Here is a 57,671-nt window from a genome sequence, read left to right as displayed (position 1 = left end):
GGTCTTTTTGCCGTAGATCTCAAGGATCTTCTCCCGACCCTTGACATCGGGTGCGGGCACCACTACCTGGCGGTCAAAGCGACCGGGACGAAGCAGTGCCGGATCAAGGACATCCGGCCGGTTGGTTGCTGCAATAATGATAACACCATCGTTGCCTTCAAAACCGTCCATCTCGACCAGCAGCTGATTCAGCGTCTGCTCGCGTTCGTCATGGCCGCCGCCAAGTCCAGCGCCACGATGGCGACCGACCGCATCAATCTCATCGATAAAGATGATACAGGGGGCATTCTTCTTGCCTTGGCTAAAAAGATCGCGCACCCGGGAAGCACCAACACCGACAAACATCTCAACAAAGTCAGAACCGGAGATGGTGAAAAAGGGCACGCCCGCCTCGCCGGCAATGGCGCGGGCCAAGAGCGTCTTACCGGTACCAGGTGACCCGGCAAGCAACACACCTTTGGGGATACGCCCCCCCAGCTTGGTAAACTTTTGCGGATCCCGCAGAAAATCGATAATTTCTTCCAGCTCTTCCTTGGCCTCGTCAATACCGGCCACATCTTTGAAGGTGACCTTGACTTCACCTTCCCCCTGCAGTTTTGCGCGGGTCTTACCGAAGGTCAGGGCCCCGCCTTTACCACCCATCTGCATCTGGCGCATGAAAAAGATCCAGACACCGATCAAGAGGAGCATGGGAAACCAGGAGATAAAAATGGTGAGATACCAGGGGGTCTCATCAGGTTTTTTCACCGAGATATCGACATTCGAGTCCCTCAGCATGGGGATCAGCCCGGCATCACTGGGCGCAACTGTCTTAAAAGGACGCCCGTCCTGTCCCACACCGGAGATTTCCTCTCCTTGAATACTGACCTTGTTGATCGCTCCTTTCTCAACGCTGGACCAAAATTCACTGTAAGTGATGGAGTTACTCTGATGCTGCGGCTTGTTAAAGAGCTGAAAGAGCAAGATCATGGTCAGACCGATGACCAGCCACATACTGAGATTCTTGTAAAAGGTATTCAAATCGTTGGCCTCGTAAAAACCCGGAAGATGAAAATTTGGAATACTTCACAAACAATGACGGACACTACATGAATGTCGCCCTGGCAACGGCTGCCAGGGCGACAATAGGATGACATTGTACAAAAAGAAGCCATGCTCGGGGCTTTTGGCGAGCATGCCATGAATCACCAGGGCCTCTCTCCAAGGTCCCAAGGCAATTCGCTGTTAAATGAAGGAATATCCAATTATTTACGTTTTATTCGTCTATAGATCCCTTACTTTAACATCGATTTTGCTTCAGTCAATGTTCTTTGCGAACTCCTGAATGGTCTTTACGCCGATTTCCCGATCACGTAACGACTCCAGAGCCTTAGTCGTTGCGAGACCACCGGTAATGGTGGTGGTATAGGGAATATGGTAATCCAGTGCTGCCCGACGAATAATGTAACTATCCTCGGTTGTTCGATTGCCCGCAGAGGTGTTCAATATCCACTGGACCTTACCATCCTGAATCTTGTCCAGAATATGCGGTCGTCCCTGGGAGATCTTAAAGACCTCAGAACAATCTATGCCAGCCTCTTTGAGTTTAGCCGCTGTCCCCTTGGTGGCAATAATCTCAAAGCCCAAAGAGCGCAGCTTCTCTACCAGCGGCACCACGGCATCCTTATCCCCGTGGCGCACCGAGACAAAGGCTATTCCTTTTTCCGGAACCCGGGCGTTGGCTGCCATCTGCGATTTTGCCAGGGCAAGGCCAAGGTCGTCATCAATGCCCATAACCTCACCGGTGGATTTCATCTCCGGCCCAAGCAGGGTATCAACGTTTTTAAAACGATCGAAGGGAAAAACCGCCTCTTTGACCGCGTAATGGGAGAATTTTTTCTCCTGAGTGAATTCAAGTTCCTCAAGGCTCATTCCAAGCATAACCTTGGTGGCTATCTTTGCCAGGGGGACACCGGTTGCTTTAGAGACAAAGGGCACGGTTCGAGAGGCACGCGGATTGACCTCAAGCACATAGAGAGTCTCACGCTGCACTGCAAATTGAACGTTCATCAGGCCGATAACACCGAGTTCGATGGCCATGGCCTTGGTCGCCTTGGAGATCTCCTCAAGCATTGCTGCAGGCAAGGTATGGGGCGGCAGTACACAGGCAGAGTCGCCGGAGTGTATACCAGCCTCCTCGATATGCTCCATAATACCGCCGAGTACGGTGGTGGTGCCGTCACAGACAGCGTCCACATCCACCTCGATGGCGTCTTTGAGGAACTGATCAAGCAGGACCGGATGCTCACCGCCACTCATTCCGGGAATGGCCATGAAGTCACGGATGCCCTGCTCGTTGTAGACAATGCGCATGTCTCGACCACCCAGAACATAGGATGGGCGCATGACCACGGGAAAACCGATCTCTTTGGCCACGTCCAGCGCCTCTTCCAGGGTATGAGCGGTACCGTTGGCCGGCTGCCGCAGGCCAAGTTTCTGCAGAAACTGCTGGAACCGTTTTCGATCCTCGGCTCGGTCAATGGCATCGGGTGGCGTGCCAACAATGGGGACCCCGGCCTGGGCAAGGGGCACGGCCAGGTTCAACGGGGTCTGCCCGCCAAACTGAACGATGACGCCATCCGGCTTTTCACGCTCGATGATGTTGAGCACATCCTCGCGGGTCAGCGGCTCGAAGTAGAGTTTGTCTGAGGTGTCGTAATCGGTGGACACGGTTTCCGGGTTGGAGTTGACCATGATCGACTCGACCCCGATCTCGCGCAGAGCAAAGGAGGCGTGAACACAGCAGTAGTCAAACTCGATGCCCTGACCGATACGGTTGGGGCCACCGCCCAAAATCATGATCTTTTTGCGATCAGTACGACTGGACTCGTCTTCCTGCTCGTAGGTGGAGTAGTAATACGGTGTGTAGGACTCAAACTCGGCCGCGCAGGTATCCACCAGTTTATAGGCGGGCTCCAGGCCAAGCTCGATGCGCAGGGAGCGGATATCATCTTCCGAGGTTCCGGTCAGATGTGCCAGCTGCACATCGGAAAAGCCGTACTGTTTAGCCTCGTAGAGAAAATCCTTGTCCAGCCCCACAAAGCCACGACTGCGGATCTCCTCACCTTTCTCCACAATCTGTTTAAAATTATACAAGAACCAGGGATCGATCTTACTCAGCTCAAAGAGTCGCTCAATGGACATGCCCCGGTGCAGTGCCTCAAAGAGATGGTTGAGTCGTTTGGAGTTTGGTTTCACCAAGCCCTCTTCCAGGTCATCCTGATGCATCTCGCTTAAGTCAACCTTACCATCAAAGCCAAAGCCCATGCGTCCAATCTCAAGGGAACGCATCCCCTTCTGAAAGGCCTCTTTGAAGGTTCGGCCAATGGCCATGGTCTCACCAACCGACTTCATGGCTGTGGTCAGCAGGTCTTCGGCCTCTGGAAATTTTTCAAAGGTCCAGCGAGGGATCTTAACCACACAGTAATCAATGGTCGGCTCAAAAGAGGCATAGGTCTCGCGGGTGATGTCGTTTTTGATCTCATCCAGCGTATAGCCGACAGCGAGTTTGGCCGCGATCTTGGCGATGGGAAAACCGGTTGCCTTTGAGGCAAGAGCAGAGGAACGTGAGACGCGTGGATTCATCTCAATGACCATCAGCTCGCCGTCTTCCGGATTGACCGCAAACTGTACGTTTGAACCACCGGTCTCCACACCGATCTCACGAATAATGGCGATGGCGGCATCGCGCATATCCTGGTATTCACGATCGGTCAGGGTCTGGGCTGGCGCCACGGTGATGGAGTCACCGGTGTGCACGCCCATGGCATCCACATTTTCGATAGAGCAGATGATAACGACGTTGTCGTTTTTATCGCGCATCACCTCAAGCTCGTATTCTTTCCAGCCCAGCAGAGAACGCTCGAGCATGACCTCACTGGTCATGGAGAGATCAAGACCGGCGGTTGCCATCTTGTTGAGTTCTTCCCGGTTGTAGGCCACACCGCCACCCGTTCCGCCCAGGGTGAAGCTGGGGCGAACAATGATGGGAAAGCCGATGCGCTCACCTGCTGCCATGGCATCTTCGATGGTGTGTACGATAGCCGACTCAGGCACCTTAAGCCCGATCTTGTGCATGGCATCACGGAACTCTTCACGGCCTTCCGCCTTGTTGATGACGTCGATATTGGCGGCGAGCATCTCGACCCCGTACTTCTCGAGCACGCCCATCTCGGCCACCTTGATAGCGGTATTCAGGCCGGTCTGTCCACCAAGGGTTGGGAGGAGTGCATCCGGACGCTCCCGCTCAATGACCTTGGCCACACATTCGGGGGTGAGTGGCTCCACATAGGTGCGATCGGCCAGGGTGGGATCGGTCATGATGGTAGCCGGGTTGGAGTTGATCAACACCACCTCGTAGCCTTCCTCTTTCAGCGCCTTAACCGCCTGTGCTCCTGAGTAGTCAAACTCGCAGGCCTGGCTGATAATAATCGGCCCGGAGCCGATGATAAGTATCTTCTGTATATCTGTGCGTTTTGGCATTGTCTGTCTTCCTTATCCGCCGAGCGCTCAGCGCGCCTGCTCCATCAGTTGAATGAACCGGTCAAAAAGGTATTCCGCATCGTGCGGGCCTGGGGCATATTCAGGATGGTACTGCACTGAAAATGCGGGATATTCTTTATGGCGCATGCCCTCAAGGCTGCCATCATTGAGGTTGATATGGGTGACCTCGACCGAGTCGGGCAAACTTTCAGGATCAACACAGAACCCATGGTTCTGGGAGGTGATCTCCACCTTACCGGTGAGCAGATCTTTGACCGGCTGATTGCCTCCACGGTGGCCGAACTTCAGTTTGTAGGTTGATCCACCATAGGCCAGGCCAAGCATCTGGTGCCCCAGGCAGATACCAAAGATGGGCAACTTACCAAGCAGTGCCTGAATATTCGCCACAACCCCCTGAACACCGGCGGGATCGCCGGGACCATTGGAGAGAAAAACACCATCGGGTTTGAGTGCGAGCACTTCTTCGGCCGAGGTTGTTGCCGGAACGGCCAGTACCCGGCAGCCCTTGCTGGTCAAGAGGCGTAGCTGGTTATATTTAATACCAAAATCGTAGGCAACCACATTAAATCGACCGTTTTCTGTCTGCGGAAAGGTGTTTCCTTCAACCGGATTTTCTTCCCAGCGGTACATAACGGGGCTGGCAACACGTTCAACCATGTCCCGGCCAACCAGACCGGACCATTCACGGGCACGGCGGACCACCGACTCGGGATCCATATCCTCGGTGGTAATCAGAGCCTTCATGGCGCCGACTGTACGTATTTTTCGGGTGAGCATACGGGTATCGAGCCCTTCAACCCCCAACACCTTATATTTTTTAAGGAACTCTGCTAAATTTTCAGTGGAACGGTAGTTACTGGGGTATCCCTGGTACTCACGTACAAGAAATGCGCGGGGATGCACACCTCGGGATTCCATATCCTCGGGATTGACACCGTAATTACCAATAAGCGGATAGGTCATAGTGACCAGTTGGGCCGTGTACGAAGGGTCGGTGAGCACTTCCTGGTAACCGCTCATGCTGGTGTTGAACACTATCTCCCCCACCGCCTCACCTGGGCCGGTAAAGGATCGCGCGGTCATGACCGTGCCGTCTTCAAGTCCGATTAACGCTTTCATAGTCTACCTAAAGAAAAGAACGAGGTTCCGTTTCCAGCCCTGCCCCGAGTGGAGTGGCCGCTGCAACCGTTTACTGTGTTATGTTGTTGTATGGTAAGCACATACGCCTGAATCGCCAGTTGCCGTAAAAAAATCGTGATGCGTACTTTCATCACGCAGAAACAGCTGGTCCAACGAAGGCATGTTCTGCTATCTCATTTCCCAGCAGATGCTCCTGGACAAGAGCTACCTGACGGGCCACCGAGCCCCGTTGGCTCGCGGTGGTTGCGGCCGCCAAACGGCAGGCCGCATGTAAGCGATCACGGGGCACCGAATCTGCGGTGTTATCGGCCTGCTTACGTACAGGCGTACGCTGCACAGACCGACGCCTAGCATCTCCGGCACCCCGTAACCACTTACAGTTTCGATAATACGAGTTCTTTCAGGGGGTCCCCCTGATCGCTTACGGCCGCATCATACTTAGCGGGATGATTATAGTGATGGCGCAGCAGGGTTATAAGTTCCTGGCCATCCGCCACCTGAAATCCGCCCCCGCTGTCCCGAAGCAACTGGGCGGCATCTGTAAAATCTTTCATATGGAGTCCCGAATAGACAGCTTTGCCCAAGCGGGCGGGCTCCATAATATTATACCCACCACGGTCCACAAGACTGCCACCACAGAAAATATAATCTGCCGCAGCGAACAGATCGGCTAAATCCCCCATGGTGTCGACAAGGACAATGGCATGTTTTCGCGGTGAATATTCAAGCTGCAAGGGGTCTAACTCCAAGCTGAACAAAGCGGTCTCTGTCTTCAGGAGTGATAACCGCCAGGACTCGAACTCCCTGAATCAGTGAACAAATAAATTGACGAATGTGGAGATAACGCTTCAAGGACCGCTCGGAAAGTCGGCCGTTAAGCAGCAGTTTGGGAACACCGGCCCGATTCAGGGCTGTGAGCATCACCGGCCATAATTCTGTTTTCAGGCCGATGGAGAGCGTTGGACGAAAAAACTGCAGGGCACTCCGGACCGCCGGAGGAAAATCAAGAGGCGCCAGCACATAACATACGCGCCCACCCAGTCGAGAAGCTGCTATTTTTCGCCCCTGCGCGGTTGTCGTGGAGAGGACGATCTGCACATCGTGCCTGGTGGCAAGCAATCTGTGTATCAAAATGAGAGCGGCCTGCACCTCACCAACAGATGAGGCGTGAACCCAGAGAAGAGGCGCCTGGTGGAGAGCTGGCCTCAAAGCAGGATTATACAGCCCGTACCGTTGGCAAAGGCCATAGCCGTAGCGGCCATTGAATAATCCGGCCATTGGCAACAACAGTACCAAAAACGCATGCAGCGCATATCCCAAGGTACTGTAGAGCAGATACAGCAAGATTTTCGTTGGCCTCCCGATCGTATTTTTTTTAGAGCGCAAAATTTGTTTATTTAACAAAGTAGCCTAGCAGCCGTCAAGCCTTCTCTAAAGGGATTCGGAAATTCATCCATTTATTCTCCATCCAGCTCCATGGCATCAAGCTCTCAAAGATGCTCCCCTTCCCATCTGCAACTTCGTCTCAAGAGAAAGGGTTGTTTTATTTTCAACCCGTTAGCTCAAGTGTCCTCTTACGTTTGAGGCTGAATACACGAATTGAGGCTGGATACCAGCCCCCCTGTTCCCCCTGTTTTTTATTGACAAGGAGCCAACAGCAAAGTATGCAAGCCTGATTGCCTAAACCACGCCCCCACGCCGAACACGCGCGCCGGGGCTTGCTCATCTTCAACGAACAAGACGTACTAGCCGGAGATTTCCATGACCAGGCTGCTTTCGTTGCTGCTTCTGTCCGTGCTGCTCTTCTGTTGCGGGCAACCAGTGTTTTCTGTTGAGGTACAACCTATAAAAGACGGAATCGAGGCCAAAATCGCTATGAAAGACGGACTCTACGCCAAAATCGCTACCGATAAAGGCGATATTTTAATCAATCTATTCTACACCAAAACACCGCTGACCGTGATTAACTTTGTCGGTCTTGCTGAAGGGACCCTGCAACTCGGCGGCGGAAGCAAGTCTTCAGGCACCCCCTTTTACGATGGGCTAACCTTTCACCGCGTTATAGCCAACTTCATGATACAGGGTGGTTGTCCCCTGGGCACCGGAACCGGTGGCCCCGGCTACACCTTCCCGGACGAGTTTGATCCCGAGTTGACCCATGATGGCCCCGGCGTGCTCTCCATGGCGAACGCTGGTCCAGGCACCAACGGGAGCCAGTTCTTCATCACCCATCTGGCCACCCCGCATCTGGATGGCAAACATACTGTCTTTGGTAAGGTGATTGATGGGCAGGACGTGGTCGACCGCATTGATCGTGGTGATGTTATCAAGTCCATCACCATCATTCGTGAAGGCCGTGATGCAGAGTCCTTCAAAACCGATCAGGCAGCTTTTGATGCCGCTCTCGCCTCCATCAAGGGGCGTGAGGCGGAGGCATTGAAGGCCCAGAAAGAAAAAATCCTCAAGCTGATCAAAGAGCAATGGCCCAAGGCGGTTGAGACCAAGTCCGGCCTGTACTATCAGGTCGAGCAGGAAGGGGCTGGCGATCCTCCACCTGCAGGAACTGAGATCAAGGCCCACTACACAGGTCGTCTTCTGGTGGGTAACCGCAAATTCGACAGCTCGTATGATCGCGGTGAACCCATCGCTTTCCCCGTTGGCACCGGCCGGGTCATTCAGGGTTGGGACGAAGCCCTGAGCCAGATGGCCAAAGGTGAAAAACGCACGCTGATTATTCCACCTGAGCTTGCTTACGGCGAGCGTGGCGCAGGCGGGGTTATCCCCCCCAATGCCTGGCTGGTCTTTGATGTGGAAATGGTTGACTTCTGATCAGCTTTCCAGGTCCACAAGCGCACAATAAAAAAGGCTGCCTCCCATGTGTGGGAGGCAGCCTTTTTTATTGTGCGCTTGTGCCTGCAGGTTAGTATTTCAGTCCCATCCGATCCCTGACCAGATCCATGGTAACCGTCGCTTTTTCCCGGGCCTTCTCCGCGCCCTCTTTCAATATCTGCCGCAGATAATCCTGGTTATCGAGCAACTCTTTTTTCTTGGCGCGGGCAGCGGAAAATTGCTCATTGATCAGCTCAAAAAGATCCTGTTTGAGGTAGCCATAGGCAGCCCCCCCGTTGACATAAAGATCATGCACCTCCTGCATCTTCGCGTTCGAGGCAAAGAGCTTGAGTAATGCATAGAGATTACAGTTGTCAGGATCTTTAGGATCTTCCACCGGGGTGGCGTCGGTCTGTACGCTCATCACCCGTTTACGAAGAGGTTTTTCCTCAAGAAAAATCGGGATGGTATTGTCATAGGATTTAGACATCTTCTGGCCATCAACCCCGGGGACAATGGCGGTGGATTCGCTGATCAACGGTTCCGGCAAGACAAAGGTTTCGCCAAAGGTATTGTTAAAGCGCTGGGCGATATCACGGGCCACCTCGACATGCTGTTTTTGGTCCTTGCCCACGGGGACAATCTCGGACTGATACAATAAAATATCAGCGGCCATCAGCACCGGATAGGCAAAGAGGCCATGACTGGCAGCGATATTCTTGGCCACCTTATCTTTATAGGCATGGCAACGCTCCAGAAGTCCCATGGGAGTCATAGTCGACAACAGCCAAGAGAGTTCGCAAACCTCCGGCACATCGGATTGCACCCAGAAAATGCAACGGTTGGGGTCAAGCCCCAGGGCCAGGAAGTCGGCAGCCGCCTCCAGGGTACCGGTGCGCAGGCGCTCACGATCATGCACCGAGGTCAGCGCATGCAGATCAACAATAAAGACATAAAGCTCTGAATTGTCCATCTGCTGCAACATGGGCTGCATCATTCCAAAATAATTGCCAATATGAAGTTTTCCCGAAGGTTGTATGCCTGAAAGTGTTCGTTTCATTGGTCTCTCTTCTTCTCTTCTGAATATATCGTTGCGGACAACAAGCGAACCGTTAGAGAAAGGTGGTCTGTCCCCTTTGTCCTGGTGGGCTACGGCCGAATCGTTATAGCGCAAATGGCAAAAAAAGGGCAAAAAAAATGGGAGTGCAGCCGTCAGCCGCACTCCCCGCCTTCTCACTGTCGCTCAATCGAGCCGAACAATGTTTGCTTTACTTCACTTCCTCGAAATCGGCATCAACAACATCATCGTCGTCTTTACCGCCTTTCTTGGCCTTGTCGCCAGCAGCGCCTGCACCAGCATCACCGGCCGCTCCGCCCTCGGATTTAGCCTGGGCATACATCAGCTCGGCAAGTTTGTGCGAGGCCTGGGTCAGGGCGTCGGTTGCAGCCTTGATGGCCTCAACATCATCGCCTTCAAGCGCTTTTTTGAGGTTTTCAATCTCACGCTCCACATTGCCCTTGGTCTCGGCATCCACCTTGTCACCAAGCTCGGTCAGGCTCTTGGTGGTCATATGGATCATGGAGTCGCCGTTATTTTTGGCCTCGACCAGTTCTTTGCGTTTTTTATCTTCCTCGGCGTGGAGCTCAGCATCCTTTTTCATCCGCTCGATCTCATCCTCGGAAAGACCGGAAGAGGCGGTGATACGAATGGACTGTTCCTTACCAGTGCCCAGGTCCTTGGCAGAAACATGAAGAATACCGTTGGCATCCAGGTCAAAGGTTACCTCGATCTGGGGAACACCACGCGGCGCTGCCGGAATATCAGCCAACTCAAAACGACCAATGGTTTTATTGTCGTTTGCCATCTCACGCTCACCCTGGAGTACATGGATGGATACTGCAGGCTGGTTGTCAGCAGCGGTGGAGAAGACCTGGCTCTTTTTGGTCGGGACCGTGGTGTTTTTCTCGATCAGTTTGGTCATAACACCACCCAGGGTTTCGATACCCAGGGAAAGCGGTGTAACATCCAGAAGCAGAACGTCTTTCACATCGCCTTTCAGAACACCACCCTGGATCGCCGCCCCGATGGCAACAACCTCATCAGGATTCACGCCCTTATGCGGCTCTTTACCAAAGATGGCTTTTACCTTCTCCTGAACCTTGGGCATACGGGTCATACCACCAACGAGAATAACCTCGTCGATCTCTGAAGCATTCAGTCCGGCATCTTTGAGTGCTGTCACACAGGGAGCCTCACAGCGATCGATCAGATCCTCGACCAGGGTCTCCAGTTTGGCGCGGCTCAGTTTCACATTGAGATGTTTAGGGCCGGATGCATCTGCGGTGATAAAGGGCAGATTGATATCGGTCTCTTTTGCGCTGGACAGCTCTTTCTTAGCTTTCTCCGCCTCTTCTTTCAGGCGTTGAAGAGCCATTTTGTCATTGCGCAGATCAACGCCCTGCTCGCGTTTGAACTCATCGGCGAGCCAGTTCACGATGCGCATATCAAAATCTTCACCACCGAGGAAGGTATCACCGTTGGTTGATTTTACCTCAAAGACACCGTCGCCGATCTCCAGGATGGAAACATCAAAGGTACCACCACCAAGGTCAAAAACAGCGATTTTCTCTTCGCCCTTCTTATCCAGGCCATAGGCAAGAGATGCTGCGGTCGGCTCGTTGATGATACGCTGCACATTGAGACCGGCAATTTTTCCGGCATCTTTGGTTGCCTGACGCTGGGCGTCGTTGAAGTACGCTGGTACGGTAACAACAGCCTCGGTAACGGCCTCGCCCAGGTACTCCTCGGCGGTCTGTTTCATCTTGCCAAGGGTCATTGCCGAAATTTCAGCAGCGGTGTAGGTCTTACCGTCTACCTCGACCACGGCATCACCACCAGTCCCCTCAACGATATTGAACGGGCTGACGTCAATGGATTTTTTGACCTCAGGGTCACTGAACTTACGACCAATCAGCCGCTTGATGGCAAAAAGTGTACGGGTGGGGTTGGTAACGGCCTGACGTTTGGCGGTCTGACCAACCAGACGCTCACCACTATCGTTAAAGGCAACGATAGACGGAGTGGTACGGTTCCCCTCGCTATTCTCAATAACCTTAGGATCACCACCCTCCATAATGGCCACACACGAGTTCGTTGTTCCTAAGTCAATTCCAATAATCTTGCTCATAATGCGTTTCTCCTTCTCTCCTGTATTTATATCTGGCAAAAGCCTAAAAATTTCAGAATTTCAAGTAGTACAATGTGTTCAATCCGCCGCTTGTCAAGCTGCTTTTCCCGGTCCGCTGGAAACAACGACCTGCGCATGACGCAAAACGCGATCCTTGAAGCGATACCCTTTGGCAAACTCACGCAACACATGGTTAGCGGGTACCTCCTCGCTGGCCTCCATGGTGAGGGCATCATGCTCATCGGGATTAAAAGTCATCCCGATGGAGTTGAGGGCTTCCACCTCGTAGCGCTCCAGCGTGGAGTTCAATCCTTTACGCGTCAATTCAATCCCCTCGAGCATGGACTGCAGTTTTTTGGCTACATCCTCGCTGTCGGCATTGCCCTGCTCAAGGGCACGGTCAAGATTGTCAAGCGTCGGGAGCAGATCACGCAGAATATTCTCACCTGCATACTTGAGCAGTTTGCTGCGTTCGCGCTCCATGCGTTTTTTGTAGTTTTCGAACTCTGCAGCAACACGCATCAGCTGATCCTGAGCAGCGCCAAGTTTTTCCTGCAAGGCCTCAGTCTCATCAACCTCTACGCTCTCCTCTGTAATAGCCTCCACATCCTCCAGGTCTTCCGGGGTCTCGTGTTCTTGCGGCTCACCGACAGGATCCTGTTTGTTTGTCTCGTCTATCACGTATGCTCTCCTTTTCTGCTCTTAAAGTTTGTCATTGCTTAGCGGGTATGCGGCGCGGCGAGCACCGTCGGCCTGCTCCGTACCTGTATGGCATCACAGCCTGGCCGGTCAAATCTGAGCCCAACAATAAGTATGGCAAAATCCAGTGTCAAGGGACAGGGTCCCGCTTTTGGGGAAGTTATCACAGATAAAATATCCAAGAAAAACAACAAGAAAAGACTCATTCTCACAAAAAAATCCCCTGTTGCCTTTTGGCGACAGGGGATTAGGAAAAAATAGAGCTCAACACAATGCTTCAGCTGCAGTGACCGCGTCCAACTGAGGAATTGACATAACGGGTAATGGAGTCTGCAATGGTTTCAAATATCTGGACAAACTCGTCTTCTTCCTTTTCAAGCAGAGTGATGCGAAAACCTTGCAGTTCGGTGGCAAAGGACGAAAGCGGAACCACACAGATTCCGGTAGAGGCCAGCAGATAATAGACAAAACGCTTATCCGGCTGAATGTTGGGTCCGGAAACCAGACGTTCGATGATCTCCCGCACCTCATCGATCTCAATGGGCAGGGTCTGCTGATGGTTCAGCACCCACTCCTCAAACACAGCACTCATGTAAAAAGCACCATTTGCCCGATTGACCAACAACCCCTTAACATTTTTTAAAATATTGTAAGCCAGGTTGGAAAAGCGCTCATAGCGTTTGATGCGGCTTTTCAAATGCTCCTGATAGAGGGGATGTGACTTGATCCGTGGCAAAACCATCTGCGGCAGGGTTGTCGAGCAAACCTCCAGCATCTTGGCATTGATGATCGAGTTCACATAGGTGGCAAACATGGGATCACGGCGACGGTTATACACCTCTATCCAACCACAGCGCGAACCTGGCCAGGGCATCTCTTTAGAGATCCCCCGCATGCAGAGCGCCGGCACCTTATCACCAATGACCGTGCAGAGCGGAGCAGAGGTGGTGCCGTTGTAGGTCATGTTCTGGTAAATCTCATCGCAGATGATAAAGAGCTCGTTTTTCTCACAGATTTCGACAATGGCCCGCATGACATCGGCCGGATAGACCGCGCCGGTGGGATTATCCGGATTAAGCATCAGGATACCAGCGACAGCAGGATTATATTTGATATGGTTTTCAATATCCTCAAGATCCGGGTACCAGAGGTGGTTTGGATCAAGAATATAGGTCACCGGCTGGGTACCGGCATGCGCTGCCTCGGCAGAAGAATGGGTGGTATAACTGGGGGTGGGGACAAGAACACGGGCGGTGGGTTTAAGCATCCCGTATACCTTGGAGATGGCATCTCCAAGTCCGTTAAAAAAGATAATATCGTCTGCATCGATCTGCACACCACCACGAGCGTTGGTACACTGGGCCACAAACTCCCGTGTTTCCAAAAGTCCCTTGGTCGGGCTGTACCCATAGCTCTGGTTTTCGTATACAGCCTCGGCGACGATCTCTTTCATCCAGGTAGGAACTTCTTCCCCCTTGGCAATGGGATCACCGATATTCTCCCAGTTTACCTGCACGCCCAAGGATTTTAATGTATCCCCGACGTTGACGATATTGCGGATCTCGTAGGTCAACTCATCCGCGCCGACATGTAAAATATCCGTACGCATTGCTCTAAGATTCTCACCCTTGCAAAGAAGCGCCCCCTCGACACAGGCTGCACAGGAGGGTGTCTTGAATAATTAGATTTTTCAATCAAGGCCAGATAAGCGCAGACTTCGAGGATTGCGCAAAATTTTACCGCAGGCATCTATGTGATATTCCGAGGATAAAATTTTAAGCATGACGAGGTAAGCGCCAGACTCCGCGGGATTGGCAGAAAAAGCAATTATTCAAGATTCCCAGAAGAGCAGCTCGCTGAACTCTCAAGCCCTCTTGCAAGTCAATCTGTGTTGATTGGTTCCCGAAAAAATCTTGTGCCTGCTATGGTGCACGGGGCGGGCGAAAAATACCCGCACCGCATGTACAATCATGCAGATGCTTGCTCAACTCCAAGACATTCAGGAAAATTATCGGCGGGTTCCCCCTTTCACTCTCCGTAGATCCCCGCCCTGTAAGAGAAAAAACAAGCAGGGGTAATACCACAGGGGTGCAGTGGCGTCAACAGGCCATTTCAGGCAGTTGGCAGGAGTTCTGTAATCTTGTTGACACCAAGTGGCAGGGAAAAAAAGCTCCCCTGCCCCTGTTCACAGCCCAGGTTACGCAAGAGTTGTTCCTGTTCAGGGTGTTCAACCCCATCGGCCACAACGCTCACCCCAAGGGTCTGGCAGAAAGGAATCAGCGCGGCAAGCAGTTTCTCGGCCTGGCGATCGAAGCGGCTCTGCTCGACAAGTTCCCGACTCACGAGCACAGACTGTACGGGGAAAGACTGAAGCTGCAAGGGGATGCAACGGCCCTGGCCAAACTCTGTCAAGGCGAAACGTAACCCCAACTGGGCCAGCTGCCGTAAAGAAACCAGAAGCTGAGTGGTGGCCTCGGTCACCACTCGCTCACGCAGTCCCAAAACAAGCATGTCCGCTTTGAAGCCCTGTTCTTTTATCAGAGCGTTCATAGCTGCAAGAAAGTCGGCATCGAGCAACAGACGACTGCTGCAGGGAAGAATCAAGGGTGGGCACTGGCGGCCCTGATCCTGCCAAAACTGGAGATCATCACAGAGGCGCTGAACCAGCCAGTCAGTCAGGGGACCGAGCATATCACATTCGTGACCTGCAGCGACAAAGGCCTCCGGAAGCAGCAAGCCCATGGATGGATGCAGCCAATACGGCTCGGCCAGAAGACCGGCAACCCGATCACCGCCCAAGTGAAACTGGGGCTGGTAGTCGATAAAAAACTCACCTTCTGCAAATGCTCGCTGGAACTCATGGACATTGAGCCGGGGACGACTCCCCTTCTGCGGCAGATCCTGATGAAAAAACTGGTAATTACTCCGCCCTATCTCTTTGGCGGCATAGAGCGCCAGGTCTGCACACTTTATAACCTCGTCTATGGTTTCGGCATCATCGGGATAGGTGGCAATACCTATTGAGGTAGATGCCTGAATCTGATGCTCTTTGGTCTGAACGGGCTTGGCCAGCGCTGCCATTATTTTTTCGGCGACCACACCGGCATCCCCTGGTTCTCGAACATCCTCAAGGACAAAGACAAACTCATCCCCCCCCAACCTGGCCACGGTGTCGGACTGACGGCACTGCCGCTGCAACCGCTTGGCTACCTCCTGGAGCAGGTCATCGCCGACATCATGCCCCAGAGTATCGTTGACGGTTTTAAATTTGTCCAGATCGAGAAAGAGGACAGCCACCCCCGTCCGATGCCTGTCCGCTTTACTCACCGCCTGGTTGAGTCGATCGCGAAAGAGCAGCCTGTTGGGCAGGCCGGTCAGGCTGTCATGATGGGCCAGTTGGTAGAGATGGGAGCGGGACTCGCGTAGCTCCTTTTCGATACGCAGCCGATCAGTGATATCACGGGCCACTTCGATAACACCATACAAGTTTCCCTCATGATCAATCAGCGGTGAGGCCTCAAGCTCGAAGGTGTTCTTCACCCCGTTACCGTGATAGGGGTTATGCACCAGTTTCACCTGCCTCTTTTGCTCCACCACCTGAGCCACCGGACAGGGATAGCGCTGATCATGACAGGGCTGATCGCTGCAACTAAAGATGCGGTAGCACTTTTCTCCCTGGAATATCTCAAGGGACGTGCCCGCATGGACCAGGCGGGCGGCAGACTGGTTGATCAAAAGGACGTTATATTCCAGGTCAATAACCATGACCGGGTCACCAGCGGAGTCTATGACCGTCTGTAAAAAATTCCGCTCATGATTGACCGCATCATGGAGCTGCTGCTGGACAAGGGCAATGGCCTCGTCCTGTTTCTTTTGCAGAGTAATATTCTGATGGGTACCGGTCATACGAACCGGCATGTTATTGCCATCACGCTCCACCACCTGTCCGCGGTCCAGAAACCAACTCCAGTCCCCGTTTTTTTCCTGAACCCTGTACTCGATGCGGTATTCATCAGTCTTTCCGGCCAGGTGTTCATTGAGGACTTGCAGAACCTGTTCCCGGTCGTCCGGGTGGATAAAGCGGCGGGGCAAAGAAGAGCCGGTAGCATCGGCCCGGTAGTCGAGTAATTCCCATTGATCAGGGCTGGTATACATCTCGCCCGTGCTGATGTTCCAATCCCACAGTCCGGCCTGGGAGGCATGCAATGCCAACTCGTAGCGCTCTTCGATACGTTCGAGTTCCTGTTGCCGTCTTTTGCCCGCTTCTTCCTCAAAGAGGTGACGAAGGGCCAGCCCCATTGTTTCGGCGAGCTCCAGAAGAATGGTCTGTTCAACCGAAGAAAGAAAACGGTCACTGGACAGTCTCAGGGTAAGAAAACCATGCAAACTTGGGGAACAGGAAAGGGGGATGGTCATGCCATGCTGCTCAGCCACTGCGTTTTTTGCACACAGGCCGCAGCTGCATTCTTCGCAGACAACTATTCTGGCCTCTTCACTTTCCATGGCCCTGCGGCCGCAATCGGGCAACTCACCTTTTTGCAAAGATTCAACCAAAGGTTGCAGCACAGACTCCAACCCTGTTTCTGCGGTGATAATGCCGCCTGAGTCTTGATCAAGCAACACGAGAAGCACCGCTTGCCCAGCCCCCGGCCCGGCAAGCAGATCGCAAATTCCTTGGAGCAAATTGGCGAGATCGCGCTCCTGAAGAAGAAAACGGCTCACGTCATATGCAGCTTCCAGCAAAGTCGGCGTGTGTTGCATCAAGAATGTTCGCTCGTTGGAAAAAGGAGAAAGGGAAAAAGAAATTATGACGACAAACGCAACCTCACTCAGCGGAGAAATAGCCGGAGAGTGTTGCTAACACTGTGTTTATCTTTCAAGTTATATTATAAGTTTTGATCTTGTTCAAGAGCGTCTTGCGCGTTATTTGCAATCGCCTTGCCGCTTCGCTCCGATTCCCGCCGGTTTCCTCCAAGGTCTTGATGATGAGCATCTTTTCAGCTTCTTTAAGCGTGGAGGGCGCCTCGACCTCCTGGGGCTCGTTCATCCCGGCCCAGCGGCTGATAGCAAGGGGAAGTGCACTCAAATCAAGATACTCACCACGCATGAGAATTGCCCCACGTTCCATAGAATGCTCCAATTCCCGCACATTGCCCGGCCAGGGATAGCGATTGAGCACATCCATGCACTCCGGAGTCACTCCGTTGATGGTGCGGCCGTTGCGGGCGGCAAACTTATCAAGAAAATAGTTTACCAACAGAGGGATATCCCCGTGCCGTTCGCGCAGGGGAGGCACCTCCAGTTCGACCACATTGAGCCGGTAATAGAGATCTTCGCGAAACCGGCCGGCCGCCACCTCCTCTTCAAGGTCACGGTTGGTGGCACAGAGGATGCGGGCATCGACCTTGAGCGTTTCCTGACCGCCAACCCGCTGCAACTCGTGTTCCTGGAGTACCCGTAACAGTTTGGCCTGCATCGAGGGGGAGGTTTCCCCGATCTCATCAAGAAAAAGGGTACCCCCCTGGGCCTGGACAAACCGTCCTTCACGCCGACGATCAGCCCCGGTGAAGGCGCCCCGTTCATGGCCAAAGAGTTCTGACTCAAGCAGGGTTTCAGCAAGGGCTGCACAGTTGACCTTGATCAGGGGCCCACCCGCCCGCTGACTTTTATGATGCAGGGCCGCCGCCACCAGCTCCTTTCCGGTGCCCGATTCGCCGTTGATCAAGACGGTGGCCTCGGTGGGAGCCACATGCACGATCATGTCCCACAGGTCCTGCATGGATGTCGATTTGCCAATAATGCGGTTATCATCACCAAAGGGCTGCTCGGACTCAGAAGATTCCGCCTCCTGGTGCCGGTGGCCCATGGCCACCTCAAGGGTTGTCTTGAGGCGGTCGAAATCAAGAGGTTTAGTCAGGTAGTCGTGGGCGCCCTGCTTGATTGCAGCCACTGCCGAATCCACCGAGGAAAAGGCGGTCATAATCACCACAGGTATGGCGGGGTTGATGGCATGAATACGCTTGAGCGCCTCCATGCCATCCATGGTGGTCATGCGCACATCCATCAAAATGGCATCAAAAGGCCCCTGCTCAACAGCGGCAACAGCTGTAGAGCCGTCATCGGCCTCTTCTGCGTCCCACCCCCATTCGCCAAAGAGCGAGTGGAGCATGAATCGGTGCACCCGTTCATCATCGACGATCAAAACCTTGGCCTTAGGCTGCGCTGCCATATACATTTCCCTGCTGTCTAGATCTCTCATTGATTAGAGCAAGCATACTTTGCAAAAACGAGTATACTATCTTCATGGAACATACACTGACAATACACAAGCTCATACATGGAGGCAAGGGGCTCGGTACCCTGGCCGACGGCATGGTGGTTATGGTCCCGGGGGCTCTCCCTGGTGAGCAGGTCACGGTGCGTGAAACAAAAAAACATCGCGGCCACATGGAGGCGGAGCTGATTGCTGTTGACGAGGCGGCAGCGGAACGGATCACGCCTCCCTGCCCCTATTACGGGCAGTGCGGAGGCTGTAACCTCCAGCACGCTGACACCTCAGCTCAGCTCAGGTTCAAAGAAGAAATCCTCAAGGAATCGCTGCAACGCGCCGGTATCGCTCTCGAGCCAGAACAGTTCGGTCCCCCCTTGGCTTCACCGCAGAGTTTTGGCTATCGCCATCGCATTCGCCTGCATATGGACAGCCAAGGTAACCTGGGCTATCACCAGGCGGCAAGTAATCAGATCGTGGCGATTCGCCGTTGTCTCCTGGCTGCGGAACCAATCAACGAAGCTTTGGCCGCGCTGATAGACAAGGGGATCGCTGCAAAGCTTGCGGGCAGCATCGACGCCCTTGAGTTACTCCTCTCGCCGGCTAATGGTGAGCTCAGTTTAGTACTCCATCCCCTGCGCGGTGTCAGTGCCAAAAACCTGGCCGGTCATGGTTCCATGCTAAAAGATTTGGTGCAACACGTTGTCATCGAGCAGAAAAAAGGACGGCCCCCCCACCAGCAGGCCGCAAATCTAGCCCAGGATTTCAACGTGGGCGAACTCAATTATCGTCTCCGTTGGTCAGCGGGTTGTTTTTTTCAGGTGAATGTCGCCCAAAACGTTCGCCTCATTGAGCTGAGCCTGAAGGCTGCTCAAAAGCTGGAGCGCCCCTTCTCCCTGCTTGATCTCTTTAGCGGCATGGGCAATTTTTCCCTTCCCTTTGCCCTAGCAGGAGCGAAGGTCTTAGGTATTGATCAGAACCGGGAAAGCATTACCTGGGCCGAAACCAACAGCGATGCCCTGGAAGTGGAAACGCGGTATAAAGCCGCTGATGTGGGCCAACAACTCCAACGTCTGGTGCGCAAGGAACGAACCTTTGACTGTGTCCTCTTAGATCCTCCCCGCCAGGGGCTGGGAAAAACCGCTACGCTTATACCACAACTCTCCCCCCAGATGATTCTCTCCATATCCTGCGATCCGGCCACCCACGCCCGTGATCTCAAAGCCATGATGGAAGGCGGCTATCGGCTGGTGCAGATCACAGCCATTGATATGTTCCCGCAAACCCATCACATCGAATCCCTGGCCGTCCTGGAAAGGAATTGACATCAGCGAGTGAGCGAACTAAACTTCGCAGTTTATGTATTCTCAGCAGACTGATCAATTCAGTAGCTTACTCTGATATTTTCTCCCCATCGGGCTCCTAACAACTGATCGCATATATTTCATGGAAAACACAAGTAACCTTCTCAAGCAGCGCCGTGAAAAAGCCGAGACCCTGGCCGAAGCCGGCGTCAAGCTTTTTAGCAATAGTTTCAAAACTCCGCATCCCATTGCCGACATTCTCCCCCAGGGGGAAGATCTAGCCGCTGAAACCCACGACGAGTCGGGGCACAGCTACCGCATTGCCGGGCGGGTCATGTCCATGCGTAAGTTCGGCAAGGCCGCTTTTTTCCATGTACGCGACAGCTCTGGCCAGATGCAGATCTATGCAAAACGTGATCTTCTGGGTGTAGAGAATTACAATCTGTTCAAGAAGTGGGATGTGGGCGATATTGTCGGCGTTGAGGGCACCCTTTTCCGCACCAAAACCGGTGAACTCTCTCTTGAGGCCAAAGGGTTGCAGATGATCACCAAATCGCTGCGCCCTCTGCCGGAGAAATTCCACGGCCTCACCGATGTGGAAACCCGCTACCGCCAGCGTTACCTGGACCTGATCGTCAATCCGGAGTCGCGTGAGGTCTTTCAAAAACGGGTGGAGATTATTCGCCTCATTCGCGAATTCCTCAACAACCGTGGCTACATGGAAGTTGAGACCCCGATGATGCAGCCGGTCCCCGGTGGCGCCACGGCCAAGCCCTTCCGCACCCATCACAACGCCCTGGATATGGATCTCTACCTGCGCATCGCGCCGGAGCTCTACCTCAAGCGGCTTTTGGTGGGGGGCTTCGAGAAGGTCTTTGAGATCAACCGTAACTTCCGCAATGAAGGGCTCTCCACCCGCCATAACCCGGAATTCACCATGCTGGAGTTCTACCAGGCTTACTCCACCTACCATGATCTGATGGATCTGACCGAGGAGATGGTCTCCTGGCTGGCCCATGAGGTGACGGGCTCCATGGATATCAGCTATCAGGGCACGGAGGTCAACCTGGCCCCGCCCTGGCAGCGTCTCACCATGGAGGAGTCCCTGGTCAAGATCGGCGGCATTGCTCCAGAAATCCTTGCCGATGATGCAGCGGTCATGGCTCTGGTTAAAGAAAAGGGGATCAAACTCCAACCCGAGGCGGGGATCGGTAAGGCCAAAACCGAGCTTTTTGAGCTGCTGGTTGAGGAAAAACTGATCAACCCCACCTTTATCACCTCCTATCCCACCGAGGTATCACCGCTTGCTCGCCGCAACGAAGAGGACCCCAGCGTCACCGACCGGTTCGAGCTCTTCATCACCGGCCGCGAGATCGCCAACGCCTTTTCCGAGCTCAACGACCCCATTGATCAGCTGCAGCGATTCCAGAAACAGATCGATGAGCGGGGCGACGACGACGAGATCCATCCGGTGCTCGATAAAGACTACGTCCGCGCCCTGGAGTACGGTATGCCTTCCGCTGCCGGCGAGGGCATCGGCATTGACCGTTTGGTCATGCTGCTGACCGACTCGCCCTCGATCCGCGACGTTATCCTCTTTCCGCATATGAAGCCGGAAATAAGCGAATAACACCGCAAGCCCATGGCATCTTTTGAATGGTTTGTCAGCCTGCGTTATCTGCGGGCCAAGCGCAAGCAGAAATTCATCTCCCTGATCACCATCATCTCCATTCTTGGGGTGGCTGTGGGCGTATTGGCCCTGATTGTGGTGCTCTCTGTCTACACCGGGTTTACCGAGGGACTGCGCGACCAGATCATCGGGGTCAACGCCCATGCTCTGGTGCAGCGCTACGGTACAACAATCACCGACACGGATACCGTTCGAGCCGAAGTGGAATCAGTCCAAGGCGTGGAGGCAACCACGCCTTATATCTACGGCCAGGCCTTGATCAGCTCCAGAGCCAACTCTTCAGGGATCGTGCTCAGAGGCATTGATGCGGCCTCGGCCATGCGGGTGATTAACATCGGCAACAAAATGCTTGCCGGCAAACTGCTTGACCTGGACACTCCCCAGGAGGTTCCGGGGATTGTTTTGGGCCGTGATATGGCGACCCAGCTGCAGGTCTGGGTGGGAAATAAAATTCGACTGATCTCACCCAATGGCCCCCTTTCGCCCATGGGAGTTCTGCCCAAGGTCCGTACCTGCCAGGTGGTGGGTATCTTTGAAACCGGTATGTTTGAATACGACTCCACCATGGGCTATGTTTCTCTGGCAACCGCCCGCAGCCTCACCGACCTGCGTCAGGGTGTGCACGGCATTGAGGTCAAAGTCAGCAAGATAGATCAGGCGGGACCGATTGCCCGCGCTGTCCAGCAGGCCCTGGGAAGCGACTACACGGTACGCGACTGGATGCAGCTCAACCGTAACCTCTTTGCCGGGCTCAAGTTGGAAAAGATGGGGTTGTTCATAGCCCTTGATCTCATCATTCTGGTGGCAGCACTCAATATCATCAGCGCCCTGATCATGGTGGTGATGGAAAAAACCCGCGATATCGCCATCCTCAAATCCATGGGGGCCACCACCCGCTCAATCATGCGCATCTTTTTCTACCAAGGCATGGTGATCGGTATTTGTGGTACCATCCTGGGCGTTGCCGGAGGACTGGGGCTCTGCGGCCTGCTTTCCCGCTATAAGATCATCGAGCTGCCTCCCAACGTCTACCCCATGTCCACCATGCCGATCAAAGTCGTGCCCTTTGATGTAAGCCTGATTGCGATTTCAGCGATTCTCATCACCCTCCTGGCCACCTTGTACCCTTCATGGAAGGCCTCAAAAGTCCGTCCGGCGGAGGCACTCAGCTATGAATAACCCTCTGCTTGCAGCGCAGGACCTGACCAAGAGCTACCGCAGCGGCAGCGCCTCCATCTCGGTGCTCAAGTCGGTGGAGCTCACCATAGAACCCGGCGAGATGACCGCCATTGTCGGGGCCTCCGGTTCCGGCAAGACCACCCTGCTGCAGATCCTTGGCACCCTGGATATGCCTGATGCAGGCAAGCTCATTTTCCAGGGCCAGGAGTTGACCGGTCGTTCGGAACCGGCACTCGCCGAGCATCGCAACCGTAACATTGGTTTTATTTTTCAGTTTCACCACCTGCTGCCTGAATTCACCGCCCTGGAAAATGTGATGATGCCGGGCCTGATCAACGGTGGTTCCCGCACAAAAATCCAGAAAAAGGCAAAGGCGCTTCTTTCCCAGGTGGGCTTGGAGCAGCGAATGGAGCACCGCAGTGGGGAACTCTCCGGTGGCGAGCAGCAGCGGGTTGCGCTGGCAAGGGCCCTGGTGATGGATCCCGCCCTGCTCCTGGCTGATGAGCCCACCGGTAACCTGGACTCGGTCAGCGGTCAACGGGTCTTTGATCTGTTCAAAGAACTCAGCGCCAGCCTGAACCTCTCGGTGGTGATGGTCACCCACAATATGGAACTGGCCGGAGCCATGGATCGCTGTCTCACTCTGGCGGATGGACAGTTGCAGTAAGCAGCGTGTGCGTAAGGGTTCGCTTTCCTTGCGCAGATGTCCCTTGTTTTCCCTTTCCTCTCCCTTTCCAGACAGTGCCAACAGATACGCTCCATGCCCCTTTTAATCGACGATCCCACCTGTACAGAACTCCTGGAGAAAACCGATCGACTCTCCGCATTTGAGCGCGCAGTTCTCCAACTCCTGGCCGTAGCCGACGAGCCCTTGACCGGTCCGAAAATCCTTGAGCTCTGCAAAGAATCGGGACTGCTCCTGGCCTTTGAGAAACAAACGCTTTCAGTCGCCTCCCTGTCAGTGCTCTTGCGTGGCTTAAAACAAGAAGGACTGCTCGGCAGTGGCTATCAGGTCAACGAGTATATTGTCGAAGTCATGGTGCGCCAGGTCTTTGCCGATACCACAACCACTCTGGAGCCCCCTGCCCCGGCAAAAAAGAAAAAACGGGTGGACAGCCGCAGCCGCACGCGGGCACGACGAACACCAAAGGAATCGCTGTCCCTTCCTCTGGGGCAAGCTTTGGCGCAGGCGGTGCGAACCCTCCTCCCCGTGCCCGGTTCCTTCTCGGCCATTGCTAAAAATCAGATCACTGCAGCCTGTTCGCGCAAGGTCCGGGAGTTGCGTCTGGCTCTGGTTGACTCGAAAGATGCACAAATCGACACTCTGGCGCAGGACCTTCTGGATCACTGCCTGCCCATTCCTGAACCCGACGGTCCCTATCTCGACCCGGTCGTTCGCATGGTCAACACCCCTTTTGATCCCACCTGGATCACATCGCTCTCTCCCCACAGTCAGGGAATCATTTTTCAGCGTCTCTTTGCCTATGCCTACTACAATCAGGAAAATGACAGCCAGGCCCTCCAACTGGCCCTGAAGCTTACGCCCCATGACCAGTTGAAAGGAAGCGTGCGCGAGGAGTTGCTCTTTCACCTGCTCATACGCCTGCTGCTGACCGGACAACTGGATCAGGTCGAAAGCATTCTTGCCGCAAACCAGCAAGAACCTGTAGCCGACTGGAACATGGGAATCCGGGGATGGCTCTCCCTGCTCCAGGGCCAGGTGGCAAAGGCCATTGAGCTCTACGAGGCAGACCTGAAAACGTATCGTCGTCTCTATAAAAAACGAAACCAGTTTTTTTGTAACATTACCGGCCCTTATTTTATCTATGCCCTGCTCATTGAGGGAAGTCCGGCAAGCCTGAATAGCGCCGCAAGCCTGCTCAATCTGGTCGAACAACAGCTGCCCCCCTACAAATTCCCTCCCGTCTATGCGGCCCTTCGGGCCATGCTTGCAAACCTGACAGGAACGCCGCCCGAAACAGCCTGCCGTCCCCTGCCACCACTGAGCAGCAGGCTGATGTACGCCAATGGTCCTGCAGGGCCCCTGTTTGTGGCCATGGCACTCTTTTGCATCAAGGGAAAACTCACCCGCAAACAGATATCCGCTCTGGAGCAGTGTTTGCAGCGTTGTCAGGACTGTGGTGACCACTGGCTCACCTTGGAGTATGCGCAGTTGCTCTCGCGCGCCGACAAACAGACGCCGAAAAGGCAACAGCTGCTCACCTCGCTTGCACAAACAACAGGTATCGTCCCTCTGAGCGGGGCGCTTCAGGTTGAGGAGGACTGGCAGAAAAATCTACGCGCCCTGCACATGGTGGTGGAAAACGCTGTGGCCCACAATAGCCAGGCAAACGGTCTCGCAGAGACGCGGTTGGTTTACCTCGTAGAGTTCAGCCGCTCTGGCGAGCTTAAAACCATATCCCCGCTGGAACAAAAAAGAACGGTCAAGGGAACCTGGAGCAAAGGCCGGGCCATCTCCCTCAAGCGGCTGGCAACAGGTGAAAATCTGAATTCGCTCAGCGAGCACGATCAGCGAATTCGCGTGGCGATTCGTCGCTACAACTCCTATTACAGTGCCTACGGCTATAGCTTTAACATGGACGAGCTTCTCCCGGCACTGGTCGGGCATCCCCTGCTCTTTCTTGCCCAGTCCCCCACCACACCCGTTGAAATAGTTGCAGGCGTTCCCGAGGTGCAAATCGACAATCAGGGAGACAAGCTCTCCATTCGCCTGCACCCCAAAAACCCCTTTGAAGAGCCTCACGTCCTTGTTTGCGAAACCCCGACGCGTTACCGGCTGATCACCTTTAACAAGGCACAGCTGCAGATTGCGCAGATCATCGGTAGCCAGGCCATGATACTCCCCTCTTCAGCAGACAAGCAACTCAACACGATTCTCTCTTCCGTGGCCAATCTGGTGCCTGTTCATTCTACAGTTCCAGGGACAGCATACTCGGTGGAAAACGTGGACACCGACTCCCTGCCCAGAGCACACCTGCTTCCCCATGAAATGGGCCTCCGGCTTGAAATTTTGATACACCCTCTGGGCGAAAAAGGCCCCTGCCTCAAACCGGGGAAAGGGGTGAAAAACCTGATGGCCGATGTTGCGGGAAAACGTTACCAATGCACACGTGCGCTTAAGGAGGAGCAGCAACGGACAGCGGCCTTGCTGCGTCTCCTCCCCAGCCTGGAAAACCTTCTGGAGATAGAAGAGCAGTGGTTTGCCCCAGAAGCCCACGAGGCCCTGCAACTGCTGCAGGATCTCCAGGAGGCCCAGGCAAAAGGTGAGACCCAGGTGGTCTGGCCAGAGGGAGAAAAATTTAAGCTGGGCAAGACACTCACGCTCGGCGACATGCAGATGCGCTTGAACAGCAGGCAATCCTGGTTTGAGATTGACGGTTCGCTCCAGGTCGATGCCGACCACGTTCTTGATATGCGCCAGTTGCTCGCACTCTTAGCCGAAACGCCCCATCGTTTTCTTCATCTGGGAGATGGAGAGTTTGCAGCCATCTCCAGGGAGTTGCGCAAACGTCTGGACGACCTGGCAGCGTTAAGCCAGCGAAAAGGGAAAAAGCTGCAGCTCCACCCTTTGGCTGCCCTGGCCCTGGAAGACCTCACCGAGGATATTGGGCATCTCGAAGTCGATAAGCAGTGGCAACAACGTCTCCGCACCATTGGTGAGGGGATGGCGCTGACACCCCAGCCCCCTTCAACGCTCAAGGCCCAGCTTCGGGACTATCAGCTCGAAGGGTTCCAATGGCTGGCCCGTCTAGCTCATCTTGAGTTTGGCGCCTGCCTGGCCGATGACATGGGCCTGGGAAAAACCCTACAGGCCCTGGCGGTGATCCTCCATAGCGCCCAACAGGGCCCGACCCTGGTGATTGCGCCCACCTCGGTCTGCGGCAACTGGATCATCGAAGCCCAAAAATTTGCCCCCACCCTACGCCCCATAAGCTTTGGTGGTTCTGATCGGGCCGGACAACTCGCTGAGCTTGGCCCCTTTGATCTGATGATTGCCAGTTATGGGCTCTTGCATCAGGAAGCCGATCTTTTATGCCAGGTTGCCTGGCAAACGGTGGTGCTCGACGAGGCCCAGGCCATCAAAAACGCCTCGACTAAACGATCCAAGGCGGCCATGCGCCTCCAGGCAAAATTTCGTCTGATCACCACAGGAACCCCTATTGAAAACCATCTCAGCGAATTCTGGACCTTGTTTCATTTTATCAATCCAGGCCTGCTGGGCTCCAAGGAACGATTCAACAACCGCTTCGCCATCCCCATTGAACGGGAACACGACCGGGAGGCCGGACGACGCCTGAAAAAACTGGTGCGCCCCTTTGTTTTGCGTCGTCTCAAGACGCAGGTGCTTGAAGAGTTGCCGCCCCGGACCGAGGTCACCCTTGAGGTCGAACAGAGCCCGGAGGAGGCCGCCTTTTACGAGGCCCTGCGCCAGAAGGCACTGGAACGAATTGAGGCGGAACAGACAGAAAACGGTAATGCGCCGATACGAATCCTTGCCGAAATAACCCGCCTTCGCCAAGCCTGTTGCCACCCGAAACTGGTGACGCCGGAATCGAAACTCAGTGGCGGGAAGTTACAGATCTTGGGTTCGGTGCTCAGTGAACTGTTGGAAAACGGACACAAGGCCCTGGTGTTCAGTCAATTCGTCGGCCATCTCAACCTGATTCGCGAGCACCTGGAGACCCTCTCCATCAGCTACTGTTATCTTGATGGGGCAACGCCCGCCAAAAAGCGACAACAGGAGGTGGAGAGATTTCAGGCGGGCAAGACAGATGTTTTCCTCATCAGCCTTAAGGCGGGGGGGCTGGGGCTCAACCTCACCGCGGCGGATTACGTCATCCACATGGATCCCTGGTGGAATCCCGCGGTGGAAGACCAGGCATCGGATCGGGCCCACCGCATGGGCCAGCAACGACCGGTCACGGTCTACCGCCTCATTACCAAGCACACCATTGAAGAAAAAATTGTTCGCCTCCACGCGGAAAAACGCGACCTGGCCGATTCGCTTCTCAAGGAAACCGACACCGGCACCACGCTCTCCGCCGATGAGCTTCTACGCCTGATTCGGGATGCCTGATCCTCCTTTCCCAGGGACGAACACCTTCCTGTTTACAGGGGGGAGCCAGTTCCACTCCGCTCCTATGAAGCAGAACGGGGACATCACAAAAAAACCTCCTCCCGAAGCGGTATCCGGGAGGAGGTCATCATTGCAATCAGTGGCGCGAAGCACACTCTGGAAGGTTCGCCTTAGAGCTGGACTTCCTTGCCGTTCAGCAGCAATTTACCGTCTTTGATCTCGGCAACATGTTGGGCCTGCTCTCCCTGCTCAACAAAAATCCCGGTCTGCATGCCGCCGGTCATCGGTTGAAAAAGCTCTGGCTTACCGGCCAACAGCGCTTTGGGCAGGCTGCAGTGTGATTGCAGGCTAAAGATGTCAAAGGCCAAGGTCGGATCTTGGGAAAGCGGCATAAACTGGGCAAGGGTCATATCCTTCTTGAGGCCCACACTGATGTCGCCGGTGACCTTTCCCTGGGGCAGGGTAAAATGGAGGTCGGACACTTGCAGCTCCAGTCCCTTGGCCATCATTTTTTCCGCTGGGCCCAGCAGCTGCATCCCGATCGTCTTCATCTCTTTCTCCAGAGCCTTTTCAACCTCTTTGGGATCCTGTCCATTCGCCCCCAGACTGGTCAGTGCCCTGTTAAAGGCTTGCATGTACATGACCAGCAACTCTTCATAGGCAGAGGCATTGATGTTATTCAATGCCAGGCCAACAAAGGCATTGTCGATTTTTTCCCCACCCGCATCAATACTGTCTGTGGAATACTCCATCTTGGTCGAAAACCGGTCGTTCTCCTTGCTGTAGTCGGAAACATAGTTGAACTTGAAGTTGGCGAAAGAAAATGGTTTATTGCCATCCTTTATCCATCCACCTTCAGCGACCATGGTGCCAAAGCCATTCCAAAGGTATATTGACTCCATCCTCATATCAGCTTGTAGGCTCACCCCCTCCAGGGCCGCCTGGTCATCCACGCCCATTCCATCCCAGGATCCCTCATAGGTAAAATGCTTCAGTTCTTTGTCGACATTCATCACGACATGGGCCGGTTTGATTTGCAGGGTTTTCCCTGCGACATCAAGGGAAAAAGGGTCCAGCTTGGTGGTGATTGCACTGTTACCCATGAGCGAATACTGGGTGGTGATGTGGAGAGGGTCCTTCCCGGCAAGTTTCGTTTTCACGAACTCCGCATATTTGGGATTGTTCATCAGGGTTGTTTCGGCGACCACACCGGTCAGCCCGTGCTTCACCGTATCGTGAAACAAAATCTCCTGGGTGCCGTAGAGGGAGGAGAGCGGCCCCAGATTGTACTTCCAATCGACCTCCGATGAGCTATAGCTCCGGTCATAGCGAACGATTTCCAAAGAAGCCCCGAGGGTGGCTTCCTTGTACATGGTATTGCACTTCTCGGTCAGCGCGCGAAGCTGCTTCTCAGCGATCATACCGCTGACATAGGGAGCACTGATCCCGGCGGCAAGAAGAAGAACGACAACCACACTTACAAATTTTTTCATACGACTCCTTCGGACAAATGTCCTTTTTATTGAGAGGGAAGTAAGGATAAAGGCACTTCGACCTGAGCAAAGCAAATCGCTCCAGAACTTCATGACGATCTCGGGATACACCTCGACCGTTATTTTGAGCATGGGATGCATCCTGCACCTGCATGCAGAGTGCCCCCCTCTCCTGTAGCAGAATTAACCTCGGCTCTGCAAGCAGAGAGTGGGTCCATCAGGTATAAAATTATACTGTTAAATCAAAGACAAAAAGCAAAAAGACGAGATAATATCTTCGCGCCCCTGCTCTCTTCCCGTCAAACGCGTTGTCCTGCAATGGCTCCCCTTTTCCTCAGGCATGATCCCCAAGCCCCCTTTTGGCCTTGTCCCTCTTGGCAAGCTGTCCTACTTTGTTAAGCACCCTTTTCAATACTAACGGAGGAACATCCATGCATCGCCTTCACAAAAGTTGGCTTCCTTTGACACTCATCCTGCTCCTCGGTCTCGCGTCATGGGCCCAGGCCCAGGCTCCGCCTACCGAAACACAAGTCCCAGGGTATTACCGCCTGCAACTCGGTGATTTTGAAGTCACCGCCCTCTATGACGGTGCGGTCCAAATCGACACGAAACTCCTGCACAACATTAACCAGCCTGAGCTGCTCTCTCTCCTGCAGGCAAAATTTGTCTCACATCCCAAGATGCAGACCGCGGTCAACGGCTATCTGATCAACACAGGCGACCACCTGGTCCTGATCGATACCGGAGCCTCCACACTTTTTGGACCACAGCTTGGCTTTATTCAGCAGAACCTCAAGGCAAGCGGTTATCGCCTGGTGGATGTGGATACCGTCATCCTCACCCACATGCATGCCGATCATCTCGGCGGCCTTGTCAATGAGGACGAAGAGCCGTTATACCCTCAGGCACACGTCTTTGTCGCTGAGCAGGAGGGAGCCTACTGGCTCTCCGAGCAGACAGCAGCCGAGGCCCCCAAAAACAGACAACAGGCCTTTGCCGTTGCGCGTGAGGCCTCAGCCCCCTACCGCCAACAGAATAGGTGGCACACCTTCAGTAACAACTCTGAGATTGTTCCCGGCATCCGCAGTGTCGCTGCCAATGGGCATACCCCTGGCCACACCGCCTTTTCCATACAATCCAAGGGCCAAACTCTCTATATCTGGGGGGATGTTGTCCATGCCCATGCTGTTCAGTTTGCCCGCCCCGAGGTCTCCATTGATTTTGATGTCAATCAACCCCAGGCAGTGGCCACGCGTAAAACCCTGTTACACCAACTGGCGGCGAGCGGTGATCTGGTTGGAGGAATGCACCTCCCCTTCCCCGGGCTCGGTCATGTTCGTGCAGATGGCCAGGGTAAATATGCCTGGGTTCCAATCGAATTCTCGCTTATACTAGATAAGATACCCGATTGATAGAGCCCCCAGCAGATAGACTCCCTCTCTTGAGGGTGTTTTGAATAATTAGATTTTTCAATCAAGGTCAAGGATTGCTGATAATTTTACCGCAGGCATATTGGTGATATTCCGAGGATAAAATTTTCAGCATGACGCAGAGATTGGCAGAAAAAGCAATTATTCAAGATGCCCTAGAGGGAGTCACTGGGGAGAGCCCCTTTGCCCCAGTACCTTGTACGAGCATGAGACGTAAAAATATTCCTGTTTCCCAACGCATTGTCCTCCTCCCACTTATCCTGATCACCGTTTTTGTAATTATCGGGGTCGTCTTCATTGACCTCTATTTCGGCCAGGTTGCCCTGAAACGATACGAAAAAGAACTCATACATCTTGCCCGAAGTGGGGCGCAGATGGTCAGTTTTTTACCGAACCAGAAGGACACCCTCGAAAGCTTTGATCACCTTGCCGACTCCTTTACGGAACAGGGACGCTTTCGAGTAACCATTATCAACCATGCGGGAACAGTCCTCGGCGACTCCCAACTTTCCCTCCAAGAGGTCAAAGAAATTGAAAATCACGGAGAGCGTCCCGAAATCCTGCAGGCGAAAGAATCGGGTATCGGCATTTCCCGTCGGTTCAGTACAACCCTCCGTATTGATTTGCTCTACGTTGCAGCTCGCTGCAGCACGCCCTCGTTCAAAGGCTATTTCCGTGTGGCCCTGCCCCTGGTCGACCTGCACCAGGAACGCCAACAGCAGCGACTGCTTTTAGGGGGCATTGGCCTCCTTTCCTTGCTCATTGCCACCTCGTTGAGCATGCTCATATCCCGACACCTGCTGTACCTGGTCCGACAGGGAAAAATGGAGCTTGAACAGCGGGTAATAAGCCGGACCAAAGAAATCGGTATCCTCCAGAACCTGGGAACTCAGCTCAGTGCCTGTAACTCCAAGGAAGAGGCTCTCCAGGCCATAGAAATCGTAACGACCATTCTCTTACCCCGTTTTACCGGGACACTGGCTCTCTTCCGCTCCTCCAAAGACAAGCTGGAAATAGCCACAACCTGGAATGGACAGTGGAAGGGAGAGGCGAGTTATAGCCCGGATCAATGCTGGGCATTACGGATAGGCCAAGCCCATATGGGCGATGTGGACCATGGGACGATGCGTTGCAGCCACTCGCCCCAGAAGGAGGAGCAACTCTTCTGTGTACCCTTGATCGCGCAGGGCGTCACACTTGGTGTCCTCCATTTCGCAGGCCCCAGAGTGGTGGAATGGACCTCGGAGGAAAAGCAGCTTGCAGCAGCTATTGCTGAGCATGCAAGCCTGACCCTTTCCAACCTTGCGCTCCGGGAAAGCCTACGTCAGCAGGCCATTCGCGACCCGCTGACAGGGCTTTACAACCGTCGATACCTGCAGGAGACGCTGAACAATGAGCTGCATCGGGCTTCCCGACGAAAACAGGAACTCGGCCTCCTGATGATCGATCTCGACCACTTCAAAAAATTCAACGACGAACACGGTCATGAAGTGGAGGATTATATTCTCAGTGAGTTTGGCCGGTTGGTACGCCTGGCCATTCGCGGGGAGGATATTGCCTGTCGTTACGGCGGAGAAGAGTTCACACTTGTACTGCCTGAAGCAGAGAGGGAAGGCTCATTGGCCGTTGCCGAAAAGATTGCAACGATGATCCGCGAACACAATTTTCTTGTGAATAACCGCTCATGCGGTCCCATAACGGTTTCCATCGGTGTCGCCCTCTTCCCCTGCCACGGCATGACGGCGGAAGAACTCTTCAAACAGGCCGATGACGCGCTGTACCAGGCCAAAAGGGAGGGAAGAAATCGTGTGGTCCTGGCCGGAGGGGCAGATTGAGCCAGTGGGCGAGGATATTGACTGGTTTTACCTGGATCATTTTACAGGAAGGAGCATGCGCAAGCCCCTAGAAACAGAGAAGCCGCTTCCCGGAGAGGAAGCGGCTTGTCACTGCGATCAATGTCAAATTTTGGTTTATCCGATATACTCAAGGGCAATCTTGAGCATGCGCCGTACCGGCTCGGCCGCTCCCCAGAGCAGCTGATCGCCAACGGAGAAGGCGCTGAGATACTCAGGCCCAATGTTCATCTTACGCAGACGGCCTACAGGAATATCCAGGGTTCCGGTAACCCGGGCCGGGGTCAACTCTTTGAGGGTCTCTTCCTTGGTGTTGGCCACCAGCTGCACCCACTGATTATGCTCACCGATGGCCTGCTCGATCTCAGAGAGCGGAATATCCTTTTTGAGCTTAACAGTGAAGGCCTGACTGTGACAGCGCATGGAACCTATCCGCACACAGCATCCATCAATCGGAATCGTCCCTGGAGCCAGCCCTAAAATTTTGTTGGTCTCGGTGACGCCCTTCCACTCCTCGCGGGTCTGGCCGTTATCCATGGGAGAGTCGATCCAGGGGATGAGACTTCCGGCCAGGGGGGCTCCAAAATTCGCCGTGGGAAAGGCGGGATTGCGCAGGGTATCAATGACGTTGCGATCCAGGTTCAAAATGGTGGTTGCCGGATCATCCAAGTAATCCTGGGCGTTCTCCCCCACCAACCGCATCTGCTCGACCAGCTCGCGCATATTTTTGGCACCGGCACCTGAGGCAGCCTGATAGGTCTGACTGGTGATCCACTCAACCCAACCCTTTGCAAACAAACCGCCCAAACCCATCATCATCAGAGAGACCGTGCAATTGCCGCCGATGTATTTTTTGATGCCCTTGGCAAGTCCCTGATCAATAACATTGCGGTTGACCGGATCAAGGACAATAATCGAATCCTCATCCAGACGCAGCTTGGAGGCTGCATCGATCCAGTAGCCCGCCCAGTTTTTGGCCAGCAACTGAGGGTGTACCTCGGCGGTGTAGCCGCCGCCCTGACAGGAGACGATGATATCCATCTCACTTAGCAGGGCCACATTGCGGGCATCCAGCAACTCGTACACGGTCCCGTTGACCTCCGGCCCCGCCTGCCCGGCCTGGGAGGTGGAGAAGAAACTGGGCTCATAGCCTTGAAAATCTCCTTCCTGTCGCATCCGCTCCATCAACACAGAGCCGACCATACCGCGCCAGCCGATAATACCTACTTTTTTCATAGCTTCCTTCCGCGTATATTCAAAAGAGTAATGCCTGCCTCACTGCAGGCGGAAATGACTTTTGATCTCATCGGCGATGACCGGAGCCACACTGTATATCTGCAGCAGGTCATCGCTCTGGGTACCTGGATAGGTATCCGCACCGATGATGCAACCAATGCCCTTTTCGATAAACCGCTCACGCGCGTTGCCCGCCAAAACCAGGTGCGTTGCCATGACCATCACCCCGACAGCGCCCGCCTGATAGCAGCGATCAACGGTCTGCAGCATGGACCCGCCGGTACGGATCATATCATCACAAATGATGGCGGTTCGTCCCCGCACAGCCCCTGAGAGCTGGCCGACAATGGTTTTATCCACATCGTAGCGGTCTTTATTGGCCGCCGTATGCGGGCAGTCCAACAGCCCGGCTAAACGTGCCACGCGTTTGGAGAAACCGTAGTCAGGGGAGACCAGCACAATGTTTTCCAGCTGCAGATCTTTAATTTTCTCGGCAGCCAGTCGCTCGGTCCAGAGGTGGTTGGTATGCACCTCGCCACTATGGGCGTGGAGCACCGCCTCGGAGTGCAGGTCGATAAAATTCACATAATCGGGCCGAGCCCTAAAAATCTGCCGGGTCCGGGTGATCCCTTTGGGAATCTCACCGGATCCCGGTTTAGCCCGTTCCATGGTGGAGTATCCCAGATAGGGAATAATCACGTTGACAGACAGGGCATTCCAGTAGCGGGCCCCGGTAATCAGATCGATCAACTCCTGGTGGCCGCTGTCATCTGCGGTGGAGCCGAGAATCACCAGATCGCACCCGGCAATGTCCTGGGGGAAGGCATGGTAGATCTCACCATCGGCAAAGGTGCGGGTAATCATTTCGGTTACCGGCACGTCCAGTTCACTGGAGACCTTCTGGGCCAAGTCAGTCGTCGAGCTGGTTGCAAGTAAAACGATATTCTTTCTTCGTGGCATTCCCTTCCCTCCCTTTGCGCGAAAACCGGTTCTTCAATGAACAAAGAACCGGTTTTCATTTATGGTAATGACAATGAGCATTCCCTCCGCCCCTTGTCACGCAGGTTAGTTGGCCAGAATTTCGCTGACGATCGCATCTCCCATGCCGCTGGTGGAAACCGGAGTCACCCCGGGGGTGGCGATGTCGCTGGTCATGATGTTTTTCTCAAGGATTGCGGAAACAGCCGCCTCAATGGCCTCGGCCGCTTCGGCCAGGCCCAGGCTGTATTTGAGCATCATGGCGGCAGAGAGGATCTGGGCGATGGGATTGGCAATCCCCTGGCCTGCAATATCCGGAGCGGAACCACCGGCAGGCTCAAACAGGCCGAGTTTGGAGGCATTCAGGCTGGCCGAGGCAAGCATGCCCATGGAACCGGTAAGCATGGCGGCCTCATCAGAGATGATATCGCCAAACATATTGCCGCAGAGCAGTACATCAAACTGATGCGGATCTTTCACCAGCTGCATGGTGGCATTGTCGATATAGATATGATCCAGCTCCACATCCGGATAGTCCTTGGCGACCTCTTTGACGACCTCGCGCCAGAAAACCATGCAGGTGAGAACGTTGGCCTTATCCACCGAGGTCACCTTTTTATTGCGGACGCGCGCAGCCTCAAAGGCCATGCGGGCGATACGTTCGATTTCAGAGCGCTTGTAAATTTTGGTATCCCAGGCGGTCTCGTCCGGGCCGCTGCCCTCGCGCCCTTTAGGCTGACCAAAATAGATCCCGGAGGTCAGCTCGCGGACAACGAGCACGTCGAAGCCATCACCCACGATATCTGCGCGCAACGGACAGGCGGCAGCCAGGGCTTTGAAAACCTTAGCCGGGCGCAGGTTGCAGAAGAGATCAAAGTGTTTCCGCAGCGGCAAAAGCGCTGCCCGCTCCGGCTGCTGCTCCGGAGGCAGGCTCTCCCATTTGGGGCCGCCGACCGAACCAAACAAAATGGCTTCGCTCGCTTCGCAGACCTTCAGAGTCGACTCGGGCAAGGCCTCGCCATGGTTATCAATGGCGGCACCGCCGACATCGGCGCTGGTGTACTCCAGGGTAAAACCAAACTTCTGCTGAACAGCGTCCAGTACTTTGATGGCCTCGGCCATTACCTCGGGGCCGATACCATCACCGGCCAAAACTGCAATCTTGTGTGCCATGTCTATCCTCGTGGGAAAACAAAATATGTATTAGGGACAGGCGGAAGAAGCAAGATGATTTCACTGTTCTTCCGTCATTATCATCAATCAAACAAAAAACAGAAAGTAAAAAAACTCATGTGCCGTCAACTCGGCCAATCTCGGCCAAAAGCCGTGGTGCCTTTGAAAAGGGAAGACGAAGATGATGCTCGGCACGCACCTGCCATCCCCCATCGCTCAGGCTCTCTATTCCTGCCAGGGGGGCTTCGTTGGCAAGCATGAGAAGAACACGCGTTTCCGGTGTCACCAAGGGGCCAATTAACGGCAAAAAGTTCGTTGGCTCAGCAACCGCCCGGCTGGTTATATGGGTAAAGCGTCCCTGCCATTGGCTGCTGTGGGCTTCGATTCGATCCTGTACAACCTCAATATGCTCAAGCCCAAGGGTGCGAATCACGTGGCGGAGAAAGCTTACCCGCTTCTGCCGCGGCTCGACCAGAGTAAAGCGAACGGCAGGCAAGGCGCAGGCAAGGACCAATCCGGGAAAACCGGCCCCGGTCCCCACATCCAGCAGGTGTGCCCCTGGCTGGTTCAGTAGAGGCACCAGGGTGAGTGAATCAAGAAAATGGTTCTCGATGATCTGGGGCTCCGGGGTCTCTCTGGCGATGAGATTCACCCGTCGACGCCATTTGCACAGCTCTTTAAAATAGGCGGAGAGCTTTTCCTGTGCCTCCTCTTCCAGCTGCAGGCCAAGTGTTCGCGCTCCGCGTATGAGCAGCTCTTGATTATCCCTTGCCAAGTCGAATCGCAACCGAGTTGCCGTGAGCGGTGAGGCCTTCCAGCTCAGCCAAACGCTGAATGTGCTCGCCATCGGCTTGCAGGGCCGCCCGGGTGTAGGAGATGATCGAACTCTTTTTCAAAAAGGTTTCAACGCCCAGGGCGGAAGAGATACGTGCGGTGCCCATGGTCGGCAGCACGTGGTTGGGTCCGGCCACATAATCACCGGAAGCCTCCGGGGTCCAGGGACCAAGGAAGATGGCACCAGCATGGCGGATTTTCGGTAACCACTGCCAGGGCTCGACAATCTGCAGTTCCAGATGCTCAATGGCGATCTCGTTGGCCAGCTCAATGGCCTGATCAAGATCCTGGGCCAAAAGAATCAAACCACGATCCTGCAATGAGGTGCGGGCGATATCCACCCGGGGCAGTTTCGGCAGCTGCTCGGCAAGCTCTGCCTTGATGCCATCCACAAGCGCTGTGCTGGTGGTGATGACGATGGCCAGGGCCTGGGGATCATGTTCCGCCTGGGCCAGCATATCCGCGGCGACAAAGGCGGGGACCGCACTCTCATCCGCCACAATCAGAACCTCGCTGGGACCGGCAATCATGTCGATACGTACCCGGCCCATGACCTGGCGTTTTGCCTCGGCCACAAACTGATTACCCGGACCAACGATCACATCCACAGGCGCAATGGACTCGGTGCCATAGGCAAGAGCACCAATAGCCCAAGCGGAGCCGACCTTGTAGACCTCATCAATGCCGATCTCGCGCGCTGCTGCCAGCAGCACCGGGCTCACCTTTCCTTCCGGGTTGGGTGGGGTTACCATCACCCGTTTGGATACGCCTGCAATCTGGGCGGGGATGCCATTCATCAAGACCGATGAAACCAGAGGCGTTGAACCCTCCTTGCCACCGGGCACGTAGAGGCCAGCGCTGTCCACCGGGCGAACCAGGCGACCGGTGATGGTGCCGTCATCGCGGGTCATCATCCAAGAATCTTCGAGCTCACGCTCATGAAAACGACGGATGCGGTCTGCTGCCAGCTTGAGGGTGGTGCGAAAATCCTCATCCACCTCAGCTTCGGCCTGATCAAACTCTTCCGGGCTGACGCGCAGATGCTCAAGGCGCATCTTGGGACAGTCAAAACGCTGGCAGTAGTCCACCAGGGCTGCATCCCCCTCTTTTTGTACCCGGGTAAGAATCTCTGTGACTGTTTTGCTGCAGGTATCGTCGGATTCCTCGGCAAAACGATTGCGCAGGCTCACGCGGCACTGCTCCCCCTCAGGGGTATTGATTATTCTTGTCTTTACATCCATCGTTCAATCTACCTCATGACTAACAAACACCGAAAATCGGTTTGAAAAAGCAGTTTTTTTATCACGAAAACAGGGGGGATGTCAATCTACCTTCGGGAAAATCCGGGAAAAACCTGAAGCAGAGAGCAATCAGCCACCATGGCGATGGAACCAGCGCTCCACCTCCTGGGTAGTAAAGGATTTGATGACCGGACGGCCGTGGGGACAGTGGGAGAAAACCGCGCTTGTCTCCATTTCGGCAAGGAGGGTCAACATTTCCTGGGGTTGCAGTCGATTCCCGGCCTTGATTGCTGCCTTGCAAGCCATGGAGGCGAGCAAATCATCCACCACCTGAGGCAGGGGACGAGCCGCCTCTGCCCCACGCAGACCACGCAATCCATCCAGGACTTCCCGCAAGAGGATTTTGGGATCTTCCTGACGAATCAACGCAGGGACCGCCTTGATCACAAAGGTGCTATCGCCAAAGTACTCCGCCTGCAATCCCAGACTCGCCACGGTTTCTTCGTGTGCTTCCATGGTGTCCATCTGGGCGGGAGTCAGCTCGACCGTGGCCGGAAACATCAGGCTCTGCCGGGGAATACGTGTCGCCTGATAGCCCGCAAGCAATTGCGTGTAAAGGATCCGTTCATGGGCTGCATGCTGGTCAATGACGATGAGCTCACCGTCTTTTTCACAAAGCAGGTACAGCTGAAAGAGTTGACCGATGAGCTGAAGCCCTGTGAAAACGGGTGTATTCTCCACTGGTTCATCGCTCTCCGACGTAACTGGCAGCTCGGGGGGCGGCTCCTCTTTTGGCTCGATGGGGACCACCCTCGGAGGCGGATCCATAGGCGGCGATGTATGAGCTGCCCCCTGTCGGGGCTCTGGTTCAGCCGTTTTCAGCGACGGAGTACGTTGCGGGCTCAACAGCTGGGGGGCAACCGGCGTCTGCGTTGGACTGGTGGGAAGCACGGGTTGTGCGCTTGGCTGCTTTTCCGGAGACTGCGCGGGAGGAGGAGCGCTAGAGGAAGAGGTAAAGAGCGAGGAGCGCAGCCTTTCCTGATGGGTCTCCAGGGCCTTGCGGACAGTGGCAGCAATAAAGCGATGCACCGTCTCGCTCTTGCGAAAACGAATCTCACGTTTGGAGGGATGCACATTCACATCCACCTGATCCGGGCCGATGGTGAGCAGCAATGCACCAGCGGCCTGGTATCCTTTCATCAAAAAGCCCTGCATTCCCTCGCTGACCGCGTGGCGAATCATCCCGTCCTGGACCGGGCGATCGTTCACGAGAATACGCAAACGCGCCGAGGAGGCGGGGGCGGTTTCCGGCAGGAGAAGGTACCCCGCAAGAGCAATCTCATCCGGGCCGGAAACCTGCGCCTCCAGAGGCAGCAGTTTCCCTGGGTATTTAAAAACCTCGCGCACCCGCCGCTCCAAATCGGAGCCGGGCTGGTATTCGAGACTTACCCGGCTTTCATTATAGAGGGTGAATCCCACATGGGGATGTGCCAGAGCCTGATTTTTGATCACCTCTTCAATGTGGTGCATCTCGGTTCGGGCGGATTTGAGAAATTTTTTCCGCGCCGGCATGTTACCAAAGAGATGACGGATCTCGATCACCGTGCCCCGGCTGCAACCGTGCTCATGCACAGTCTGGAGATTACCGTAGCGGATCTCCGCCCGGGTGCCCAACTCCTGGTGCGCCGGACGGGAGGCAATGGTCATCCAGGAGACCGAGCCAATACTGGGAATGGCCTCCCCGCGAAAGCCCAAAGTGGCTATGGCGGCCAGCTGCGATTCGTCCTTAATTTTGGAGGTGGCGTGCCGCTCGAGGGAGAGCAACACGTCATCCCCGTCCATGCCCTCACCGTTATCGGTGATGCGTAACAGGCGGGAACCACTCCCCTCGACATAGACATCGATGCGGTCGGCACCGGCGTCCAGGCTGTTTTCTACGAGTTCCTTGACCACCGAGGCAGGACGCTCCACCACCTCACCAGCGGCGATCTGGTTGGCCAGTTGTTCGGAAAGAATGCGTATTCGAGACACGATCAGTTGGAGGGGTTGGGGTTTAGCGGTGCTGAAATCGACAATTCATGGTAACAACAAAAAGAGAAACACTCTTACCCCGCAACCCTACAGCGTCTTTGACCACTTGTCCACCACCGCATGAGCCAATCCGGAGCAACAGCCACATCCTCTTCCAAAAGAAGCAAGGTACTCAATCAGCACCACCTGACTAAATTACTGCTGGCAGTTGCCGGAACGCTGACCCTCTGTATAGGGATCGTCCTCACCTGGTTTTCCAGCCTGCCCGATATCCGTTCCATCAATGATTACCACCCTCGAGTGGCGACTGTCATCCTGGACCGAACCTATAAGCCCATCAGTGCCATTGGCCGGGAGTTTCGCATTCTCATTCCTTTTGAAGAGATGCCTTCACTGTTACCCAAGGCCTTTGTTGCCGCGGAAGATAGCCGTTTCTGGGAGCATGATGGCCTTGATCTCTGGTCAATCGCCCGGGCCGCTTTTAACAATATGCGTTCGGGCCGCCGCAGCCAGGGGGGCTCGACCATTACCCAACAAGTCACCCGAGCCCTGCTCCTGACCCGGGAAAAGAGCTATACCCGTAAACTGGCCGAGGCGGTTCTCTCACACCGGCTTGAACGCATGCTCAGTAAAGAGGAAATACTCACTATTTACCTCAATGAAATCTACCTGGGTGAAGGCGCCTATGGGGTAGAGGCTGCGGCCAGAACCTACTTTGGCAAACATGCCCGCGACTTAAGCTTAGGCGAGATTGCCCTGCTTGCCGGCCTGCCCCAATCACCTTCCAACTACTCTCCCCTGCGTCACCCCAAGGCTGCCCAGGCAAGGCAACGCTACGTGCTCAACCGCATGGCTGAAGACAGGATCATCACAGATACCAGTGCCCGCCTGGCGTATGACCAGGGGCTGCAATTGGCTGGCAACTGGCGTAAGGCAACCAATGGCTACTTTGGCCTCTATGTCCGTCAGTTATTGCGCGAACAGTACACAGAAAAAGATCTCTTTCAAAAAGGGCTGAGCGTGGCCACAACGATTGATTCCCGGCTTCAGGAAATTGCTGCCAAGGCAGTCCAGGCAGGAGTCACCCGTATTGGCATGCGCCACCTGGATACACCGCCCCCCCAGGGGGCATTGGTAGCCCTTAACTCGCACAACGGCCATATTCTTGCCATGATCGGCGGAGCGGATTTCACGGAAAATCAGTTCAACCGGGCAGTCAAGGCCAACCGCCAACCCGGTTCCGCCTTTAAACCGGTGGTCTATGCTGCGGCCCTGGAAAAGGGGGTGGATCCCGCCACCCGCTTCAACGATGCCCCCATCTCGCTCAAAAGCGGACGAAAGCGTCCCTGGCGCCCCCACAACTTCATGAACCATTACCGTGGGCCCATGCCCCTTGGTGAGGCGCTGGTGCGTTCAAGCAATGTGGTTGCCGTCCGCCTCCTCCAGCAAATTGGAGTGGATAGTGCCGCCCATATAGCTAAAAAACTGGGGATCACAGCACCGCTGGCGGGCAATTTAACCCTGGCCCTGGGGGCCTCGCCGGTCTCACTGCTGGAGTTGACCTCTGCCTACACCTGCTTTGCCAATCAGGGAATTTATCCGCCACCTGTGGCTATTACCCGGGTCCGTGAACAGGACGGCACCATTAAAATCTGGCCGCGAGCGCCTGCGCATCGGGTGGTTTCCTCCTATACTGCGGCCTGGATGCAGGAAGCCATGCGTCAGGTCGTGGAGCGGGGTACCGGCAAAAACGCGTCCGGGGTTCCCGGGGCCACCGGCAAAACCGGGACCACGGACAACAATATCGACGCTTGGTTTGTCGGCTCAGCCAGGGGACTCACCGCCGGGGTCTGGTTTGGTCACGATCGGGATACCACCCTGGGAAAAGGGGAAACCGGCGGCAAAGCCGCTGCCCCGGCCTGGAAACATTTCATGCAACTTATTTCAAACTGAGTACTCTCCCATGCATATAAGTCAACAGTTCCAGCGCTGGTACAGTGGTCCTCCTCAAATAAAACTGGAGTATGCACGGCAACTTTGCAAGATTGTGCAAGAAAACCTCTGGCTTGATGGCAAACTGCACGATAAGCTTCTAGGCCTCAAAAAAAGCTGTGAGCAACTCAGTCTGCAGATGGAGCGAATGGAGATGGGGAAGCTCTGTTCCGCCTGCGCAACACGACCAGATGGCGGGTGTTGCAGCGCCTACATGGCCGATAACACCGACAGCATTCAGATTCTTATTAACCTGCTTTTAGAAAAAGATATCTCGCTCCGTGATCCTGTCGACAGTGAATGCTGTTTCCTCGGCCCCCAAGGTTGCCGCTTTATGGCCAAACCTATTTTCTGCCTCAACTATAACTGCACCCATATTATGAAACGAACTGATCCCCAAACCATGAAGACACTGGAACAGCACGCGGCTGCAGTGCTTGGACAGCAAACAGCCATTGAATCCTGGCTTCTTGACCGCCTGCAACATCTCCCCTTACAAACGATTTAATTCGCCATGCAAGTCTTTACGCTCCTTCCCACCCCCTTGGGAACATTTACCCTGGCAGGTGATGCAAATGCCATCAGCGCAATCATTTTGCCCACCAGTAGCAAGGACACTGGCCTGACAGAGGAGGCCAAGGTTTCATGCGGCAGCCACCCCTTGCTGGCTGAAGCGGGAAAACAGCTCAATGCCTACCTCACTGGGCGATTGCACGTCTTTGATCTGCCTCTGGCTCCGGCCGGCACTGTATTTCAGCAGCAGGTATGGCAGGAACTGCTCGCGATTCCCTATGGCCAGACACGCACCTACGGCGAGTTGGCCATTCGTCTGGGCGGTGTGGGCAAAGCCAGAGCAGTCGGAGGCGCAGCCCATGTCAACCCCATCGCCATTGTCATCCCCTGTCATCGGCTCATTGGTACAGGCGGTAAACTCACGGGCTTTGGTGGCGGTCTACCCATGAAACAGACCCTCTTAGATCTGGAACAGGGAAACGGCTCACTGCTTGCTCCTCTGCCCAATCAATAAGGCTGCAAGCAAAGGAGAAAATTCCTCGAGAATTTTTCTCAAAAATAGGCTAGATAGAGGGGAAACGTGTTCCAGGAGGTAGTTACACATGGTCGATATCATCATAGGCTCCATTGAGCCTGTCACCCCGCAAAAGCAACCTAAAACCCCGGAAGGCAAGCCGGTAGAAGCGGAGTTACTTCACATACGAGAACCCCGGCAGCGAGTCATAGGCCCTGCAGGCGAAGAGCGAAGGCGACAGCCTCGGCAGGATCCGCAACGAGGCCGAGTTTTAACCCTGCTCATTCCCGATGCCACCTCCCTGCCCAAGGATCTGGATATCAGTAAGTACAAGGTCCTCCTTCGCTTTATGAAAAAATAGCCGAGACTATGAGGCCCAGCCAGGAAAGTCGAACAGAAAATATTATTTTCAATCCTCCCTGTTCAGTCGTCACACTCCGCCACGGAATCAGGTTCAAGTCCCCAAGTTCACCTCTTGGTTAATCTTTTTGACTCCCTGGTGATTATCCTCCCCCTTATTTTCGATTTGAAATTGAAAGGGATACGGGGCCTGTATTTCCCTGTTGACGGGGAGCACTGTTGATTCTGCCTCTTGCAGGTTGGTAAAATCACTCAACAACGGGTCGGCGTTTTTCAACGTTTTTCGGATATTTACCGGCCCTGCCCATAACACATACTGTTCGTTATATTCCGACTCCGCGGCCGCCGACTGAGGTGGCATCAAAAGGTCTCCGGTCCAATGGTCGACGGCGAGAACTTCAAGTGAAGTCTTCGCTTTAAGGATCTCGTTGTTGGCCAGTAACCAATCAATACGGGTATACACGGTTCCAAATACATCAACCGTGATATACACATCAACTTCCGCCTCGGATGGCGGGACAATGTAAACACCTTTGAGAAAAAGGTAGGTCTGCATCAAGGCGGAGAGATATTGCAGGTCATTCGAGGTGATTTCCTCGGAGTTGTGATACGCGCCCATACCTTCGTATGCAACTCCGGCTTGAATGGTTGTCGCGCCGCCTTCCTGTTGGCTCTTTTTAAGAACGGGGGCATTCAATAGGGTTTCCGAGGTCTGTGATCCTGTAGTGGTGGTCGTTCCGGTTGTCGAAGAGGAGGATGAGGAGCTCGAATACCGAGGGTAAACTGAGGTCTCTGTAACAGGGGCAGTCTGAATATAATCCCCTCGCAGCTGCGAGATAATAGAAAACCGACCACCGGCGAGGTTACCGGCCCCGGTATCGCCGATGGCGTTCACAAACAGATTGACCTTCTTGCCTTTGATGGTCGTGAGATCGATCTTTTTGATGGCTGCTCTCGTTGCGGCAGCAACCAGTTCCTGTTCAACGGCAAACCGCTTGCCTCCACCATGACCGGGAATTCCGGTCGAGGCTCCACACCCACTCAAGAGAGGCAAAGCAACTGCCAGGACACACAAGAGACGAAAAAATGCAGTTACAGTGGTCACACACATATCCATTGATATTGACAATAAAAAATTAAGGTTCACGTAGACTTTCATCCAGCACTCGGATAATTGGATAGAGAAAGTAAGAGATAACTGACCGTTTCCCGACCTTGATTTCAGCCCGGACCTTCATTCCCGGTATAAGTCGAAACCCTTCAGGTACATTGCGCAGTTGAGTTGAGAGCAAATGGATCCGGGTCTTGTAAAAGGCCTCAAGTGGGCGTTGACCGGAATCAGGTTGAAGGAGCGCCTGGGGCTCGGAATGCTGGAAGGCGTTTTCACTGATAACCCGCACTGCGCCGGGTAAGGTGTCGTGACGCTGGAAGGGGAAGGCATCAAACTTGATCCGGACCGTATCCCCCGTGCGAATACGCCCGATATCCTTTGATCCGACATTCACCTCAGCCTCAAGCACACTGCCATAAGGAACCAGGATAAAAAATGGCTCTGCCTGCTGGAGGATGGAGCCCACGGACCGCTCAGCCATCTTGAGCACAATGCCTTTTTCCGGTGCCCGCAAAGAAATCAAATCATGAACCCGTTCAGCCTTGTGCAGTTCTTCCTGGACCTTCTCCAGTTCTGCCCGCAGGCTGACTTCCTGCTCCATTAACTCACCTTTGCGCTCCTCAACAAAGCGTTGCCAGTCGGACTCGGCCTGGCGGAGTTCGTTACGGGTTACCAATGCCTCTGCCTTCAAGGTTTCAATGGCATTAGCAGCCTCGTACCGGGCTTTCTGCGCTTCGAGTAACCGAAGCCGGTAGTCCTCATCCTGTTGGGGGCGCTTGGCTGTGGTGCCTTCCACATCGCGCAATAATTTGTACTGCTGTTCCTGGCCACGCCGCTGCACCGTATTGAGTGCAAGCTTGGCACGCAGTGCTGCGATCTTGTCATCGGTCATCCGTTTATTCTTTTCCAGGATCAAACGCCGCTGGATTAACACCTGCTCCTGAAGTTTGCCGTCGTCTCCCTCTTCAGGAAGTGCTGCAAAGGGGGTGTGATCCAACTCCGCCCTGATCCGTCGGACTTGAACGCCAAGGGTTAGCTTCTGTTTATTCAACTGACTCAGATCGGCAGTGGCAAAGGTGGGATCCAAGGTAGCCAACACCTGGTCCTTTTCCACCACATCCCCCACTTGTACATTAATAGTCCGGATCACAGCAGTACTCAGCGATTGAACCACAATCGTTGGAGTATTGGTGATTAACTCCCCCTCTGCCACCACGACTCGGTCCACCTTGAACACAATGGCCCCTACCACGGTCAGCACCAGGGAGAGCAGGATCAGGTAGAGTACCCAGCGGATCTTGCCAGGTACCGGGCGCTCCTCGATCTCTACCGCATCCGGTTGATATTCAAGAATGTCTTTTGTTGATTTCGATTCGTCCATCAGAGTTCCATCTGTTGCTGCCAGAGCTTCTTGTAGAGCGGGCAGTTCTGCAGGAGTTGGCTATGGGGCCCATGACCGACCACCAGGCCTCGTTGGAGCACAATAATGCTGTCGGCATCCTTGAGCATGGAGAGACGGTGGGAGACAATGAGTACGGTGCGATTCCTGGCGATCTGCACCAGGTTTTCACGGATGATCCGTTCGCTTTCAGGATCCAGGGCGCTGGTCGCCTCATCCAGGATCAGTATTTCCGGTGAAGTTAATAGAGCACGGGCAATGGCCAGTCGTTGTCGCTGTCCACCGGAGAGATTTTGAGCCCCTTCTTCCAGCATGGTGTCATATCCCTGGGGCAGGGTAACGATGAATTCGTCGGCCCCGGCCATGAGGGCCGCCTGAATAATCTGCTCCCGAGAGGCAGCAGATTGGCCTGCGCGAATATTTTCGGCGATAGTTGCGTTGAATAAAAAATTCTCTTGTAACACCACTCCCATATTTTGGCGCAGATGCGCGGTATCAATCTCATTGAGATAGCAGTCATTGATCCTGATCGTCCCGGTAGAGGGAAAATAGGACTTCTGGAGCATGCGGGTCAGGGTGGTCTTACCGGAACCGGAGGGGCCAACAATGCCCAGAGTAGAACCGGCGGGAATGGTCAGAGAAATTTCGTGGAGAACATTGGGGAGATCAGGGCCATAGCGGAAACTGACCCGATCAAGGACAATATCACCCTTTAATGACGGACGGGCCCCATGGCGGTCCGCACCCCATTCCTGTTTGGCGTTCATAACCAGACCTAATTTTTCCACGGACAGGGCTGCCTCCTGGTACTGGTGGATCAGGCCAACCAGTCGCACCAGAGGTGAGGTCACCCGCCCCGCTAACATCTGAAAGGCGATCAGTGCACCAACGGTGATCGTTCCATCAAAAACAAGACTGGCCCCCATCCAGATGAGAATCACCGTCATCATCCGTTCCAGAAACTGCGTCAGCGATTTGGCCGTGATGGATATTTTACCGACTCGAAACTGCATGCTCACAGCGCGGGCAACCTTTTGCTCCCACTGCTGGCGCAGCAAGGGCTCAATGGCCATGGCTTTGACCGTGGCCATGCCGTTGATTGTTTCCACCAACATGGCCTGACGCCGCCCCTCTGCATCATAGAGAGCATTCAACCGCCGCTTGAACGGGACAATTAACACTCCGATGACCGCGGCAATCAGCAGAGTGAACACCAGGACGATTCCAGTCAGTGACAGGCTATAAAAAAAGAGGAAGGGCAGGAAAACGAAGAGTGAACTTGCCTCCAGCATGGTGAGGAAGACATTGCCGGTAAGGAAGTTGCGGATTTTGGCAGTTTGCTGCATGTGTTGAGTAAGAACACCCGCAGCAACATGCTCAAAGAAATCAAGCGGTAACTGGAGCAGATGGCGAAAGGTGCGACCGGTTACTCGCAGATCAATCTTGTTCGTGGCATGGAGCAGGAGGTAGTCGCGAAGAAAATCAAGCCCCGCATTCACTGCCAAGGCGGCGGCCATACCGCAGCCCAGCGCATGCAGGGTAGTGAAGGCCTGATTTACCAAGACCTTGTCGATCACGATCTGAAAGAAGATCGGGGTCACCAGAGCGATGGCGTTGATGAAAAGGACTGCCAGGGCGATATCGATAAAGGTCAACTTCTGGCGCAGGATCTCGGGAATGAACCAACGGAGACTGAAGGGTTGAGACTCATCGGTCAGCTTGTATACCCGCTTGAGCACATAGAGAGCTCCATCCCAGATGGCCTCAAACTCCTCACGGGAAAAGCGCAGATGCCCCCCTCCTGCCCCGGTCAATGGATCATAACAGGCAATGCGTGCTTCGTTCTCTTTGGGATCGAGTTGGATTCCGGCCAGGATCACATGATGTCCATTTTTCAGGCGAGCAATGGCTGGATAGGCTTTTTTCAGCTGAAGCAGCCCCTCCCACTTCAGGCGTAACAATTTAGCCTTGAGGCCAAGCTCTTTGGCCATGCGCAGCAAGGTATCGGTCGGAATTTCTTGCTTGCTGAGCCCATACTCGTGTATCAGGCGTTCCTGGGTCAGCTCGATTTTGTGTTCTCGAGCCACTATCGAAAAACAGACCAGTGCGGTATTGACCTGCTCAAAGGAGAGGATGCCACCGGCCCAGGCTTGCTGGAACCGGTGAAGTGGGACCTGCTCCTTTCGGGGGAGTCCGTCTCCCTGAGGTATATGCAAGGTGACTGTTTTTGAATCCCCTGGCTGGATTTCAGACAGAACAACATACTGGCCGTCGCGTAACTCAGCAATCACCGGCAGGGAGGCTATCTGATGGAGATTTGGGCGCTGAATGATTGTCTGCAGCCCCAGGGAACGTGCCGTCTGCATGACACGTTCAACATTGATTTTTCTTCCTTCAGCTCCCGAAACAGGAGAGATTGAGGCAAAGCGTGCGGCAGCCTCCTTGCCAAAACGCATTGCCAAAAAACGGCAGCAAGCAATGAGGTTGCCATCGGTCTGAGAAGATTCTTCGAGTGATTGATCCGACATGGTACGTATTCTCTGGGTATGGTGTAAACATGCTTCTCCTCAGGTTAAGGAGCGAGAAAAAGGCGCCGTTTCCGCTTACGGAAACGGCGCCTTGTGTGACCGTCTGTGTGTTTGTGACTATGCCACAACCAGAAAATCGTTAGCCGATATCTCGGGTTTATTGCTTAGGGATGCAAATTGGACAGCAGCGCCTTCACCACTGCCGTCGGCATCGTACAGCAGCGCACCCGATGAGGTGTTATAGAGGATGTAATCGTTGTCATCCTGGGCCGAACCCGTGGAGTTCGCACAGAACAAGGCCGAACTGAGCGTTCCCTCGTCCGTCAGGGATGTGAATACGGATTTGCTCAGTTGCAGGACATCCTCACCACTGACAAAGTCGGAGAGGACAAGCACGGACCCAGTCTCTTCTGTTGAACTGGTGCTTTCCTGCTCAATGGGAAGCGAGGCACCGGGAATGCCATAGCCCCCAGAGGGCTGGATATAACTGAGTTGATGCTCCGGCCCAAGAAACCAATCCAACACCGTAACCGAACCCGCAGTTCCGTCATCAATATTGACCAGCAAATCATCACCTGATTGTACATAGGTAAGCCGGTCTTCCGTGATATCATCTGCAAAAATCAACCAATCCGTTCCACCATCTCCGTTAACGATGGTATCGTTACCCGATCCGGCTCGGTAGACATAGAGATCGTTACCTGTACCGCCACTGAGAACGTCATCTCCAGCATCGCCACCCAGTTGGTCATCACCGGCTCCGCCCAATTGGGTATCATTACCTGTGCCGCCATCAAGATAATCACTGCCATCTCCAGCCACCAACCAATCATTGCCACCAAGGCCGAACAATTGATCGTCTCCTTCAAGGCCCTGCAGCAGATCATTGCCATTGGCGCCAACTACCTGGCCACCTGCAGCTACACCGGTTACAACCTGATCAAAAGTGCTTTCATCGGGGACCGTCAGGAGGTCATTGTCGTCATCTGCAGGCACGGTGAACAGGGCATTGATCTGCGCGGCAGAGATACCGCTTTCACCATAGGGCTGGATATAACTCAGTTGGTTTTCTCCTCCCAGAAACCAGTCGCTGACCGTGATCTGAGTTGCCGAATCCGCGTCAATGCGAATGATTAAATCGTCATTCGACTGAATGAAGCTCAAGCGATCACTGGTAATATTATCATTGAATATGAGCCAGTCGATTCCGCCTCCGGCATTGACGATGGTATCGGCTCCTGCACCGGCCCGATAAATATAGATATCGTCATCACTGCCACCGGTAAGAATATCATCGCCAGCGTCACCACCGAGCTGGTCGGCACCAGCGCCACCATTCTGTACATCATTGCCAGCGCCGCCGTCCAGGTAATCACTGCCAGGGCCACCATTCAACTCGTCATCGCCAGCCAGTCCGAAAAGTTGATCATCGCCTTCATACGCATTGAGTTGATCCGCCCCACTCGTTCCGACGAGCTGCTCCGCGGCCGTCGTCCCTTCGACAACTGTATCAAAATCACCTGCAGGAGGATCCGTCGCCAACATCGCCTCTATTTGCGCGGCTGAAATACCACTTCCACCATATGGCTGGATGTACTCAATGCGGTTGTCGGTATCAGTAAACCAATTCGAGATGGTCACCTGATCGTCGGTTCCATCAACACTAATGACCAGATCATCATTGACCTGACTGAAAACCAGGGTCTCAAGGGTTAAGCCCGTATCAAAAAGCAACCAATCGGTACCGCCACCGCTGTTGTCGATGGTTTCTGCACCATGACCGGAACGGAAGACATACACATCGTTACCGCTACCACCATACAACACGTCATCACCGGTACCGCCATCGAGCTGATCATCCCCTGAGCCGCCGAGCAGCCAGTCGTCACCACCTTGGCCAAAGAGATAATCATTGCCTTCATACCCGCGCAGACAATCGTTGCCGGAAGTTCCAGACAACTGTTCACCATCTGAGGTTCCATAGAGTTGCTGATCAAAAACAACTTCTGCCGGGATCTCTATGCCGTCGGCCTCAGGATTATCCGGTGGGAACATTCGATTGATTGTTGCCGCTGTGATACCATTAGCTCCAGAGGGCTGGATGGCATAGAGTTGATACTGTTCGCCCAAGAACCAGTTGCCGACAACGACCTGGTGGTTTTCGTCGCCGTCGACCCGGACAATCAGGTCGTTACCCGATTTGATAAAGCTCAGGCGATCGGCAGTCAGATCATCGGTAAACAGCAGCCAATCCGAACCGCCATCACTGTTATCGATCTGGTAGACGCCCGCATCGGAGCGATAGACATAGGTGTCATTGCCCAGGCCGCCACGGAGTACATTATTACCGCTTCCGCCATCGAGCTGGTCGTCGCCGTCTTCACCATACAGGCTGTCATTGCCTGAACCACCTTCCAAATAATCATCGCCCGTGCCGCCAAGTAAAAGATCCTGGCCTTCGGAACCAAACAAGGCATCATCACCACCATTGCCGATTAAGGCGTCATCCCCCTCAAGGCCTAAAAGGTTGTTGGCCACCTCATTACCGGTAATGATATTATCAAGCTCATTGCCATTACCACGATACGCAGTTCCGGCCAAAGTTAGATTTTCAACGTTGTCGGAAAGTACATACAGAGTATCGTAGCTGCGAATTTCCGTATCCGTCCCTTGATCAGCCTCTTCTGTAATCGAATCACCTTCCATATCTGTCAGGTAGATATCATCGCCCGCACCACCCCTCATGGTGTCTATACCGGCTCCACCCTCAAGCCTGTTATCGCCGCTATTGCCCTCCAAATAATTATCCTGTTCATTACCAATGGCATCGACATTGGCTGAACCGGTCAGGATGGCATTTTCAACATAGGTGTCAAGCGTAATACCAAGGGTACTCCTGATCGTGTCAAATCCTTCTCCAGCCAGCTCAACCACAACATCGCCTACATCATCAACCTCGTAGATGTCATTGCCATCACCGCCTTCCATATGATCACTGCCTAGACCGCCAATCAGGGTGTCATCTCCTCCCAAACCAAGAAGGATATTGTCGGCATCATTACCAGTGATGGTGTTACTCTGCAAATTACCGGTCCCTTGAATGATAGATCCACTTAAAACCAGATACTCAACAAAGTCGGACAATTCTTCCGAAGTTTCGTAGCCACGGATCTCTGTATCCATGCCTTGGCTGGCAGTTTCTATAATAGAATCGCCTTCATCGGCGGTCAGATAGGTATCATCACCGGACCCGCCCTCCAGGGTGTCGGCTCCAGAGCCGCCATCCAGTATATTATTGGCGCTGTTACCAATTATGTGGTTACTCAACTCATTCCCTGTTCCGTTGATAACAGACGTACCAGTCAGGACCAGGTTTTCCAGGTTCTCACCAAGGGAATACGAAACGGAACTCTCAACAGTATCGGTTCCCTCATCGCTGTTTTCAACAAGGGTATCCTCCAGGTTTTCCACTTCGTAGGTATCATTACCCAAACCGCCAGCCAGCAAATCTGTACCAAGACCGCCTATAAGCCTATCATCGCCGTCACCACCTCGAAGCTCATCGTTGCCATCAAGACCGCTCAGGGTATTATTTCCACTATTGCCCTGCAGGATGTTGCCTCCGGTATTGCCCGTGGCATTTATATCCGAGGTACCTGTTAGGGTAAGATTTTCAACATTGTCGGCAAGTGTCGTGCTGATAGAACTTTCAACCAGATCAACACCTTCATCGATCAGTTCCACCACAGTATCTTCCGCATTATCTACGACATACCTATCGTTACCGATCCCACCGATCATTTGATCACTGCCAAGACCACCAATCAACACGTCATCCCCAGCACCACCGTACAGAATGTCATCCCCAGACTGCCCGTCGAGCTGGTTGTTATACTCATTACCTGTCAGGGTATTGACCAAGTCATTGCCGGTACCGTTTAAGGCATCTGCTCCAAGTAAAGAAAGATCCTCCACATTGTCAGCCAGACTATAATTGACGGTCGCAGCTACTGTATCATTGCCATTGCCAGCATCTTCGATGATTGTGTCAGCCGTGTCATCCACAAGGTATTGATCGTCACCCGCGCCCCCCATCAGGGTGTCCGCGCCAATACCACCATCCAATAGATCGTCACCGTCGTTGCCAACCAAAGTATCGGTACCGGCAAGACCATATAGACTGTTGTTTTGGGCATTTCCTTCAAGCGTATTGTCTAGTTCATTCCCTGTGCCGCTGAGGACTGTTGTATCTTCAGCTAACTGTAGTTTTTCAATGTTGTCTCCAAGAGAGTAATCCACAGAAGCGATGACTGTATCCTGGCCTTCGTCAACCTGCTCGGTCAAAATATCATCAATGCTATCAACCATATAGATGTCATCATCAAGACCACCGAAAAGAGTATCTGTTCCAAGACCGCCGATGAGAATATCATTACCTGCACCGCCATACAGAGCGTCATTTCCATCGCCACCGTATAATTGGTCGTCACCTTCTTCGCCATCAAGGGTATCGTCACCTGTATCGCCATAGAGGGCGTCATTGTCGGCTCCGCCAAACAGCTGATCGTTATCCTCATTGCCGTGGAGGATATCATTACCCGCGTCACCATAAAGGGTATCAAGTCCGACATTGCCGGTGACCAAGTCAGCTCCTTCCTCTCCGTAAAGGATGTCATCACCGACATCACCAGCGATGGTATCATCCCCTATTCCGCCAGAGAGCGCATCAGAGCCTTCTCCACCAGAGAGTGTATCGTTCCCAGCATCGCCGAAGACGGTATCATCACCATCGCCACCGTATAACTGGTCATCACCTTCTCCTCCATCAAGGGTATCGTCACCTGTATCGCCATAGAGGATGTCATTGTCGACTCCGCCAAACAGCTGATCGTTATCCTCATTGCCGTGAAGGATATCATTACCCGCGTCACCATAAAGGATATCAAGTCCGACATTGCCAGCGATGGTATCATCCCCTATTCCGCCGGAGAGTGTATCAGCGCCTTCTCCACCAGAGAGTGTATCGTTCCCAGCATCGCCGAAGACGGTATCGTTGCCATCACCAGCCGAAACGAAGTCATCACCTTCTCCAGCATAAGCCGTGTCGTTGCCGGTTCCGAGATCCAGCTGATCGTCTCCGCCAAGACTATCAACGCTATCATCGCCAGCCAATGCAAAAATATTATCCCGGCCTGAGGTGCCTGTGATGCTATCAGCAACCTCGGTAGCTGGAAGATCAATACCGACTGCGGCAATGACTTCAGCTACGCTCATGATTTGTCCGTCGGAGAATTCGATGGTCTCAATTGGTGTGGTCGCAGCCAGGTTATCGTAATCCACTCCGTCAATATGCAATTCATCCCCTGGTTCTCCACTGCTGATCATCAGGGAGCCAAGCGATAGGGAGATCGAACTTAGGTTAATCCCACCCTGAAATACTATCTTGTTGTGGTCATCGGTAGTGTCGACAATGTGCTTGAGGCCGCTGCCTCGGGATATGTAATAGGTGTCGTCTCCGGCCCCTCCTGCTAGGATATCGGAACCGGTTCCACCATAAAGGAAGTCATTGCCTTCTCCGCCGTAGAGAAAATCGTAACCAATGCCACCATAGAGGCGATCATCTCCATCATCACCAGAGAGAATGTCATTGCCGTTGCCTCCAACCAAAACATCGTTTCCACCGCCCCCAGAAAGCGTATCATTTCCCGTTAACGAACTCACAGCACTTGAATTAGATTCATCCTCGCCAGCCAGCCAATCATCCCCATCCCCGCCATAAAGTTCATCGTCACCGGCTTGTCCAAACAGGGTGTCATCACCATCTCCGCCATCAAGGAAATCATTATCTTCCCCACCCTGCAACTGGTCATTGCCTAATCCTCCATATAGAAAATCTTCTCCATCAACTCCCCAAAGTATATCATTGTCGTCATTGCCGTAGAGCGTGTCATTACCATCATTTCCAACAAGGTTATCGAGACCTGCGTCGCCATAAAGAAAGTCATCGCCTCCACCTCCTTGAAGGAGGTCATCTCCGTCTCCCCCATAGAGCGTATCGTTGCCGTCTCCGGTTTGATCACCATTGTCCCCCCAAATGCGGTCATTCCCTGTTCCTCCAAGTAAGTAGTCGTCTCCCAAACCACCGATTAGGTCGTCATCACCTTCTCCACCATCAAGAAAATCATCGCCATATTGAGACGAATAGGCATCGTCACCATACAAAACGTCATTGCCGGTTCCACCGTAAATACTATCATTACCGCCCTGCCCGACGAGTTGATCATTGCCAGCACCACCATCAACAAAATCGTCACCATCCTCTGAGGCCAGTATGGAGGAGGAAGGGTCTGAATCGGCCCAAATCCGGTCGTCCCCGTCTCCGCCCAGAAGTACATCAGAGCCAGTTTCACCATACATATCGTCGATTCCGGCACCACCAAGAAGGATATCTTCCCCTTGCCCACCAACCAACACATCGTCCCCGTCTCCGCCATCTAGGAAGTCGTTTCCTTGATTGCCAATCAAAAAATCGCGATCAGCTCCACCATATAAATAATCTCCACCACCGTTGCCAGCGAGAAGATCGTTGCCGCCTTCGCCGAACAAAGTCACCGCCTCGGTAAACAAAGGTTCAATTTCCATCCCGTGTTCCAGAAAATAGTTGTTCGGCATGTAACCATCAGGGGCATATACAGGATGAAAATATTGCAAATCAAAGCTTTCTAGACTAAAAGTAAATTCATAGGTCCAACTATCTCCAAGAACAGATTCTCCATTGATGGTAGTCATTCCAACTCCACCTGAAAACCAGACACTGAGGTAGCCGCTATCAGGATCTCGTCCCAATCCGTCTTCATAGCTTGATTGCCAGTGCTGACTCAAATCAGCCCAAATTGCATCCATGGTTAAGTAGGAGTCCCAAACATATCCGAAAAACCATTCCCTAACGTTTGCCGAAATGATATCGTCACCATCTCCACCATATATTTCTGATCCGCCACCTATCCAAGTGATAAGGTCATTACCTGCACCGCCCAATATGGTATCAGCTCCACCTTGACCAGCAATCCAATCATCTCCATTCCCACCATCAAGCAAATCATTACCGGTGCCACCGATTAGCATATCTTTGCCGTCCAGGCCGTGGATTTCTTTGCCTGTACTTGTGGAGTCCTGATATAAAAAATTATCGTCTATATTCCCCGGAGAAACGATCTCCAGATCTCCAGGATCGGATTCTTCCGTCAGCGAGATACCAAAATCACCATCCTGAAAATCAGCACCCAGATCGAGTAGGCTGTTGTCGGGCATGCGGAGTTGCCAGGTCGCGCCATGGATAAGAGTAACAATGTCCACCTCGTTGATTTCACGAACCCATTCGTTGAGATAGCCACCGTCCCCGTCCTTCTCGCGCTCGAACGTCCCGGCCGCCACATACTCACCTTCGTTGTCACGGATAATGATGGTGCCGTGCTGCTTGCCGTCCTCCTCCCGGAGATCGACAATCGTGTCGTTGCCATCACCTACGTTCCAGATGTAGATGTCGTTGTCCTTGCCACCTTCGAGATAGTCGTCGCCTTTGCCGCCAATCAGATTGTCGTTGCCTGCCATACCGTACAAATGATCGTCTTTGGAACCGCCATTAATTTCCGGATCTCCCTCACTTGAGCCGAAGATGAATTGCTGGTAATTGTCTTTCTTTGTTGCCAAATTCGTATATACCGCATTCAGTGATTGTTTCCCCGTTGTCAGATCGTTATAATAATAAGATGGCAGATTCGGATAGACATCAGTATTCCAAGGGTCATAAGGATTTTTAGCGCCAGTATCATTGATGTTCTCATAAAATAACTGAACCAGAAAATTGGCACGGTCCTGCAGATATTTGTCAGTCAGTTGACCGTCTGGGGTTGAGGAAGTATAAAGATCAAGCTCTCCATCTTGATTAAATTTCGTATCATAATCAACACCGATAATTGCAAACGGGTTGAGGTTGACCAAAGCATAACGAAACGCTAGACCTTGATCGGTGTTGGCTCTAGCTTTACTTTCAATGACAGAGGCAGAGAGATTACCAAGTACCTCCAATCGAAGATTTTGGTATTGAGCTTCATTTAATTTATTTTCAAGTTCAATCAAACGGTCATGAAGGGATATTCTTGCTTCCCAATCTGGATGGCTAAATCTATCACCTGAAGCTTCTCCTTGTACTACTGGATCTTGATTCTGGGTCTGTAGCAGAGTTGAAAGCGATCCAAGCAACATCTCATTTGTAGAGCCTTCTTCATTAGATGCACTTTCCATGAGTTGGGTTAAGATAATCCGTTTACTTTCCAATATCAAACCACCTGGCAAGAGCTTTTCAAACAAGGCCTGTACACTCAGATCATCTGAGAATTGGGACATGCTATGACTGTTCTTTTCCGTGGCAATATATATCTCTGTTGATGCAGGAGTTCCCGTAATATTTGATGACACTAAGCTTATATCATCTCCCGGCCCAGTACTTTCACTCTCGAGAGTATGTAACTTACTGGACACATTTGCAAAACTACCCTGAGTAGCTTCAGGCAAAAGTCCTGCTACTTGCTCAACGAAAGAGTCAGTGAGTTTGTCAGATGTTGGGGGATCGACAGCACTTCCCGTTATCCCGTAATGCCCTGTTTTTATGGGGTACGAGGGAATTGGGTTTCGTAAACTTTTAGAGAACACGCTTGGTTCCAAAACGGCTGCTCTCCGAGCGCCTCGGCAACGAGCTTAGACGCGATTAACTCATCAAAAATAAACGAAAAATTAATCAGGAGTAGCGTATTTTTTTCTTGACAAAGCCTTGAAGGTAAAAATCGATTTTTTCATGGAATTACAACTAATTACACGGAGAATCGATTATGCAGTCACTGAAAATTTTCTCGATCAAGGCGTTACAACTGGTTGCACCGACGAACGGAAGAGCCGTGAACAAAACACTCCACGTGGACGCATTAATTCAAGCTATCAAAGCTGATTTTGGCAAACTTACCGATCATCGGGCCCAAAATGCCAAGATTG

Annotated in this window: 35 protein-coding genes (1 of these 35 running past the window's edge); 12 read left to right on the top strand and 23 right to left on the bottom strand. The window is 53.6% G+C overall.

Features of this window, described 5'->3' with window-relative positions:
* From ftsH to JWJ90_RS15450, 6 genes are all read right to left on the bottom strand, one after another.
* Positions 1–1,020, bottom strand: the 5' portion of a protein-coding gene (ftsH, locus tag JWJ90_RS15475) for an ATP-dependent zinc metalloprotease FtsH (protein ID WP_275889124.1). The gene continues 831 nt to the left of window position 1, outside the view; only the first 1,020 of its 1,851 coding nucleotides appear in the window; the start codon lies at positions 1,018–1,020; the stop codon falls past the left edge of the window.
* A 276-nt stretch (positions 1,021–1,296) separates the two neighbouring features.
* Positions 1,297–4,521 carry a carbamoyl-phosphate synthase large subunit gene (gene carB, locus JWJ90_RS15470; RefSeq protein WP_205228127.1) on the bottom strand — a complete coding sequence of 1,075 codons (3,225 nt, stop codon included), beginning with the start codon at positions 4,519–4,521 and terminating at the stop codon, positions 1,297–1,299.
* A 27-nt stretch (positions 4,522–4,548) separates the two neighbouring features.
* Positions 4,549–5,661, bottom strand: a complete 1,113-nt coding sequence (carA, locus tag JWJ90_RS15465; protein ID WP_205228126.1) for a glutamine-hydrolyzing carbamoyl-phosphate synthase small subunit — start codon at positions 5,659–5,661, stop codon at positions 4,549–4,551.
* Positions 5,662–5,812: 151 nt separating this feature from the next.
* Positions 5,813–6,019: a hypothetical protein gene (locus tag JWJ90_RS15460; RefSeq protein ID WP_205228125.1), complete on the bottom strand. Its 207-nt coding sequence runs from the start codon at positions 6,017–6,019 to the stop codon at positions 5,813–5,815.
* Positions 6,020–6,056: 37 nt separating this feature from the next.
* The gene (locus JWJ90_RS15455) at positions 6,057–6,416 is read right to left on the bottom strand and encodes a 3-deoxy-D-manno-octulosonic acid transferase (protein WP_205228124.1); all 360 of its coding nucleotides are present in this window, start codon (positions 6,414–6,416) and stop codon (positions 6,057–6,059) included.
* Complete coding sequence (locus JWJ90_RS15450) at positions 6,406–7,026, bottom strand: 3-deoxy-D-manno-octulosonic acid transferase (RefSeq protein ID WP_205228123.1); 621 nt, start codon at positions 7,024–7,026, stop codon at positions 6,406–6,408. Before JWJ90_RS15450 ends, JWJ90_RS15455 begins: the two co-directional genes overlap by 11 nt.
* Positions 7,027–7,443: 417 nt before the next feature.
* Between JWJ90_RS15450 and JWJ90_RS23635 the strand changes: the two genes are divergently transcribed.
* Positions 7,444–8,511, top strand: coding sequence for a peptidylprolyl isomerase (locus tag JWJ90_RS23635; RefSeq protein ID WP_275889123.1), 1,068 nt, complete (start codon positions 7,444–7,446; stop codon positions 8,509–8,511).
* A 91-nt stretch (positions 8,512–8,602) separates the two neighbouring features.
* Here the strand turns inward: JWJ90_RS23635 and trpS are convergent, their stop codons facing one another.
* From trpS to JWJ90_RS15415, 6 genes are all read right to left on the bottom strand, one after another.
* Positions 8,603–9,571 carry a tryptophan--tRNA ligase gene (gene trpS / locus JWJ90_RS15440; RefSeq protein ID WP_205228122.1) on the bottom strand — a complete coding sequence of 323 codons (969 nt, stop codon included), beginning with the start codon at positions 9,569–9,571 and terminating at the stop codon, positions 8,603–8,605.
* Between the two features lie 208 nt (positions 9,572–9,779).
* Positions 9,780–11,699, bottom strand: a complete 1,920-nt coding sequence (gene dnaK, locus JWJ90_RS15435) for a molecular chaperone DnaK (RefSeq protein ID WP_205228121.1) — start codon at positions 11,697–11,699, stop codon at positions 9,780–9,782.
* A 93-nt stretch (positions 11,700–11,792) separates the two neighbouring features.
* Entirely contained in the window at positions 11,793–12,380 is a 588-nt protein-coding gene (locus JWJ90_RS15430; protein ID WP_205228120.1) for a nucleotide exchange factor GrpE, read from the bottom strand.
* A gap of 295 nt (positions 12,381–12,675) precedes the next feature.
* The gene (locus JWJ90_RS15425; RefSeq protein WP_205228119.1) at positions 12,676–14,007 is read right to left on the bottom strand and encodes a pyridoxal phosphate-dependent aminotransferase; all 1,332 of its coding nucleotides are present in this window, start codon (positions 14,005–14,007) and stop codon (positions 12,676–12,678) included.
* 503 nt (positions 14,008–14,510) lie between these two features.
* The gene (locus JWJ90_RS15420) at positions 14,511–17,159 is read right to left on the bottom strand and encodes a bifunctional diguanylate cyclase/phosphodiesterase (protein WP_205228118.1); all 2,649 of its coding nucleotides are present in this window, start codon (positions 17,157–17,159) and stop codon (positions 14,511–14,513) included.
* Between the two features lie 115 nt (positions 17,160–17,274).
* A complete protein-coding gene (locus tag JWJ90_RS15415; protein WP_205228117.1) occupies positions 17,275–18,627 on the bottom strand; it encodes a sigma-54-dependent transcriptional regulator in 1,353 nt (450 codons plus the stop codon).
* A 74-nt stretch (positions 18,628–18,701) separates the two neighbouring features.
* On the opposite strand from JWJ90_RS15415, the gene JWJ90_RS15410 reads away from it, so the two are divergent.
* From JWJ90_RS15410 to JWJ90_RS15390, 5 genes are all read left to right on the top strand, one after another.
* On the top strand, positions 18,702–19,991 hold the full coding sequence (locus JWJ90_RS15410) for a class I SAM-dependent RNA methyltransferase (protein ID WP_205228116.1): 1,290 nt from the start codon (positions 18,702–18,704) through the stop codon (positions 19,989–19,991).
* 121 nt (positions 19,992–20,112) lie between these two features.
* Positions 20,113–21,600, top strand: a complete 1,488-nt coding sequence (lysS, locus tag JWJ90_RS15405; protein ID WP_205228115.1) for a lysine--tRNA ligase — start codon at positions 20,113–20,115, stop codon at positions 21,598–21,600.
* 12 nt (positions 21,601–21,612) lie between these two features.
* Positions 21,613–22,839: a lipoprotein-releasing ABC transporter permease subunit gene (locus JWJ90_RS15400; RefSeq protein WP_205228114.1), complete on the top strand. Its 1,227-nt coding sequence runs from the start codon at positions 21,613–21,615 to the stop codon at positions 22,837–22,839.
* On the top strand, positions 22,832–23,506 hold the full coding sequence (locus JWJ90_RS15395; RefSeq protein WP_205228113.1) for an ABC transporter ATP-binding protein: 675 nt from the start codon (positions 22,832–22,834) through the stop codon (positions 23,504–23,506). The genes JWJ90_RS15400 and JWJ90_RS15395 overlap by 8 nt, the downstream gene beginning before the upstream one ends.
* 93 nt (positions 23,507–23,599) lie before the next feature.
* Entirely contained in the window at positions 23,600–27,937 is a 4,338-nt protein-coding gene (locus tag JWJ90_RS15390; protein WP_205228112.1) for a DEAD/DEAH box helicase, read from the top strand.
* A gap of 170 nt (positions 27,938–28,107) precedes the next feature.
* Here the strand turns inward: JWJ90_RS15390 and JWJ90_RS15385 are convergent, their stop codons facing one another.
* Positions 28,108–29,430: a DUF945 family protein gene (locus JWJ90_RS15385; protein ID WP_205228111.1), complete on the bottom strand. Its 1,323-nt coding sequence runs from the start codon at positions 29,428–29,430 to the stop codon at positions 28,108–28,110.
* Positions 29,431–29,861: 431 nt separating this feature from the next.
* Between JWJ90_RS15385 and JWJ90_RS15380 the strand changes: the two genes are divergently transcribed.
* Together JWJ90_RS15380 and JWJ90_RS15375 are read left to right on the top strand one after the other, a co-directional pair.
* Positions 29,862–30,842, top strand: coding sequence for an MBL fold metallo-hydrolase (locus JWJ90_RS15380; protein WP_205228110.1), 981 nt, complete (start codon positions 29,862–29,864; stop codon positions 30,840–30,842).
* A 224-nt stretch (positions 30,843–31,066) separates the two neighbouring features.
* Positions 31,067–32,695 carry a sensor domain-containing diguanylate cyclase gene (locus JWJ90_RS15375; protein WP_205228109.1) on the top strand — a complete coding sequence of 543 codons (1,629 nt, stop codon included), beginning with the start codon at positions 31,067–31,069 and terminating at the stop codon, positions 32,693–32,695.
* Between the two features lie 135 nt (positions 32,696–32,830).
* Here JWJ90_RS15375 and asd read toward each other — a convergent pair whose 3' ends face one another.
* The 6 genes from asd to mutL all read right to left on the bottom strand — a co-directional run bounded on the left by asd (position 32,831) and on the right by mutL (position 40,206).
* Positions 32,831–33,949: an aspartate-semialdehyde dehydrogenase gene (gene asd, locus JWJ90_RS15370; protein WP_205228108.1), complete on the bottom strand. Its 1,119-nt coding sequence runs from the start codon at positions 33,947–33,949 to the stop codon at positions 32,831–32,833.
* Positions 33,950–33,988: 39 nt separating this feature from the next.
* The gene (prs, locus tag JWJ90_RS15365) at positions 33,989–34,909 is read right to left on the bottom strand and encodes a ribose-phosphate diphosphokinase (protein WP_205228107.1); all 921 of its coding nucleotides are present in this window, start codon (positions 34,907–34,909) and stop codon (positions 33,989–33,991) included.
* 105 nt (positions 34,910–35,014) lie between these two features.
* Positions 35,015–36,100, bottom strand: coding sequence for a 3-isopropylmalate dehydrogenase (gene leuB / locus JWJ90_RS15360; protein ID WP_205228106.1), 1,086 nt, complete (start codon positions 36,098–36,100; stop codon positions 35,015–35,017).
* 115 nt (positions 36,101–36,215) lie between these two features.
* Complete coding sequence (gene rsmG / locus JWJ90_RS15355; protein WP_205228105.1) at positions 36,216–36,875, bottom strand: 16S rRNA (guanine(527)-N(7))-methyltransferase RsmG; 660 nt, start codon at positions 36,873–36,875, stop codon at positions 36,216–36,218.
* Positions 36,862–38,175 carry a histidinol dehydrogenase gene (gene hisD, locus JWJ90_RS15350; protein WP_205228104.1) on the bottom strand — a complete coding sequence of 438 codons (1,314 nt, stop codon included), beginning with the start codon at positions 38,173–38,175 and terminating at the stop codon, positions 36,862–36,864. The genes rsmG and hisD overlap by 14 nt, the downstream gene beginning before the upstream one ends.
* A gap of 129 nt (positions 38,176–38,304) precedes the next feature.
* Positions 38,305–40,206, bottom strand: coding sequence for a DNA mismatch repair endonuclease MutL (mutL, locus tag JWJ90_RS15345; protein WP_205228103.1), 1,902 nt, complete (start codon positions 40,204–40,206; stop codon positions 38,305–38,307).
* Between the two features lie 120 nt (positions 40,207–40,326).
* Between mutL and JWJ90_RS15340 the strand changes: the two genes are divergently transcribed.
* The 4 genes from JWJ90_RS15340 (at position 40,327) to JWJ90_RS15325 (ending at position 43,586) form a co-directional block, all read left to right on the top strand.
* Positions 40,327–42,159, top strand: a complete 1,833-nt coding sequence (locus JWJ90_RS15340) for a penicillin-binding protein 1A (protein ID WP_205228102.1) — start codon at positions 40,327–40,329, stop codon at positions 42,157–42,159.
* Between the two features lie 10 nt (positions 42,160–42,169).
* Positions 42,170–42,706, top strand: a complete 537-nt coding sequence (locus JWJ90_RS15335) for an F-BAR domain-containing protein (protein WP_205228101.1) — start codon at positions 42,170–42,172, stop codon at positions 42,704–42,706.
* 6 nt (positions 42,707–42,712) lie between these two features.
* Positions 42,713–43,225: a methylated-DNA--[protein]-cysteine S-methyltransferase gene (locus tag JWJ90_RS15330; protein ID WP_205228100.1), complete on the top strand. Its 513-nt coding sequence runs from the start codon at positions 42,713–42,715 to the stop codon at positions 43,223–43,225.
* A gap of 88 nt (positions 43,226–43,313) precedes the next feature.
* The gene (locus tag JWJ90_RS15325; RefSeq protein ID WP_205228099.1) at positions 43,314–43,586 is read left to right on the top strand and encodes a hypothetical protein; all 273 of its coding nucleotides are present in this window, start codon (positions 43,314–43,316) and stop codon (positions 43,584–43,586) included.
* Positions 43,587–43,679: 93 nt separating this feature from the next.
* Here JWJ90_RS15325 and JWJ90_RS15320 read toward each other — a convergent pair whose 3' ends face one another.
* The 4 genes from JWJ90_RS15320 to JWJ90_RS23260 all read right to left on the bottom strand — a co-directional run bounded on the left by JWJ90_RS15320 (position 43,680) and on the right by JWJ90_RS23260 (position 57,029).
* Positions 43,680–44,690 carry a hypothetical protein gene (locus JWJ90_RS15320; RefSeq protein ID WP_205228098.1) on the bottom strand — a complete coding sequence of 337 codons (1,011 nt, stop codon included), beginning with the start codon at positions 44,688–44,690 and terminating at the stop codon, positions 43,680–43,682.
* A gap of 31 nt (positions 44,691–44,721) precedes the next feature.
* A complete protein-coding gene (locus JWJ90_RS15315) occupies positions 44,722–46,077 on the bottom strand; it encodes an HlyD family type I secretion periplasmic adaptor subunit (protein WP_205228097.1) in 1,356 nt (451 codons plus the stop codon).
* Entirely contained in the window at positions 46,077–48,623 is a 2,547-nt protein-coding gene (locus JWJ90_RS15310) for an ABC transporter transmembrane domain-containing protein (RefSeq protein ID WP_205228096.1), read from the bottom strand. The genes JWJ90_RS15315 and JWJ90_RS15310 overlap by 1 nt, the downstream gene beginning before the upstream one ends.
* 117 nt (positions 48,624–48,740) lie before the next feature.
* Positions 48,741–57,029, bottom strand: coding sequence for a calcium-binding protein (locus tag JWJ90_RS23260; RefSeq protein WP_240194975.1), 8,289 nt, complete (start codon positions 57,027–57,029; stop codon positions 48,741–48,743).
* Between the last annotated feature and the right edge of the window lie 642 nt (positions 57,030–57,671).

It is taken from the genome of Desulfobulbus rhabdoformis, assembly GCF_016919065.1.
Taxonomy (GTDB): domain Bacteria; phylum Desulfobacterota; class Desulfobulbia; order Desulfobulbales; family Desulfobulbaceae; genus Desulfobulbus; species Desulfobulbus rhabdoformis.
This window is presented reverse-complemented; position numbering and strand designations above follow the sequence as displayed.

Bases quoted from the DNA above. Each gene is read 5' to 3' on its own strand.
- JWJ90_RS15385 (WP_205228111.1), bottom strand. From the start codon at position 29,430: ATGAAAAAATTTGTAAGTGTGGTTGTCGTTCTTCTTCTTGCCGCCGGG.
- lysS (WP_205228115.1), top strand. From the start codon at position 20,113: ATGGAAAACACAAGTAACCTTCTCAAGCAGCGCCGTGAAAAAGCCGAG.
- JWJ90_RS15425 (WP_205228119.1), bottom strand. From the start codon at position 14,007: ATGCGTACGGATATTTTACATGTCGGCGCGGATGAGTTGACCTACGAG.
- JWJ90_RS23635 (WP_275889123.1), top strand. From the start codon at position 7,444: ATGACCAGGCTGCTTTCGTTGCTGCTTCTGTCCGTGCTGCTCTTCTGT.
- asd (WP_205228108.1), bottom strand. From the start codon at position 33,949: ATGAAAAAAGTAGGTATTATCGGCTGGCGCGGTATGGTCGGCTCTGTG.
- JWJ90_RS15375 (WP_205228109.1), top strand. From the start codon at position 31,067: ATGAGACGTAAAAATATTCCTGTTTCCCAACGCATTGTCCTCCTCCCA.
- dnaK (WP_205228121.1), bottom strand. From the start codon at position 11,699: ATGAGCAAGATTATTGGAATTGACTTAGGAACAACGAACTCGTGTGTG.
- carA (WP_205228126.1), bottom strand. From the start codon at position 5,661: ATGAAAGCGTTAATCGGACTTGAAGACGGCACGGTCATGACCGCGCGA.
- JWJ90_RS15335 (WP_205228101.1), top strand. From the start codon at position 42,170: ATGCATATAAGTCAACAGTTCCAGCGCTGGTACAGTGGTCCTCCTCAA.
- JWJ90_RS15340 (WP_205228102.1), top strand. From the start codon at position 40,327: ATGAGCCAATCCGGAGCAACAGCCACATCCTCTTCCAAAAGAAGCAAG.
- prs (WP_205228107.1), bottom strand. From the start codon at position 34,909: ATGCCACGAAGAAAGAATATCGTTTTACTTGCAACCAGCTCGACGACT.
- hisD (WP_205228104.1), bottom strand. From the start codon at position 38,175: ATGGATGTAAAGACAAGAATAATCAATACCCCTGAGGGGGAGCAGTGC.
- trpS (WP_205228122.1), bottom strand. From the start codon at position 9,571: ATGAAACGAACACTTTCAGGCATACAACCTTCGGGAAAACTTCATATT.
- JWJ90_RS15420 (WP_205228118.1), bottom strand. From the start codon at position 17,159: ATGCAACACACGCCGACTTTGCTGGAAGCTGCATATGACGTGAGCCGT.
- JWJ90_RS15410 (WP_205228116.1), top strand. From the start codon at position 18,702: ATGGAACATACACTGACAATACACAAGCTCATACATGGAGGCAAGGGG.
- JWJ90_RS15315 (WP_205228097.1), bottom strand. From the start codon at position 46,077: ATGGACGAATCGAAATCAACAAAAGACATTCTTGAATATCAACCGGAT.
- leuB (WP_205228106.1), bottom strand. From the start codon at position 36,100: ATGGCACACAAGATTGCAGTTTTGGCCGGTGATGGTATCGGCCCCGAG.
- JWJ90_RS15415 (WP_205228117.1), bottom strand. From the start codon at position 18,627: ATGGCAGCGCAGCCTAAGGCCAAGGTTTTGATCGTCGATGATGAACGG.
- JWJ90_RS15390 (WP_205228112.1), top strand. From the start codon at position 23,600: ATGCCCCTTTTAATCGACGATCCCACCTGTACAGAACTCCTGGAGAAA.
- JWJ90_RS15400 (WP_205228114.1), top strand. From the start codon at position 21,613: ATGGCATCTTTTGAATGGTTTGTCAGCCTGCGTTATCTGCGGGCCAAG.
- JWJ90_RS23260 (WP_240194975.1), bottom strand. From the start codon at position 57,029: ATGTCCCAATTCTCAGATGATCTGAGTGTACAGGCCTTGTTTGAAAAG.
- JWJ90_RS15395 (WP_205228113.1), top strand. From the start codon at position 22,832: ATGAATAACCCTCTGCTTGCAGCGCAGGACCTGACCAAGAGCTACCGC.
- JWJ90_RS15310 (WP_205228096.1), bottom strand. From the start codon at position 48,623: ATGTCGGATCAATCACTCGAAGAATCTTCTCAGACCGATGGCAACCTC.
- carB (WP_205228127.1), bottom strand. From the start codon at position 4,521: ATGCCAAAACGCACAGATATACAGAAGATACTTATCATCGGCTCCGGG.
- JWJ90_RS15325 (WP_205228099.1), top strand. From the start codon at position 43,314: ATGGTCGATATCATCATAGGCTCCATTGAGCCTGTCACCCCGCAAAAG.
- JWJ90_RS15330 (WP_205228100.1), top strand. From the start codon at position 42,713: ATGCAAGTCTTTACGCTCCTTCCCACCCCCTTGGGAACATTTACCCTG.
- JWJ90_RS15380 (WP_205228110.1), top strand. From the start codon at position 29,862: ATGCATCGCCTTCACAAAAGTTGGCTTCCTTTGACACTCATCCTGCTC.